A 45,198-nucleotide genomic window follows, 5' to 3' on the forward strand; every position below is an offset into this window, starting at 1 on the left:
CGGGGCAGCATCGCTAGGGTGTTTTCTGAAAAGGACAGCGACGCACTCTAGCAAATCGGCTTTGCCGGCGTCGAACGACTATCGGGAGGCAACTGAGGGATGGAGGGCGGCCCCGTGAGTCGCCCGTGCAGCCCTCATGGCCGCATGCGAACGAGCATTCTACCCGGAAACGATGGTGAGGAAAGTGGCGTTATTCCACGATGCATGCACTGCGCTGTAACGGGGCTCACTTAAAATAAGGGCTTTTTGCTGAACTTCAAGCCATTCACGGCAGAAGTTACTTGTTGATTTAATGGGTAATGCGCGCGCAAAGCAATGGCTCGGGTGCAACGGATGCTTTCTGCTACCATGGCCGCTCTGTTACTTCAGGTGTCTGATCATGGCATTTCGCCCTCTCACGGCCAGAGCACCCGCCGTTCTGCTCCGCGAAGCCAAACCGCTGAAAGCCATTTTCGGCCACGCTCAACGCCTGGGTCATTTACAACGTCTGCTCGAAAGCCAACTGCAACCGGCAGCCCGCGAACATTGCCATGTGGCGTCGTGGCGCGAAGGCAGTTTATTGCTGATTGTGACCGATGGTCATTGGGCGACACGCCTGCGTTACCAGCAAAAGCGTCTGCAACGCCAACTGCAGATGTTCGATGAGTTCGCCAGCCTGACGCGGATTCTGTTCAAGGTGCAGCCGCCAACCGTTCAGCAAGGGGCGACGGGCCATACCATCAGTTTGTCGACGGACGCCGGCGCGACGATTCAGGCCACGGCTGACGGCATCACTGATCCGAATTTGCGGGCAGCGCTGGAACGCCTGGCAGCGCACGCAAAACCCAAGGATTGAGATAGATCCGATGTGAGAGCGGGCTTGCTCCGGGCGGCGTTCCGACGAAAGCGGTGCCGCAGTCAACCCATCATTGATTGACAGACCGCATTCGCGAGCAAGCCCGCTCCCACATTTTGACCGGGCACGCTTGCTAGCGGCGTTTGCTGCCGCCCAGCAATGAGCCCATCAACCCGCGCACCAACTGCCGACCCAATTGATTGGCCGCTTGTCGCATCGCTGATTTCAGCGCCTGCCCCGCCGCCGTCCCCAGGAATTCCCCGGCCTTGTCGGTGAAGCTGGGTTCCTGCGGCGCAGGCTTACCCGGCACCGCTTCGGGGGCTGGCGCCAGGCCTTTGCGTCCCATCAGCACTTCATAAGCCGATTCACGATCAACCGGCTGGTCGTAACGTCCTTTCAACGGCGAACTCGCAATCAGTGCCGCACGTTCGGTTTCGCTCAGCGGCCCGATCCGCGACTGCGGCGGCGCGATCAATACGCGCTGGACCATCTCCGGCGTGCCCTTGTCCTGCAAGGTGCCGACCAGCGCTTCGCCAATCCCCAGCTCAGTCAGCACCGACAACGCGTCGAACGCCGGATTCGGCCGGAAGCCTTCAGCCACGGCGCGCAGGGATTTCTGCTCTTTGGCGGTGAACGCCCGCAAACCGTGCTGGATGCGCAAGCCCAACTGCGCGAGCACGTCATCCGGCAAATCGCCTGGCGACTGGGTGACGAAGTACACGCCCACGCCTTTCGAGCGAATCAGCCGCACGACCTGCTCCAACCGATCCTGCAAAGCCTTGGGCGTGCCGGCGAACAATAAATGCGCCTCATCGAAAAACAGCGCCAGCAGCGGTTTGTCGGCATCGCCGCGCTCCGGCAGTTGCTCGAACAGTTCCGCCAGCAGCCACAACAGGAACGTCGCGTAAACCTTCGGCGCTTCGTGCACCAGGCGACTGGCATCGAGCAGATGAATGCGCCCGCGACCATCGGCCGCCGGTTGCAGGATGTCCTCAAGTTGCAACGCCGGCTCGCCGAACAGCGCCTCGGCGCCCTGTTGTTCCAGGGTCGCCAGACGCCGCAACAGCGCCTGACTCGAACCGGTGGTCATCAGCGCTGCGTCATCACCGAGCAGTTCCGGATGATCGCGCAGGTGATTGAGCAACGCTTTCAAGTCCTTCAGGTCCAGCAACAACAGCCCTTCGCGGTCCGCCACTTTGAACGCGGCGTACAGCGCCGACTGCTGACTGTCGGTCAGTTCCAGCAGCGCGCCAATCAACAGCGGGCCCATTTCACTCAACGTGGTGCGCAAGGGATGACCAGTCTGGCCGTGGATGTCCCACAACGTCACCGGGTAGGCCTGCGGCGTGTAATTCAGCCACGGCATGCCGGCGATCCGCTCGGCGACCTTGCCTTGCGGGTTGCCGGCAGCACCGAGGCCGCACAGGTCGCCCTTGATGTCGGCCGCGAACACGGCCACGCCAGCATCGCTGAACGCCTCGGCCATGCGCTGCAAGGTGACGGTTTTACCGGTGCCGGTTGCGCCGGCGACCAGGCCGTGACGGTTGGCCAGGCGCATGGCCTGAGCGATAGGCTGGCCGGCGAGGTCGGCGCCGAGAACGAGTTGCAATGAATCAGGCATTTTGTCACCCATGGTTAATCTTTGATTCTGCACGGCCGATACAAAAGCCGTGACCACACTGAAATTGGCGTCGGTAATTCCCTAAGGAGAGTTGGAACTATCTGCTTCTTTTCGCCCTGCCCCATTTGCGCGCTTGCAGGTAAAGCGCGCTCTGAATCATAAGACCTTAGCGGAACCCCAAGCCATGAACAAAAATCTGCGCTTCAGCCATAAAATTTTGCTTGCCGCCGCCCTCATCGTTATCGCTGCTTTCGCCTCCTTTACCCTCTACAACGACTATCTGCAGCGCAATGCCATTCGCGCAGACCTCGACAGTTATTTCAATGAGATGGGCGATGTCACCGCCAATGACATCCAGACATGGCTGAACGGCCGCATTCTGCTGATCGACAACCTGGCCCAGAACATCGCGATCAATCCGGAGCCGGCCACGATCACCAGCCTGCTTGAACAGAAAGCCCTGACGTCGACCTTCATGGCCTCTTACCTGGGCGACGCCACTGGCAGTTTCACCATTCGTCCGGACGCGAAGATGCCCGCGGGCTTCGACCCACGCGTGCGCCCTTGGTACAAAGGCGCCGAAAGCAGCAGCACCCCGACGTTGACCGAACCGTATATCGATGCCGCTACCGGCCAAACCATCATTTCCATCGCCACCGCCTCGAAAAAAGCCGGGCAGAGCGTGGGCGTGGTCGGCGGCGACCTCAGCCTGCAAACCCTGATCGACAATCTCAGCACCCGTGACTTTGGCGGCATGGGGTATGCGTTTCTGGTCAGCGCCGACGGCAAGATCCTGGTGCACCCGGACAAATCCCTGGTCATGAAGTCCCTGAGCGAGGCGTTTCCGCAGAACACCCCGCGCATCAGCAGGGACTTCAGCGAAGTGGAAGTCAACGGCAAGACGCGTATTTTCAACTTCACCCAAATCAAAGGCCTGCCGTCAGTCAACTGGTACATCGGCCTGTCGGTGGATAAAGAAAAAGCCTTTGCCATGCTCAGCGAGTTCCGTACCTCGGCAGTGATTGCGACGGTGATCGCCGTGGCCGTCATCATCATTCTGCTGGGCATGCTGATTCGAATCCTGATCCAGCCGCTGCACGTCATGACCCGCGCAATGGCGGACATCGCCGACGGTGAAGGCGACCTGACCAAACGCCTGACCATCGAGAGCAACGACGAATTCGGCATCCTTGGCACGGCGTTCAACCGTTTTGTGGAGCGCATCCACGGCTCGATCCGTGAAGTCTCGTCCGCAACCGGGCAAGTCAACGAAGTCGCGCTGCGTGTGGTGGCGGCGTCCAACTCCTCGATGTTCAACTCCGACCAGCAAGCCTCGCGCACCAGCAGCGTGGCCGCCGCGATCAATCAACTCGGTGCCGCGGCGCAGGAAATCGCGCGCAATGCCGCACAAGCGTCGAGTCAGGCCAGCGATGCGCGCAGCCTGGCCGAGGATGGCCAGCAGGTGGTAGACCGCAGCATTGCCGCGATGAATCAGCTGTCGAGCATGCTCAGCGCGTCGAGCAGCAACATCGAATCGCTGAACAGCAAAACCGTGAACATCGGGCAGATTCTCGACGTCATCACCAGCATCTCCCAGCAAACCAACCTGCTGGCGCTGAACGCTGCGATTGAAGCGGCACGTGCCGGTGAGGCGGGTCGTGGTTTTGCGGTGGTCGCGGACGAAGTGCGTAATCTGGCGCACCGCACGCAGGAGTCGGCGCAGCAGGTGCAGACCATGATCGAGGAGCTGCAAGTCGGCGCCCGCGAATCTGTCAGCACCATGGGCGACAGTCAGCGTCACAGCCAGGACAGCGTGGAAATCGCCAATCTGGCGGGTGAGCGCCTGAACAGCGTGACGTTGCGTATTGGCGAGATTGACGGGATGAACCAGTCGGTGGCGACGGCGACCGAAGAGCAGACCGCCGTGGTGGAGTCGATCAACGTCGACATTACCGAGATCAATACCCTGAACCAGGAAGGCGTGGAGAACCTGCATTCGACGTTGCGCGCCTGTGCGGACCTGGAGCAGCAGGCGGCGCGGCTGAAGCAGTTGGTCGGCAGTTTCCGTATTTAGTGTCTGAACTGGATCTTCGCGGGCAAGCCCGCTCCCACAGGGTTAGTGTGAGCCTGTGGGGGCGGGTTTGCCCGCGAAGACGGTCTGAAACACAGCGCAAAAACCTCGCTGGATCCCTCGCCACACAACCCCAACCGAACATCTATCCTTCACAAAGGTCAACCAAAGGAGCACAACGGCACCGGAGGGATGTTCATCGTGCATATCGCGGACATAACCATGTTCTACGCCCCGGCCAGTGGCGGCGTGCGCACGTACCTGGATGCCAAGCACCGTCGCTTGGGCGTCAAGCCCGGCATTCGTCACAGTCTGTTGATCCCTGGTGCGCGCCTGAGTGAAGAGGATGGCGTCTACCTGGTTCCGGCCCCCGCCCTGCCCTTCGGCAAGGGTTATCGCTTCCCCCTCCGCCTCGCGCCCTGGCGAAATGTCTTGCAGGATTTACAGCCTGATCTGATCGAAGTCGGCGACCCTTACCTCACCGCGTGGGCAGCGCTGGACGCGCGGCGCCAACTGGACGTGCCGGTGATCGGCTTTTATCACTCGGATTTGCCGCTGTTGTGCAGCAATCGCATGGGCAACTGGGTCACGCCCAATGTCGAGGCGTATGTGCGCCGGCTCTACGGCAACTTCGACCGGGTCCTGGCGCCGAGCCAGGTGATGGCCGAAAAACTGATCGGGCTCGGGGTCAGGAATGTGTTCGTGCAACCCTTGGGCGTTGACCTGCAAACCTTCCACCCCGCCGCGCGAGACCCGCAACTGCGCGCCGAATTGGGCATCGACGAAAGCACGCGCCTGCTGATCTTCGCCGGGCGCGGCTCCAAAGAGAAAAACCTGCCGGTGCTGCTCAGTTGCATGAAACGCCTTGGCCCGCGTTATCACTTATTGCTGGTCGGTTCGGCGATGCCGGCGGTGGTGCCGGACAACGTCACTGTGGTCGACGCGTTCTGCCCGGCGCCGCAAGTTGCCCGCTTCATGGCCAGTGCCGATGCGTTGCTGCATGCCGGCGATCAGGAAACCTTCGGTCTGGTGATTCTCGAAGCCATGGCCTGCGGCATTCCGGTGGTGGCAGTGGCAGCCGGGGCGTTCGAAGAAATCGTCACTGAGCAATGCGGCTTGCTCTGCGCGCCGAACAATCCACAGGCGATGGCCAATGCCGTTCGCGATTTATTCAGCCAAGGCAACGCAGCTTTGGGTAAGCAGGCCCGCAGCCACGTCGAACGAACTTACAGCTGGGACACCGTTGTCGACAGCTTGCTGGGCCACTATCACGCCGTTCTCGGCAGCGAATGGCCGCTGACCGCCAATGGTTGAGCCGATGAAGACCCCCAGTCTGTTGCTTGTGTTACACGACGTAGCGCCGCAAACATGGGCCGATTACCAACCGTTTGTTGAGGCCGTCGACGCCTTGGGCGGCGTACCGATGACGTGGCTGGTGGTGCCGGATTTTCACAGGAACAACGACCTTGAGGCGCACCCGGCATTTACAAGTATGCTGAGCCGTCGTATCGCCCGAGGTGACGAACTGGCGTTGCACGGCTATTTTCATTGCGATGACCAACCCAAGCCCAACACCCCCCGAGACTGGTTCATGCGCCGGATTTACACCCACGAAGGCGAGTTCTACCGCTTGTCGCAAGCCGCTGCACTCGCGCGATTGCGCGCCGGCATTGAGATATTCCAGCGCTACAACTGGCCGCTGGCCGGTTTCGTTGCCCCGGCCTGGTTGATGAGTGAAGGCACGCGCCAGGCCCTGCGGCAGTTGCCGCTGCGCTATACCAGCGACTCGCAGCATTTATATCAACTGCCGGCGTTCACCCCGATCGATGCGCCAGGGCTGGTCTGGAGTGCGCGCAGTGCCTGGCGGCGGGGCGTGTCGAAATGGCTCAGCGATCAGCGCGAACAACGCTGGCGGCAATCGCCGGTGATCCGGCTCGGCCTGCACCCCGTGGACATGCGTCATGAGTTTTCGCGAAATTACTGGCTGCACACCCTCAAGCGTTTGCTCGCCGAGGGTCGCGTGCCGATGACCAAGCTGCAATGGCTGAACCTGCAACGCGATCAAATCGGTCGCGCGGCATGAGCCGGGGCATTCTACTGTTCGTCGCCCTGCTCGCGGCGGTGCTGATTCCGTTATTGCTGGGCGGTAACCAGACCTGGGAGCGCCTGCAAAGCTTTCCATTGAGCTGGCTGCTGGTCATGTTCGGCATGATTTTGCTGTGCTGGGTGGTCAACACCGTGCGTTTGCGCCTGTTGCTGGGTGATCAGCGCGACAAGGTCAGCCCGGTCAAAAGCCTCGGCGTGGTGATGGCCGCCGAGTTCGCCTATTGCGCGACGCCCGGCGGCAGCGGTGGCCCCCTGGCCATCATGGCGTTGCTGGCGCGCAACGGTGTGCGACCAGCCCGAGGCAGCGCGGTGTTTGCCATGGATCAGTTGAGCGATCTGCTGTTCTTCCTCTGCGCGCTCAGCGGGATTCTGTTGTACGCGCTGTTCCAGCACCTCAGCGAGCGTATGGAATGGCTGCTGACCGTCAGCGCCATTTCAATGTTCGGCGGGTTGCTGTGTTGTTTGATGGTCGCTCGCTACCATCGGCAGCTGATCCGACTAAGCGGCCGCCTGCTGATTCGCCTGAACGTGCAAGGCACCACACGCCTGCGGTGGGCGCGAAAACTCCTGCACTTCCTTGCGGCATTCACAGACACCTTGAAGTTACCCGTGCAGACACTGATCACGGTATTCGCGCTGACGTGCGTGCATTGGGTTCTGCGTTACAGCGTGCTGTATCTGGCGTTGCGCGGGCTCGGTGCCGATGTGCAATGGGCGTGGAGCTTTCTGATCCAGATGCTCTCGCTGAGCGCCGGGCAATTCAGCCTGCTGCCTGGCGGGGCAGGCGCCGCAGAGTTGACCTCGGCGGCGCTGCTGGCGCCCATGGTGGGGAAATCCACCGCGGCGGCGGCGATCCTGATCTGGCGGGCGGTGACGTATTACTTCTATCTGGTCGTCGGCGGCCCGGTATTTCTGCTGATGCTGGGGCGGCCGCTGCTGCGCAAGCTGATGAAGTTCAAGCAGGCTTGACCGGGTCGTCGGGGTGCTGCTGCAACTGCTCCCACAGCTCGGCCGCGCCGGGAAACTCCGTGCCATCCTCCGGGCTCATGTCCTGCGGGTCATAACGGCTCAAACAGCCTTCGCCCAAGGTCGCGGGTGCTTTTGCAGTGGCTTTGTCGAGTGGATCGGCCATGGGCATGTCCTCAGTGCAGAAACGGCGAAAGGCCTGAAGCGATTGAACGCCCAGGCCCTTCGGATTTCAACCGTGTCGTGCCGCTGTCAGAACACGACGGTCTTGTTTCCGTGCACCAGCACCCGGTCTTCCAGGTGATAACGCAGGCCACGGGCCAACACCATCTTCTCGACGTCACGGCCGAAACGCACCATGTCTTCGATGCTGTCGCTGTGGCTGACGCGTACCACGTCCTGTTCGATGATCGGGCCGGCGTCCAGTTCTTCGGTCACGTAATGGCAGGTCGCACCGATCAGCTTCACCCCACGCAACGAGGCCTGGTGATACGGCTTGGCGCCGACGAACGATGGCAGGAAGCTGTGGTGAATGTTGATGACCTTGTGCGCATATTCGCTGCACAACGCCGGCGGCAGGATTTGCATGTAACGGGCAAGTACCACCACTTCGGCGTCGTGCTGTTTCACCAGACGCGAGACTTCGGCAAAGGCCGGCTCTTTGTCCTGCGCATTGACCGGCACGTAATAGTAAGGAATGCCGTGCCATTCAACCATGCTGCGCAAATCATCATGATTGGAAATCACGCAGGAAATTTCGCAGTCCAGTTCATCGCTGTGCCAGCGGTGCAGCAAGTCTGCCAGGCAGTGAGATTCACGACTGGCCATCAACACCACGCGTTTCTTCTGTGCGGTGTCGGTAATGCGCCAGTTCATCGAGAACTCTTTGGCAATCGGCGCAAACGCTTCGCGAAAGGCTTCGATACCGAAAGGCAGCGAATCGGCACGAATTTCGTGACGCATGAAAAACCAGCCACTGAGATTGTCCGAGTGATGGCTCGCTTCAGTGATCCAGCCGTTATGTGACGCCAGAAAGTTACTGACTTTAGCAACGATGCCGACGCGGTCCGGGCAAGCAATCACCAGCCGAAAAGTGCGCATGAGGGGGAAACTCCAGAACTTCGCAAAGGCCGCCATTCTAGCGATTGCGCAGCAAAACTGCAGTATTGATGACACCTTGGCCTACACGCGGGTCAGTGGATCCGCTCTGGCCATCGCTCGTTCCCCGCGCGATGGTGTTCTTGGCGTCAATCTTCAAGAGCACAACTGTGAATATTTGTGATGAAGGCATCACACTATTTAACTGCGCCTTCGGTTTATGGCCTATTACCGTAACTAATTTAAATAAAACGCCGGTTTAATGTTTACTTGATGAAACAGCCTGACTATTATTGCGGCATTATCACCTGCCCTCCAGCGACCAACATAAGGTAGTCCTCATGTCCTTGATCAACGAATATCGCGCCACCGAAGAAGCTATCAAAGAGCTGCAAGCCCGTTTGAAGAACCTGTCCCAAGACGACAAACTGCAAACCGAGCTGGAATTCGAAGGCAAACTGCGCACCCTGATGGGTGAATACCAAAAATCCCTGCGTGACATCATCGCGTTGCTGGATCCAGAGTCCAAAACCAAGGCTCCACGTGGCGGCGCAGTAAAAACTACCGGCACCAAGCGTGCTCGCAAAGTTAAACAATACAAAAACCCGCACAACGGCGAAGTCATCGAAACCAAAGGTGGCAACCACAAGACTCTGAAAGAGTGGAAAGCCAAGTGGGGCGGCGACGTAGTAGAAGGCTGGGCGACCCTGCTGGGCTAAGCCATAACGCTTGTCGCAGACGGATCCGTGGCAAAAAGAACGCCAGCGAAAGCTGGCGTTTTTTTATGCCCGCAATAAGGGCATGGGTATTTTCGTTTTCAAAGATTTAAACGTGTGCGTAATGCGCCGACATAATTGCGCCATTCATTGAGCACGGCTTGCTGAAACGGAGTCGCACTAATCGCCCATTGGGCCGCCGCTTCGTTAAATGATTGCAGCGTATTAGGCGCGCCCCATTCAGGTTCGGATAAACGTTGCTGACAGAAGAGTCGCCAGCGTTGCTGCTCCTCGATATTCAACGTATCGGGGAAGTTGCGTGCTCGATATCGAAACAATAATTCGGGCAAACGTTCATCATCGAAAGGCCATTGCGAGTGTGCTAATTGCGCAGGATCGGCGCTTCTGACTTGCTCACATAGACGCCGATCGCGATCACCGATAAAACCGTCGTACAACTGTTGTTCCGGATCCTGGCTGGAGGCGAAATCTTCGCTCGCATAAATCGCCGACACTTTATTGCGCCAAACTTGTTGTGCGTCACTTAGCCGCAGCGTGCGCGCCTGATAAAGCGCCATGTCCAGCCCAAGACGTTGCTGATCTTCGGCACGAAGTACCGACAATGGCGCCACCACCGGACACTTGTTGATATGGATCAGCTTGAGCGGTACCGGCAGTTCACCTTCGGCCAGATCATCGCGCCGGGTGTACAGGCGCTGACGCAAGGTCTCGGCATCCAGATCGAGCAGGCCTTGCGGATCGAGGTGCAGATCACAGACGATCAATGCGTTTTTGTTGCGCGGATGCCAGGCCAGGGGCAGCACCACACCCACAAAACTGCGCGCTGCCGAGAAGCGCCCGGAAATATGCACCATCGGCTGCAATAACCGGATCTGGTCCATCACCTTTTGTTTGCTGCGCAGCTGAAACAGCCATTCATACAACTTCGGCTGCTTTTCGCGGACCCGCCGCGCCAACGAAATCGTCGCGCGAACGTCGGACAACGCCTCGTGCGCATTACCGTGATCAATACCATTGGCGGCAGTCAGGCGTTCGAGCTTGAGCGTGACCCGCCCTTCTTCGTCGGTCGGCCAGTTGATGCCGTCGGGGCGCAAGGCGTAAGCCGCCCGCACCACGTCGATCAGGTCCCATCGGCTGTTGCCGCCTTGCCACTCACGGGCATACGGGTCGAAAAAGTTTCGATACAAGCTGTAACGCGTCATCTCGTCGTCGAAACGCAACGTGTTGTAACCGGCACCGCACGTGCCCGGCGCAGCCAGCTGGGCATGCACACGGGTCATGAAATCGGCTTCGCTCAAGCCATGTTCAGCCAGTTGACCGGGCGAAATGCCGGTGATCGCGCAGGCGGCCGGATGCGGCAGGATGTCGTCACTGGGCTGGCAGAAAAGGTTGACCGGTGCGTCTATTTCATTGAGATCGAAATCGGTGCGGATCCCCGCCACCTGCAGTGGACGGTCGCATCGGGGGTTGATGCCGGTGGTTTCGTAGTCATACCAGAAGATCGAGGTCACGGGCTGTTCCTGAACTGAAGATCGGCGAAGTCTAGGCGCTCACATCGCGCCCCGGCCAGTAATCTTGTCATTCAAGCACCTCCCATCACTCAACGTGCACTACATAGTTATGTCGTTTTCCCCCGAGAGGCTGCTAGCATCGGACGGACATCGAATCCCGAACAGGCCACATCAAGGTTGCCCATGCTCGAGACCACAGCACTGCCAAGGAATGCGACGCTGTCCCCGCCACTGGACACGCGGCACCAGGTCGAGACCCCCGAAGGCATCGACTTGCCCCTGCGACCGGCCGGGCTGATGGTGCGTGCGCTGGCCTTCTCCATCGACCTGGGATTGCGCGGGCTGATTCTCGGCCTGCTGTTTATCGTGTTGGCGTTCCTGGGGAAACTCGGCGCCGGGCTGGGCTCGATCCTGCTGTTCGCGGTGAGCTGGTGGTACATGGTGCTGTTCGAAGTGCTCAATCAGGGCCGCTCGCCGGGCAAACAATGGATGGGCTTGCGCGTGGTGCACGACGACGGCACGCCGATCGGCTGGTCCGCTTCGCTGTTGCGCAACCTGCTGCGATTCGTCGATGTGTTGCCCTTCGGCTATTTCCTCGGGGCCATCAGTTGCCTGCAGCACCCGGCCTTCAAACGCCTGGGCGACATCGCGGCCGGAACGCTGGTGATCTACCGCGAACAACCGCTCACCCGGCCGCAACTGCCCGACGCCCACCCCGTGCGCCCAGCCTTTGCCCTGACGTTATCGGAGCAACGCGCCGTCCTCGGCTTCGCCGAACGCCAGGGCGAACTTTCACCGGCGCGCACCATTGAACTCGCCGCGATCCTTGTCCAGCCGTTGCAGATGTCCGAGTCACGCGCGGTGGCCGAACTCAACGGCATCGCCCGCGGCTTGTTGGGTCCGGCATGAAGCAAAGCCTTTTCGAACATCGCCACAAGGCCGAGTGGGAGCAGTTTTCGCGGACACTGGACCGACTCGAGCGCGGCAAGGACGCGTCCCGGATCGCCGGTTTCCCCAAGGACTATCGACGCCTTTGCCACCAGTTGGCGTTGGCTCAGGAGCGCGGCTACAGCAGTTTCCTGATCGACTCGTTGCAGCAACAGGTGCTGCGCGGGCATCAACAGTTGTATCGACATCGCAGTCGGCTGGGCGCCAATGTGCTGGGTTTTGTCCTGGCCGGCTTTCCGCGACTGGTGCGTGAACAGTGGCGCTTCGTGCTCGCCGCCGGCCTGATGTTTTTCGGCAGCCTGATCGGCTTCGCCGTGCTGGTGTACCTGTTCCCGGACCTGGTCTACAACCTGATCCCGGCCGAACAGGTCAGCGAGATGCAAAGCATGTACGACCCTGTCGCCGGTCACCTGGGGCGCTCGGCGGAGCGCGCGGCCAGTGAAGACTGGGTGATGTTCGGTTACTACATCATGCATAACATCGGCATCGCCTTTCAGACCTTCGCCAGCGGTTTGCTGTTCGGACTGGGCAGCGCATTTTTCCTGCTGTTCAACGGCTTGATGATCGGCGCGGTGGCCGGGCATCTGACCCACGTCGGCTATGGGCAAACCTTCTGGTCGTTCGTGATCGGGCACGGCGCGTTCGAACTGACGGCCATCGCCCTGGCCGGTGCCGCCGGCCTGCAACTGGGCTGGGCATTGATCGCCCCGGGACGCCTGCCCCGCGCCGATGCATTGCGACAGTCTGCGCACAAGAGCGTGTTGTTGATCTGCGGCGTGATGCTGTTTCTGCTGATTGCAGCGTTCATCGAAGCGTATTGGTCGTCGATGACCGCGCCGGCGCCGATGACCAAATACGTGGTCGGCGCCGTGCTCTGGGCGTTGGTCGCGAGTTATTTGCTGTTTGCCGGACGGATTCGCCATGCGCCTGAGTGACGCCACCGTGGTGATCCGCCCGCGCACCACTTGGGAAGCCATGGACCTGGGCGTGCTGTTGAGCCAGCGTCATCGCCGGCTGCTGATGACCAGTTGGGCCATCGTTACCTTGCCGGTCTTTGCCCTGCTCAGCGTGATTTTTTGGGATTCACCGTCCCTCGCCGTTTTCATTTTCTGGTGGCTCAAACCGGCGTTCGATCGCTTGCCGTTGTACATCGTTTCCAAAAGCCTGTTCGGCGAAACCCCCACGTTGAAACAAGCCTTGCGTGAATGGCCGCGCCTGCTCAAACCGCAATTGCTGGCCAGCCTGACCTGGCGCCGCTTGAGCCTGAGCCGCAGTTTTACGATGCCGGTGGTGCAACTCGAAGGCTTGGGCGGTGAAGCACGGCAACAGCGTTTGCGGGTGCTATTGCAGCGCAATGCCGGTGCAACGCAGTGGCTGACGATCATCGGTGTACATCTGGAAACTGCCCTGTGGATTGGCTTGCTGGTGCTGTTCTACCTGCTTGTGCCGCAACAGATCGAGCTCGACTGGAGCTGGCAGACGTTGATCAGCGCCGCCGTGCAGGACTGGCGCTGGCTGGAACACTTGACCAACGTCTTTTACGCCCTGGTGCTGATTATCTGGGAGCCGATCTATGTCGCCTGTGGATTCAGCCTCTACCTGAACCGGCGAACGGTACTGGAAGCATGGGACATCGAACTGGTGTTCCGCCGGTTGCGCCAACGCCTCGCGACCACCGCGCTCACCCTGCTGCTGGCCACGTTCCTGCTGCTACCGAACCCACAACACGCCTGGGCCGCAGAGCCGGCCATTGCGCCAGACAGTCCGCGCCTTTTGAACCAGCCACTGACCAGTCAGGCCGCCAAAGACGCGATCAAGTCGATCCTCGATCAGCCACCGTTCAAGAACAAGGAAACGGTGACCCGCTATCGATTCGGTGAAGACCAACCCGTCACCCAAACAGCCGACGACGGCAACGCACCCGGATGGCTGAAGACATTGATGGCACTGCTCGACAGCCAGCGCTTCGGCGTCCTCGCTACCCTGATTGAAGTGTTGCTGTGGGGTGCGGTGATCGGTGGCATTAGCTTGCTGGTCTGGCGTTACCGCGACTGGTTGCAGGCGTTTGTCAGCCGTCGGCCGGCGTTGAAAAACAAAATCGCGCGAGCGCATCCGCCGCAGGCGTTCGGCCTGGACCTCGCCCGCGAAACCCTGCCCGCCGACATTGCCGCCAGCGCCGAAAGCCTCTGGCAAACCCACCCGCGCGAAGCCCTCGGCTTGCTTTATCGCGCCTTGCTCAGTCACTTGTTGCACGACCACCACATGGCGCTGAAAGCCGCCGACACTGAAGGCGAAGTGCTCCGGCGGGTCGAGCAACTGCAACAACCCGCCTTGCTGGCCTTCAGCAGAACCCTGACCGGTCACTGGCAAAACATGGCGTACGGTCATCGCCTGCCGCCCGCTCATTTGCAGCAGGAACTGTGTGACGGCTGGCGAACGTTGTTCGGCCCGGGAGCTGCCCGTTGAACCGGCGTCTGTGGTGGTCGGCTGGCGTGGTCATCGCCTTGCTGCTGGGCGCGCTGAGCATTTACCTGTACTTGAAAGCCACGCCCTATCAGGAACAAATCGACCATGGCCCGGCGCCTGAAGCCAAGGCGAATCCCTACCTTGGCGCCGAGTATTTCCTGCGCAAGCAGGGCTTGAGCGTCGGCCATGCCAACAGCCTCGACGTGCTGCCCACCCTCGACCCTCGCCAGCACAGCCTGTTGTTGCTCGGGGACCGCTACAACATGACCCCGCGCCAGGTTGATCAAGTGATGAACTGGACCCGCGCCGGTGGGCGAGTGCTGTTTGTCGCCCAGTCGTTGTGGGATGAAAAGACCGGCCAGAGCAATGACCTGCTGCTCGACCGGGTGCAGCTGCACCAGTCGCTGAGCAAAGACCTCAAGGACCCGCCTTCCGAACAGAGCGACGAGCCTTATCCCGAATTGACCAAACTCTATCTCGAAGATGAAGACGCGCCGGCCTACGCCAGTTTCGACACCGCGTTCCATCTCGAAGACCCGAAGAACCTCGCGCAGTCCTGGGCCAACAGCGGTAAGGCCACGCACATGATGCAGCTCAACCACGGGCTCGGTTCGATCATCGTGGTGACCGACGCCGACCTGTGGAAAACCCCGGCCATCGAACAGTACGACAACGCCTGGTTGCTCTGGTACCTGACTGCCGGCACGAGCGTGACGTTGCTGTTCAACACCGACCACGACGGCTTGTTGACCTTGCTGTGGCGCTATTTCCCGCAGGCGCTGGTGGCGCTGATTGCGCTGATCGCCCTGGGTTTCTGGCATGTCGCCATGCGCCATGGGCCGCTGCTTGAACCGGCGTCGAAAGGCCGGCGTCAACTGCTGGAACACCTGCGCGCCAGCGCCGATTTCATGTTGCGCCGCAACGGTCAGCAGCACCTGCTGCAAGCCTTGCAACAGGACATTCTGCGGCGCGTACGGCGCCGTCATCCCGGTTTCGAACAACTCGGCGTTGCCGAGCAATGGCTGGTGCTCGCACGCCTGACCCGCCAACCCACACGCGCAATCAGCCAGGCCATGAGCCCACGACCGAAACAGCGTCTTTCCAGCGCTGACTTCAGTCGCCAGGTCGCCCACCTGCAAACCTTGAGGAACGCCTTATGAGTGAACAGATCGAGCCTGGCTCGCCGACTCACGCCGCCCGGCAACGCCAGCGCGCCAGTCAATTGGCCCAGGCAGTGCGCGGCGAATTGCAGAAAGCGGTGATCGGCCAGAACAGCGTGATCGACGATGTTCTCACCGCCCTGATCGCTGGCGGCCATGTGCTGCTCGAAGGGGTGCCGGGGCTGGGCAAGACATTGCTGGTGCGCGCCCTCGCCCGTTGCTTCGGCGGCGAGTTCGCGCGCATTCAATTCACTCCGGACTTGATGCCCAGCGATGTCACGGGCCACGCGGTCTATGACCTGACCACCGAGCAATTCAAGCTGCGCAAGGGGCCGCTGTTCACCAATCTGCTGTTGGCCGACGAGATCAACCGCGCCCCGGCGAAAACCCAGGCCGCGCTGCTCGAAGCCATGCAGGAACGCCAGGTCACCCTCGAAGGGCGCGCCTTGCCTATCGCGCAACCGTTCATGGTGCTCGCCACGCAAAACCCGATCGAACAGGAAGGCACGTATCCGTTGCCCGAAGCCGAACTCGACCGGTTCATGCTCAAGGTGCGCATGGATTATCCCGACGCCGAACAAGAGCTGGACATGGTGCGTCAGGTCAGTCGCTCGACCCGCGCCGACATGCTCGACGTGCAACCGCTGCGCACCGTGTTGCAAGCCAAGGACGTGCTGGCCTTGCAGCGCATCGCCAGCGATCTGCCGCTGGACGATCAGGTCCTCGATTACGCCGTGCGCCTCGCCCGGACCACCCGCAGCTGGCCGGGCCTGAGCCTCGGCGCCGGGCCGCGCGCGTCCATCGCCCTGGTGCGTTGCGCCCGCGCCCGAGCGTTGCTGCGCGGCGGCGACTTCGTGATTCCGGACGACATCAAAGGCTGTGCGCTGGCGGTGCTGCGTCATCGCGTGCGCATTGCACCGGAGCTGGATATCGAAGGACTGGACGTCGATCAGGTGCTCAAGCAATTGCTCGATCAAGTGCCGGCGCCACGGTTGTGAAACCCTCGCGACTGCTGTTGGGCTGGCTCGCGAGCCTGCTGGTCATCGGCATCGTGCTGGGCACGTTGCGCGCGCTGGAAGTCGCCGTCCCCTCAACCCTGTTGTCGATCAACTGGGGGTTGCTGCTGGCGCTGCTGGCGCTCGCCGTGCTCGACGGCGTGCGCCTCAAACGCTTGCCCTCGCTGCGCCTCAAGCGATACCTGCCCGGCAGCCTGGCACTCGGGCGCTGGAGCGAAGTGCGACTGGAGGTCGAGCATGACGTTCACCAGCCACTGCACATCGAGATTTTCGACCACGTACCGCAAGGCCTGAGCTTCGAAAACCTGCCCCTGCGCGTCGAACTGCAACCCGGTCAGTACAGCCAGATCGGATATCGATTACGGCCGCTCAAACGCGGTCACTTCACCTTCGAACACTGCGAAATCAACCTGCCGAGCCCCTTGGGTTTATGGTCCGACAAACGCCTGCTGAACGTGGCCGACAGCACCCGCGTGTACCCCGACTTCGCCCGTCTCTACGGCGGCCAGTTGCTGGCGGTGGACAACTGGCTCAGCCAGCTCGGCGTACGCCAACGGCAACGCCGTGGCCTGGGTCTGGAGTTTCATCAACTGCGTGAATTCCGTGAAGGCGACAGCCTGCGCCAGATCGACTGGAAAGCCACCGCCCGACAACGCACGCCCATCGCCCGTGAGTATCAGGACGAACGCGACCAGCAAATCATTTTCATGCTCGATTGCGGCCGGCGCATGCGCAGCCAGGATGGCGAACTCGCGCATTTCGATCACGCCCTGAATGCCTGCCTGTTACTCAGCTACGTCGCCCTGCGCCAAGGCGATGCGGTAGGCCTGAGCACCTTCGCCTGCGACCGGCCGCATTACCTCGCGCCGGTCAAAGGCACCGAGCAACTCAAGGTCCTGCTCAATACCGTTTACGACCTTGACAGCACCCAACGTCCCGCCGACTACCAGGCTGCCGCCACCGAGCTGTTGGCCCGACAAAAGCGCCGGGCGCTGGTGGTGCTGGTGACCAACCTGCGCGATGAAGACGATGAAGAACTGCTGACCGCCGTCAAACGCCTGGGCAAATTGCATCGGGTATTGGTCGCGAGCTTGCGCGAAGAGCTGCTCGACGACTTGCGGCAAGCGCCGGTGCAAACCTTGCCCGAGGCACTGGCCTATTGCGCGACGGTGGATTACCTGAACGACCGGGCACAACTCCACGAGCGCTTGAGCGCTCATGGAGTGCCGGTGGTGGATGCAAGACCCCGTGAGCTGGGGGCCGAGTTGGTGACGCGGTATCTGAACTGGAAAAGAAGCGGTCAGGCGTAAGTGAATCGCAGTGTCTGGTTACGCCTCAGGGCAGCGTCGGGTCGTAAAAATGCAGCCGGAACGTTTCCTCATCGAGGATCTCGTCAGCCTCGCCAGGAATATAAGCGCGGACGACTGTGTATCCCACCGCCCCCTCCGAACCGTAACTTTTCCTCACCCATCCATTCGAGTCCGACAGCGAGGTGCCATCCGGCTGTTCTTGCTTGACCCATCGAATTTCCTTGCCTGCGACCGGTGTTCCGTCAGCCCTCGAAACGACCCGAAACTTGATGAATGCCTGGCCGTCAACAGGGTACGAGCCAGCCCCTTCGATGTCGGACATCATTCGGCCGAGCACCTTGAAGTCCAACGAGCGGGTATCTCCCAAACCTACCGTTGCGACAAGTTTCTGAACACTAGGCAATGCTGGCGTGAAGCTTACGCTCGATAGGCCGTCCCGCCCTGTCACCGTCGAGGGCAGCGACAACCCGGAAAATGCCCATTGCACCTGTATGTTCTCCCGCGGCAGACCATCCTGGCGCGAAATCACTCTGACCTCGGCGCTTGCTTGCTCTCCCAAATCAATGGTCAGGTCAGAACTGTTCAGGTAATGAATGATCGGCACCAGCCCGGTGTAGTTCATGACAACCGATTCCCAACCCAGCTCACCGCCCTTGACGATTGCGGTCAACAAACCGCGACCGTCAGCCTCCGTGGGTAAAAAGGTCAACCGGGCAATACCGTTGGCATCGGTCATTGAAGAACCCAGTTCCTCATCCCAGTATTTCCACATCACCGCCACCCCTGGCAGTGGCATGCCGGTGCGGCTTGACACCACCTTGGCGTGGGCAAAACCGTCAGAGACGGGAACGGATATGGGCACATACAACTCGATGATTTTGCGCGGTTCATTCATCGCAAACGCAATCGACAGCGAGTCCGAGCGCAACTCATCGCCCACCGTCGCCGTCAGCTGGGCCGCTCCGGGCGAGACGGGAACAAACCGCACTCTCGCCACACCGTAATAATCAGTCACAGAAGTCACCAACCCCAGATCAGGACTACGCCACGTCACCGTCTGCCCCACCATCGGCCGGCCACTGATAACCGACACCACGGTGACCTGTTCGACTAGTTCCTGGCCCCAATCCAGTGTCTGAAAAGCACGGTTGTTGCCGGCGATCTTGAGCACCTGCGAACCTTCCCCCACAGACATCGCGTTACCCGGCGACAGGCTCGCCAGCCGCTGCGACGACAAGCGCAAGGCGAAACTTCCGTCCTTCAGATCACCCACCTTGAACAAGTAGTGCAACCCCGAGTCGTAGAACATTCGTGGCACGCCGAGCCCTTCCGACAAGAAGCTGATACCCAGTTCGGCAGGCCCGGTCCCGGTCATGCCCAGCGTCAAGCCTTGACCGAACAGTGGGCTGTTACCGGGCGCCGTCAGGTCGATGGAGTGTTCACCCTTGCGCCGCGGGAAACAGGTTTTCTGGCCCCAGGGCTGGAACGGTTGCTTGTCGAAACTGACCTGCAGCCCCGCCCACGGATCGCTCGCCAGCGCCGTAACCTGCGTCGAGCGTTTCTCTTGATAGCCATCGTAAGGACTGGAAAGCCGCACCTCGACCTCATGTTGCCCGGCGATGCCCGGCGCAAAAGCAAAACCGGACCAGCCATCGGCATCGGTGTGCAACTCGCTTGCCCCCTCCGCCGTCCAGGTCACGGGCACCTCGCCGACGGCGCGGGCGGTGAAATGCGAGAACACCCGAGCCCACACCCAGGCAGGGTCTTGGCCGATGACCGGGTCCACGGCCGATTCACGCAACACCTCAATCCTGACTTTGTTATGGCCCAGCACCATCGCCTTGGCCGTGGAGCTGAAGCTTAACTGGGGCAGCTCCAGCGCCAGGGCGAACTGGCCAGGCGTCTCACTGGCGGTGAAATCCAGCGACCAGATCGCGCCGCCGTCGCTGACCGGTTGAGGGCTGTTCAAATCGGGGCGGACCGTTGCGTCCAACTGGTCGGCGGGTGTCCCCGACCAGCTCAACGATGCCATCAGTCCCACCAGCGGGCTCAAGGCATTGGGCAATACGTTAAAACGATGAAGCGCACCCAGGCAGGGATAGAGCGTCTGGCCATCCAGCGTTGCCGGTATCTGATCCAGCACCAGGCTCACTTCTTGTGTCAGGTCCGCGGACACCAATCGCCCGGACAACTCTCGAACGGTCGTGACGCTTTCAAGGCGCAACTCCAGCTCAAACAGACTGCTCTGGCTGGTGTTCACCGCTGAGACCAGCGTCCATTCCACGCCGCTGGCCAATAAAGGCTTGGGCGTTCCAAGGTCACTGGGCACCAACCCGATCGCCGGCGCCGCGCCGCGCCAGTGCAAGCTGATGTTTTTGCCGACCCACGTACTGCCGCTGACGGGCACGACTTTCAGGGTATGTGCCTGTCCTCGCCGGCAAAGCACCCCGAGTGCCACCCGGTCGACTTCCACCTCATCCAGCAGAATCCTGACCTCGCTTTTCCAGGGGCTGGTCGCAATCGCGTTCACCGTGAATGGCCGCTCAACCGCAACCGCTTCCGCGTGCGCCTTGATCCGGGCGGTGACTGACTTGTCGCCCGCGCTTTTCGGCGTATACAGCACACTCGCCCAGCCACCGGCGCCCGTGGTGACCGTGGGCAAAGGGCCCTCGGGGGTCGCCCAGTCGACCAGCGCATTGACGACGGGATCACCGTCGCCGCTCACTACCACATGCACTACCTGTACCCGCAACAGCACACTTTCGTTTTCATCCACCACCGGACTCTTGTTGGCCTCGCGCACCTCGCCGACCTTGACCAGATTGCGCGCCAGCGACATGGTTTTTTTCGCCGAAGGCAACAGCAGTTTCGAGCACACCAACGACAGATCGAACCGGCCGTCCAGTCGGTCCTCGCTCGTCAGCGTCCAGGCAAACCGGGCGTCCGTGACCAGCACCGGTTCTTCAAGCGCCGGGCTGACGGCAACGCCCAGTTGCTCATGGGAATCACCGCTCCAATGCAACGACAGCAGCGTATCCAGCAACGGACTGTCGGCCGGCAGTTTCACGCTGACCGAATAATCCGAGCCTCGATTGGGATAGCCGGTTTTTTCCTCCCAAGGCGCCTCCAACCCCTCGGTGACCGCCAGCACGTCCTTCCACGGATCCGTCGCCAATGCCCGGACCGCAATGGTTTGAGTCGCGACGCCGGTGGCGTGATATGGACTCGCGACCGACGCCTCGATGGCGAATTCGCCAGGCTGCGTCGGCTGATAATCGAAGTACGCCCAGCCTTCATCGTTGGTCACGGCGGCGCCTTTCACCCCTTGTCTCGCCAGTGTCCAGTTCACCGTCCGCCCGTTGAGGGGTTGCCCGGTGTAATACGAAGCCACTTGTACCCCCAGACGCACACTCTGACCGTATTCAAGCACCGGGTAGTAAGCGGCTTCGAGCACTTCGCGGAACACCAACCGGTGATGCCCCAGTGACACGGTCACCGGATAAGCGTCGGCGCTGTACTGATTGAGCAGATTCATCGAGAAGAGGTAAGGCTCATCGTCTCCGATCCATGGGCAGTCGAGCCGCCATTGCTCGGCAAGCGGATGATCCACGCCCCAGGAAGGCGTCGCGACCACCGCGCCCAGCGGGTTGTCGTCGCTGGTCAACGCCGCGTGGGTATCCAGCCAGGCGTTGCCCGGCACGGGCCGGAAAGTCAGTCGGTGGGCAAGGCTGGCGGAGGCCCCCAGGCACAGGTACAAAGTCCCGCCCGGCGGCACCGGTTCTTCGTCAAGCAGCAGCGCTTGCATCACCGCCGGCGCCAAGTGCAACTGGAGGTTGATTCGAGTGATACACACTTGGGAAACGTAGTCGCCCGCCGTGTTGCGCGGGCTGAAGACCCCCACGGTGATGGTGTCCTGACCTTTGAACGGCAGGTCCAGCTCGACCTCGTACTTGATGGGTTTGAACTCCAGCGGCTGACCCTTTTGCAGTCGCGCCTGATCGTCCTCTGGATTGCGCAGCCCTCCTGGCGGCAACGGGATCTCCAGCGTTTGCGGCTGCCCTTCGATGCTGACGACCAGCTTGCCCGCCTCGGCATGACGCGTCTCGCACAGGAAACCGAGGACATAACGAGCCTGAACGCCGGGGTCTTTGGGCACCGTCAGCGGCTGACTGACCGAAGACTCATTGCCAGCCTTCAGGAAACGAATCGGTACGCCCTCATAGATTTCTTGCGCCGTCCCCAGCCAGTCCGGGTTGATCGGGCCTTTTTTCCAATGACTGAACGCCTGCTCGAAATCACCGTTACGCACCAGACTTTCATTGGCCAGGATGATCGGTTTATTCATGACGTCCTGCTCCGTCGAAGGTGGGGTTCTGCGCGACCTCTTCGGCGCGGGTCACCAGGTCTTCGACGGTCCGCGTGAAGGTTGGCTCGCCGCCTCGGGCGGTGTAACGGATGCGCACAATAATGTCCGTCAACGACAGCAGCATCGCCTGCTGTGGCGCTTTTTTCGGCCAGGGGAAGCTCAACGTCCAGCGCGACACCACCCCAGTGTTTTCGAAGGGGTTGAGCAAGCCTTCATCGGGCTTTATGGCGGTCATGCCGTTGTCGGCAATCCCCATCGACAAGGCAATTTGCTGACCGCTGCGCAGGTTGACCTGCACATCGGCAGGCGCCACGGCGCCGTCCGGCCTGTGCAAGTACCTCACCGACTGTGCCGACGCTTTGGTCGCAATCATGCTGCTGACCTGGAGCAAGGTGGCCCGCACATCCTGAAAAGGCCCGGTCAGTACCGGCAGATCGACCTCGACCGAACTGATCTGCCGGCAGTAATGGCCCGGATGGTCGCGATCGAACAGCAACTGCGTGAGCCGGAACTCCAGCGTGCCGTTTTTCTGCAAGCGATCCAGCGCCTGCGTCCAGCCGGTAATGCCCGGCTGCGGATCGAACGTGTCGTCGAACAATTGCCGCAACGAAACGGTTTTAACCAGTTCCAGCCGACGCTCATGGCGTTGCAGGTACTCGCGCTCCATGCGTAGCAAATGCCCGCGCAGATGCTCGCCGGCCGTCAGGCCGTGGCGGTTGTCCAGCCAGACCTGAGGCAATGGAATCTGCGCGTCGTAATCGCCGGTTTCCGCGCTCAGCGCGGCCTGGGCGTTGAGGCACAAGCTGACCACCGCATCGTAGGCCTGGTAGTGCAACGCCTTGAGCTGGCCCAGCAACCAGCCGAACAGTTCGACATTGGTCGCACGCTTCTTGAGGAAGTTGTAAACCGTCAATGCCTGGCTGTTGGCCCTGAGGGTTTGCTCCAGGCTGGTGCTGGCGGCTTGCACGGCATGGGTCTGCGCGCTGATTTGCTGATCGAGGGCCCGGACTTCCGCCAACGCCTGATCCCGTTGCAGTTGCCATTCTGCACGGCGACGGCGATAGCCTTCGGTGGTGGCTTGTTTGTCCGCGTCCAGTTGCAGCATCGACGAGGCGATCTCCAACCCGAAGCACACCGCATCGGTCACTTTTTCAAGACGGTGCCCGCCATTGGCCAGGCCGAAAACGTTGGGCACCGCCGCTAAAACCGCACCATAGGGTTTGATGCTTGACGCGGCCAACGCCAACACTTTCGACCGTTGCAGACTCTCCATGACCTCGTATTCAACCGCCGATACGTTTTCGTCATAGCGCTGTGCATAGGCATCGGCCCGTTCCTGCGCCACGGCGCGGCTCTGCTCCAGCGCCGTCACGTTCACTTGCAGTTGGGCGATGGTCTGTTCCTGCACGGTCCGGGCGTAGGTGCCCAGTTCCACCAGATGGTTTTGCTGCATCTCCTCCTGCTCGGCCCGATCCCGTTGTTCGATCAAGCGCAGCACCTGATTGCCGTATTCCTGCAGTGTCTGCACGGCCCGTAACGCGGCCTCGAAGCTCACGCGCCAGCGGAAGGCGCCCACCACCAGTCGCCCGCCCATGGGTCTCGGCCCGCCGACGCCGCCGGCGGCCAGATCGCGCAGTAACTGGTTGGGGTCCGTGGGCGGACTGAAAAGCGCTACTTCCAGCGGTTTGCCGTCGAGGGTGAGGTTGTGACGCAGGTTATGCAGGCGCTGGCCGGGCAAGTCGTACATCCCGAGCAACTGCTCATTGATCGGTTGCTTGAAAGGCTCGTTGGCCAACAGCCCAAGCAGCGGAGGGGCGTCGGCGGCGGCAGGGAAATCCGCCAGGCTGAACACCAGACTTTGTTCAAATTGCTCAAGCGCCGGCCGCGACGTGCTTTTGTTCAAAAGGCTGCCAACCGTGTCGGTTTCCCAGCGGTTCACCGTGCGCACGGTGGGTGCCTTGCCCATCAGAAACTTGGCCTGCACGTAGCACAATTTGGCCGCCACCAGACTGTCCCGGGTGAGTTGGCGGTAATACCAGTCCCCCCAGGCCACCAGGTTCTTGACGTACTCGGTGAACACCAGGATCTGAAAATGCCGGGGCGCCGAATAGCCGATGGCGTCGGGGTCGGTCGGCGCTTCGGTTTCACAGCCCAGGTTGCCGGGGCCACTCAAGGGCCGGCAGCGCCAGTACGCAGGCTTCGAATGCGCAGGGTCGGCGGGCGCCTGTGGGTCGAACAAGTAGTGCAGCCAGTGCTGCGCTTCCAGAAAACGGTCTTCCGCGCGCAAGCGTGCAGCCACCAGATGTGGCAGATGAAAAAACAGCTCCCAGAAAAACAGCCCGTTGGCGCCGTTGAATGCGCCGTTCGGCTCGTCGATCGTTTCAGCATCCGGGGCCGGCTCAGACAGAAACTGGGTGTCCCAATCCAGCACGGCGTCGACGGAAATATTGGAGCGCTGTACCAGCTCGGGGCCGAACAGCGAATTCAGACGGGTGAATTCAAGCGTCAGGCCTGGCTGCCTGAAGGCGAGAAATTGCGCCGCATCCCGGGTGTTTTTGAGCAGTGCCGGCGGGGTGAAGTCCGTGACGTTGACGATCGTCAGGACAAACTTTTTACGCCCCCCTGTGGCAGCACCAAAGGTAAAGGTCGGGCTCACCCATGATCCTTTTGCGCGCCTGAAGACCTGCCATGGAGTTGCCCAGCCACCGGCCATCGGCTGGGTGACTTTGATCGGCTCCGGGTCGCCCGCGGCCGGGTTTATTAAGGTCAACGTGAACTCGGCGTTGCCGGTACGGCCCGTGGGCCGCAAGACACCCTGGACAACCAGCAGATCGTCGTTGCCAACACGAAACGCCACGGCCTGCAGTTCCAGGTAGGGCGTCAGATCGCCCGCCGCGTCCACCGTGGCCGTGACCGTCGGCTGATTCATCAGCGGGTGCTGAACCGTCTCGACGGCGACAAAGCGCTGCTGCGCCGCGTGCTCGAGCCAGCCGCCATCGTCTCCGATCACCGGCCGGAACAGCACATCACGCACCGCGTACACCTTGAGCCCATCTGCGCCGGGCTTATCGTCGGTCAACAAAACCCCCAGCTTGCCCTTGGGGTGGTGATGATCGGCCCACACGGTCGCAATCAGCCGGGCGCCGGCAGAATGGTCATCGTCGTACTCGCAACCGCGCAGGTTCAACGGCGCCGACCATTGACCGTTCTGCGTCATGAAGGCCACGTTGATGTCCAGTTTGTGCGGCAAATATTCATCGGCCTGTTGGCCCGATACCTTGTCGCGCCACTCGGCCCAGACCAGGCACAACCGCCCGCTCCAAAACACCGGACGAATGTCCAGCACCTTCACCCCCGTGGGGATGTCCACGGCCTGCCACTCACTCCACGCCGCCGGATTAATGGCTTTGCAACTGGCAGAAAGCTCCACCTCAGCCTTGCGCCAGTAGTACTGGAACGGCGGCACCCGCTGGCGACCGACGAAGTAATAATCGGCACGCTCGGGCGCGGCACCGTCCATGTAGCTGCTGATTACGTCCAGGTTGCAGGTTTGCTCGAACGTTTGCAGGTAGGCCTGCAACGCCGATTGCACCGAGTCGTTGTTCAAACGCGTCTGGTTGAGGTTGTTTTCCAGGGTTTTGAACAGGCTGGTCTTGCGCTGCCGCACAAAGGGATTGATGAAGTTTTCCGGGTACAGCGCGATCAGTTGCAACGCGGCCCAATCCGGGTAGTTGCTGTAAAGCTCCCAGGTGGCCAGATCACGTCTGTCGAATTCGACGTCGGCATAGCCCGGTTCCAGCTTGCGATACGCGGCGTGAATGAACTGCTGGGAGCAACTCGTCGCTTCGGCGACCCAGGAACTCTGCACCGGGTAACGGTCCAGCGGATCCATGCGCAGCAATTCGAACAAGTCGGCCGGGGTTCGCACAAAGCCGTACTTGGGGTTCGCGGCTTTACCCACTTGCCCTATGCAGTATTCGACCAAGGCGCTACGACGCTTTTCGAGCAGGCCCGCCATCGTGTTCAGTGCCATGATCCTTCCTCCTTAAGGTGTGAACCGCAGACGCATGACCAGCCAGCGATGCCGTTCATAGGCCTGCCTCCTCGCTGTTGAACGTGATGGGTTCAAAAAACGCCTGCGACTCACCCGCCTCGCTGAGGACGCTGATCTGGAACGTTCCGCCGGTAGGACTGGAGACAAACACTCGCGTCAGGCCCTGCTGGTTGGTGTAGGCCTGCGCGGGACGGATAACCAGCGACGCTGGCTCGACGACAGAGTCCAGCACCTCGAAATCCCATCGCACGAGGCTGTTTTTTCCAAGGTTTTGATAACTGTCCAGCAGCGTGGCGTAGAGTTCGACTTCCTGCTGGTAGGGCACGGCGCCCAACGGCACCCGCGACATGAGGGGGGGCGGAAATTGCAGGCTAAGCGGGTCGGCGACCACGTTGATGGTGGGGGCATACTCCGGCGCGAGCAGATCCAGCCAGAATTGCGGGGTGTCCGTACCGGTGACCTTGCCGGGTATGAACTCGGCTTTGACCTCGCCCTTCGTATCGCTTGCCTTGGTGGCAATGCTGCCCAGCCTGGCGCTCCAGTAAACGTTGACACCGCTCAACAGTTTCCCGTCGCTATCCTTCAGGGTCACGGTGAAGGTGATCTTCGCCCCCGGTTTGTTGGCCACCACTTCGGAGTTGTCCACGACACAGGTCAGGGTGACGATCTGTTGCAGATCCTCGGTAAGCGGCACCACCGGCGCACGGGATTGGGACAGACTCAACAGCGCATGCTCGGCCGCCTCTTCGTACCTGGGCTTGTCTACCTCGTCCGGCAAAGTGCCCATCAGGAAGATGGTCAAGGCATCCATGCCGGTGTGCGCCGCCATCACGCGAACACGCATCAACAGGTCCAGTTGGGTCAGGTTTTTCAGGACTTTGAGCTGTGGATCGATGCGGCTGACGCACTCGCGCACCTCCTGCACGCTCCAGTCAAAAAACTCCGCCAACCGGATGGACGCCGCTTGCTGGGCCACCCGCAACGCATCCCCCGCCAGCGGGGAAGGCAACGCGTTGACCTCACGCAGGTAATCGAGCAGTTTCTGCGCCGGCTGCTTGCCTAACTCGAACGCCCGGGTGAGCGAGGTCAGGTAATACAGCGTCCTGACCGTGAACGCGTGTTTGTCGTCCTGCCCCAGCCAGGCCTCATGGCCGCCATTCAGATAGTCCTGCAACAACTCGGCGCTCAACTCCAGTTTCGCCACCACCGCACTGCGGCGGCGCACATCGGCCAGCAACGCGAGCAGCGGATCAGGCTGTTCGCTGCGCCCGCCGAGAGAGTCTTCAAACCCTGACGGTGCGTGTTCGAGCACCTGACGCAACAGGCGGTGCACCGTGGCATCGGCCCAGGTCAGCACCTGTATCGCTTGCTCGGCAGTGACCCCGGCATACACCGCCAGACATTCCTTGACCACCGACGCCTGAGCCTCCCGGGCCTGCAAGAGGACGGTGAGCATTTTCTCGACGATCACCGCGCGCACGCTCTCATCGCCTTCACCGAGACCGTCCTTCACCGCGTTATCCAGCGCGGCCCGGGCAACGATCAGGTACTCGGCCTCGGTACCCGTAAAGGCCATGACCAGCCCATCGGGTTCGACCAGCATCGTCAGCAGGTCGAGCCAGCTGGCGCCCGCCAGCGGCGGTACGTCGGCCATCAACAACGCCATGTTGGTAAACAGGGCGCCGGAGACCACATCGCGCACCTGTTCAAACAGCTGCCGCTCCGCCTCGGAAACAGCCGTCAGCGCTTGCGGCGCCGAGACCTGTTGCAACATCCACAGCACCGGGATGTTGCGCTCGGCGCACCACCCCACGCAGGAATCCATGGCGTAGATGAGGTTCAACACATCGGGCGTGTTGACCCGAGTCGTATTGATCCGGGGCACACCCGCCAGGCCATTGAGCCAAGGCTCCCCACCCAGCAATGTCAGCATCAGCACGCCCTCGACCGGCGTGATGCCCAACAGGCGTGGCAGCCTCACCAGCCGGTAAAAACTGGACATCATCGCCGCGCTGCGCAGCAGCTTGTCGTCCTTGACGTCATGCGCGCCGGCAATCGCCAGCGCCAGGTAACGGTAAGTTTGCAGATCGATCCCCAGAGCACTGCACAGCTGGGCGACCGTCAGATCGGACACGCCTTGCGCGGGCAATAACGGGAACGGTTTGCCATCGAGCTTCAACGGTTCGCGATAGTCGCCCCGGCCATTGAACACCTGATCGAACTGCGAGAGTTCCTCACCGCGACCATAGATCGACACCTCGTCGATAAACGCGGCAAAGTCTTGCGCCGTGCATCCGTAGCGCTCGCGTAACGACTGAAACAGGCCCAGTGCATGCACGACTTTTTCCGTGATCCGCCACGACTCGGGCTGCGGGTCACCGCGCGCTTCAGCCTTGATGGCGGCCGCCAACAGCGCGTCCACCTGTTCGCTGGGCAGCTCCAGCCACTGATCCAGCCGCAACTTGCGGTTCATCCGGTCGTATCGTTCAAGGCCCACGGCGGTGGTGGGATCGGCCGACAATCGATGCAGGAACGACGGGCCGGAGCCGCTGCCGGTGATGCCCACGGCCGGGTGGGTATTGGCATTGAGGTAAACCGATCCGGAGCGCCCGCTTTCCGGCTCTACTGGCACAGCTGGCGTGTACGTCACGTTAGCGGAGCGCTCTGGCGCAAACTCTCGCACCGACAGCAAGGCCTCAAGTCCCGGAGTGTCGAGTTTGGTCCGCTCACCAAAGAACGGCACCTGGTTGAGGTTCTGCCACGCCACGCCATCGGCACCGAAATTTTCCAGATAAAAAGCATCGCGCCCTGCCGTCGTCGCGGCGGGCTCCGTCAGCAACTGCCGCTGAGAAGGCCCCAGCCGCGACGCGTGGGCCAATGCTCGCCCCGCATCGTCAGCCCAGGCCTGATCCTGCAAAAAGTAGGGAAAGGAGATATCCACCCGGTGCGCAAAATTGCCCAGCGACAGGCCATGGTGGCGCGCGACCGCATCCAGGGTGTCCCAGTGCTGGTAATAAGGAAGCCCGTTGGGATAGCGCGCCTCGATCATCGCCTGTTCAAGATCGACGTCAGGCTCATGCTCGGCGATGAAGGTTTCCAGCACCGGGACGATGATGTCGACCGCAGACACCGATTGATGCACCGCGTTGAAGTCGACAGGCAGCGGCTTCAGGTCTTTGCGTCGGTCATGCAGTGGCAGCTTCTGCGCAGTGTTCGCAACGGACTCGATGCGTTGCTCGATCCACCGCAACAGCTCAATCAGATACGCCACTGGCGAAGCCAGCGACTCCAGCGCCTGCGGCGGGCAAAAGCTGTCGAAGTCGGGGCTGAACAGGCGCTCGAAACTGGGCCCCGCCACCATCGACAACAAACCGCTGACGGACCCTGTGGCCGCAGTGTCAGGGCGGCACAGGCTGTGCTCGATAAACTGGCGCCGAACATAGATGGCCATGCTGTTGGCCCGTCTCAAGAATTCGCGAGCGTCATCGGCGCTCACCCCATAGTCGTTCACCAGCCCCTGCACGCCCTTCTCCACCAGCGGGAAGATCGACCCGCCCTGCTCGATGTAGGTCTGGAGGGCGGCGTATTGCGCGCGCTGTTCTTCACTAAACACCTGGTTTAGCAGTTGTGAGGCAGGGCGAAGTTCAACCATGGTCAGGTTCCTTGAGTCGATAACAACCCTGGATGGCCTGACAGCGCTGTCAGGCGAGGCATTCGATTGCACAGATTGGGCGCCCGAAACCGATCAGCGTCTACTGTCAGAAATGACAGTAAATTCAACCGTTCGTCAGATGTCGGCCATCAGGATTGCGCGGAGGGAGGCAGGACGTCGAAACGTGAAGTTTCCACGGTGTCCGAATAAATCGACTCACCTTCGCCTGAGAAAACTTCGAAGAACCGGCACCAATTGCCGCCACTGGGCAACGTCCCCAGGGCCGGTGCCTGCCAGCCTACAGTGGTGAAGGTGAAAGCCGCGGTCCAGGACAGATCCGGGTTGAACCAACTTATCACCTGTCCGCCCCCCGGCCGGCCTTGACCTTGGAACCGCACCGGGTTGCTGACCCGATGCCCCGCTGCCGGCCGATCGAACGAGGGCAAATACGTCCCCAGTTCAACGTTCCGGACAGGTGAATCGACGGACTCGAACCCCTCGCAAGACGCCACCGCCACCAGCCCATAGCGGCCGCCGGGCTGATCGATCTCAACCGTCACCGACCACGTCCGGTCCTCCAGCACCGGGCTTTGCGCCCGCACCTGACGTGCGACATCGCCCAGCTTCACGGTGACCGTATCCCCCGGCACGCCAAAGCCTGACACCACCACCCGCCGACCGACGCGCTCCCCGGCTGCCGGGGTTTCGAGGTACGGTGCCGCCGGTACGACGTTGTAGTTGAGCGCCTGGCTGTCCTTGGATGCCTGACCGTCGGCCGTTTGCCTGGCCCTGATGGTTTTGGCCCCCACCGGCAAGGTCACCTCGGCTTTCCAGCGACCGTCGGGGCCCACCGGAATGTTGGTGAGCAAAGGCTCGGCAACGCCCTCCAGCCGGACCTCGACTCGCCCGTTCGGCATGGCCCAGCCTTCAATCATTGCCGTTCGCGGCAGATCGCCGTTTTCCTTCGGTAGCGTGATCACCGGTGGTAGCAGTACGGCCTTGAACGTACGCATCTCACTGCGTTCTGACTCCTGCTGATTGAACGTCTGCCGCGCGTCGATGGTGTATTCACGGTAATCCAGCCCGGTGAGGTCGATCGACCATGCACCGTCGCCAGTCAGCCGTTTGGGCTCGCCCAGATTCCCGCCGAATTGAGCATCGCGCAGCTGCATCGTCGCCCCATCCATGCCGCTGTCCCCCTTGATGGTCACGTCGCGGCCGACCTCCGAGTCGGCTTCGGGCTCAGTGATCACCGGTTGAGGGATGGGCGCGTTGACCACGAAAGTCTTGGACGCGGCCGGTGAGGTTTGCTGCGCGGCCGTTTGGGTGATCGTGGCGGTGTGGGTCTTGCCAGACTCAAACGGTTCGGCGCGGCGATAGCTCCAGGTGCCGTTTTGATTGTCGACGGCATGCTCCGTGGGGCTGTCGCTGTACTTGAGTTTCAGGACCGCGCCCGGCCAGCAAATACCGCTGAGGTTCGGCGAGAGCCCATTCTCGACCGGCTCGTTCATCACGGGCGCCAACGGCGCAATGGTGACGTTGAGAATCACCCAGTTCGGCGAAGTCTGATCGTTCAGCGTTTGCTGGATATGCACTTCCCGCTCGAAGGTGGGTCCCCATACGTCGGAAGCCCTGCTCGACCAAACACCATTGGAAACTCTGGCATCAGGCACGGCTTTGCTGGTGCCGTCGGGGTTGTAAAGCATCACCGTCGCGCCGGTTAAACCCTTGCCAGAGAACGTCGGCTGGTAGTCCTTCGTGTATGTCACGTCGTAGGGATCAGGAAATCCCCTGTCAACGGAAAACGTGTACGGCTGTGACTCAATCCAGCCATTGGCATTGTCGGAGACCTTTTGAATCGCCTTGAGGTTGTAGGTGCCGAACGGCCAATTCGTCGCCGTGGTTTCCCACTTGCCAGCGGTCACTTGGGCAGCGGGCGGAGCGGTTCCACCCGGACCGCTGACCACCGTGATCTCGATCGTGGCGCCGGTATGGCCGGCACCTGAGAACTTCACCGTGGTTTCCGTTGGAAAAGTGACGCTGACAGCGGTCAATTTGGGAGGACGGACTTTGAAGCCTCGGGCGGGGCTTATTTCAGAAGGCTTACCCTCGTAAATTTGCCACGCGACAATCGAAAACGGACCTGGGGGCATATCCCTGTCGAACCTCGTCACACTCCACTGTCCGTTTGCCCCAACCGTTCCTTCTCCGATCTTGAACGAATGCTCAAGGTCTTTGAGCACTTCAACTAAGGCCCCTGCCACACCGCCGCTTCCGGATAACTCTCCTCGCGGATCGGTCACCGCGCCGGACTGTGGTACCTCGATAACAGGAGGAGGGATTACGTGCCCTAGATTAATGTGGCGCAACGACGTTTTTCCGTAGCTCACTCCGTGACTACCATGCGCCACTCTGAAAGAGAACGGTCCTTCGTGTTTAGTTAGATCAAGTTGTATTTGCCAAGTACCATCGCTGCGGGCAGGTTCAGACACGCCAAGATCAGGCCCGACGTTAGCTGGGCCTCGAGTAAAACGAAGTGTCTGACCTGGCGCTGCGTTGTTACCGCTGATGTTTACCAACTCACGGCCGTTCACCACTTCGCCCTCGACCGGGGTTTCAATATTCGGTGCGCCGAAGATCGTTATTTCCTTGGGATCTGAGTCCAGGTAAACCGGCCCAGGAATAAAGCGACGCGCAGCGATTGTGTACGCGCCGGACTTGAGTTCAGGATTCAGGTTGAGATACCACCAGCCCGGCGTAGCAGTTGGTGTAGACGAACTTATTTCTCCACCGCCGGGGTATTCAATAATCCATAACCCACCCTCGCTCCCCAACACAATGGTTCCACCGACAACCATGTTGTTTTCATCAAATGTCTCGATAACGGGCCGCGAGTTTAAGGTTGTTGCTTCAATGGAGGGCAGTGGCAGTTTTGCCTCATTTTGAAAGCCTTCATGAGTTTGCGCTGCCCCAGCGTCATTCTTCTCTTCTGCCATGACCTGCCACCTCTCTTACTACCCGCTGCTGAACATTCCAATGAGTTCTTTCTACATCTCGAATCGAACGCTTACCTACCTGTAAAAAACTGACAGTCCCGACAACACCTGGTTTAACAGTTGTGAGGCAGGGCGAAGTTCAACCATGGTCAGGCTCCTTGAGTCGATAACAACCCTGGACGGCCTGACAGCGCTGTCAGGCGAGGCATTCGATTGCAGAGATTGGGCGCCCGAAACCGATCAGCGTCTACTGTCAGAAATGACAGTAAATTCAACCGTTCGTCAGATGTCGGCCATCAGGATTGCGCGGAGGGAGGCAGGACGTCGAAACGTGAAGTTTCTACTGTGTCCGAATAAATCGACTCACCTTCACCTGAGAAAACTTCGAAGAACCGGCACCAATTGCCACCACTGGGCAATGTCCCCAGGGCCGGTGCCTGCCAGCCTACAGTGGTGAAGGTGAAAGCCGTGGTCCAGGACAGATCCGGGTTGAACCAACTTATCACCTGGCCGCCCCCCGGCCGGCCTTGGCCTTGGAACCGCACCGGGTTGCTGACCCGATGCCCCGCTGCCGGCCGATCGAACGAGGGCAAATACGTCCCCAGTTCAACGCTCCGGGCAGGTGAATCGACCGATTCGAACCCCTCGCAAGACGCCACCGCCACCAGCCCATAACGGCCGCCGGGCTGATCGATCTCAACCGTCACCGACCACGTCCGATCCTCCAGCACCGGGCTTTGCGCCCGCACCTGGCGTGCGACATCGCCCAGCTTCACGGTGACCGTATCCCCCGGCACACCAAAGCCTGACACCACCACCCGCCGACCGACGCGCTCCCCGGCTGCCGGGGTTTCGAGGTACGGTGCCGCCGGTACGACGTTGAAGTTGAGCGCCTGGCTGTCCTTGGATGCCTGACCGTCGGCCGTTTGCCTGGCCCTGATGGTTTTGGCCCCCACCGGCAAGGTCACCTCGGCTTTCCAGCGACCGTCGAAGCCCACCGCAATGTTGGTGAGCAACGGTTCGGCAACGCCCTCCAGCCGGACCTCGACTCGCCCGTTCGGCATGGCCCATCCTTCAATCGTCGCGGTTCGCGGCAGATCGCCGTTTTCCTTCGGTAGCGTGATCACCGGTGGTAGCAATACGGCCTTGAACGTACGCGCCACACTGCGTTCTGAGTCGCGATTATTGAACGTCTGTCGCGCGTCGATGGTGTATTCACGGTAATCCAGCCCGGAGAGGTCGATCGACCATGCACCGTCGCCAGTCAGCCGTTTGGGTTCGCCCAGATTCCCGCCGAATTGAGCATCACGCAGCTGCATCGTCGCCCCGGCCATGCCGCTGTCCCCCTTGATGGTTACGTCGCGGCCGACCTCCGAGTCGGCTTCGGGCTCAGTGATCACCGGTCGAGGGATGGGCGCCTTGACCACGAAAGTCTTGGGCGCGGCCGGTGAGGTTTGCTGCGCGGCCGTTTGGGTGATCGTGACGGTGTGGGTCTTGCCAGACTCAAACGGTTCGGCGCGGCGATAGTTCCAGGTGCCGTTTTGATTGTCGACGGCATGCTCCGTGGGGCTGTCGCTGTACTTGAGTTTCAGCACCGCGCCCGGCCAGCAAGTGCCGCTGAGCTGCGGTGAAAGACCATTCTCGACCGGCTCGTTCATCACCGGTGCCAACGGCGCAATCGTGACCTTGAGGATGATCCAGTTCGGCGACTCCTGCCCATTGAGGAATTGCTTGATATGCACTTCGCGCTCCAGCACCGGCCCCCACACTTCAGACGCTCGGCTCGACCACTGGCCGTTGACCACGCGCGCATCGGGGGCGGCCGTCGAACCACCGCCAGGGAAAGGCAGCTTCACCGTAGCACCGGAGTAGCCTTTGCCCGAGAAGGTTGGCTGGTAGTCCTTCGTGTACGTCACATCGCTCGGGTCCGGAAAGACCCGATTGACGGTGAACGCGTAAAGCTGGGACTCAATCCAGCCATTGGCATTGTCGGAGACCTTTTGAATCGCCTTGAGGTTGTAGGTGCCGAACGGCCAATTCGTCGCCGTTGTTTCCCACTTGCCAGCGGTCACTTGGGCAGCGGGCGGCGCGGTTCCACCCGGACCGCTGACCACCGTGATCTCCAGCGTGGCGCCGGTGTGGCCGGTGCCTGCGAACTTCACCGTGGTTTCGCTTGGAAAGGTGACGGTGACAGCGGTTATTGCGGGAGGCCGGACTTTGAATGATCGAGCGGTACTTCGCGGCGACTCCAAAGCACCGATGATTTGTTTGGCAACCAGTGACACGGGGCCTGCGGGCCTGGAGACAGGCACACTCCACGTGCCTGCGGGCATTTGCACATTCGCTTGGCCCAGCTTGTTCTCACTAAGATCGACGAACACCTGGGCAATGGCCCCTTCCTCACCGTCGGCCCCTGAAAGCGTAAAGGTTTCATCGACCACCGCACCGGCTGCGGGAGAAGTAATCCGAGGTACCGTTACATCCAGCCTCACATTGACCGGAACATCCACCGCCCAACCGGAATCGTAGCCTCTGAGTGTCTGCCTGGCCGTAAAGGTGAACGGGCCCACGGGTAAATTTCGTTGTAAAACGGTTTCCCATTTACCGTCGGCCGCTACAAGCGCCTGGCCATACGAAGTATCTACACCTGAGGGTTGGATCGAGACTGTTGCACCGGGAAGCCCGCTGCCTGAAACCTTCGGTCGGTATTCACGAATGATGTCACCCGATTGGGGGACGGTGATGAGAGGTTCATTCAAGACGATCACCGTCCACTCATCCGAAGGCTCCGATTCAATGCCTCCGTCAATCTGAACGGCCACTAGTTTCACTGTTTTATTTTTAGGTAGCCCGTTTGCCATAACGGCCCAGGTACTCCCCCCCGCAGTGGAGGACCAAAATTCCGGCCCATCTGGCACCACTCGCACCTCGACTCGCGCGCGGAACAAAGATCCATAACCCAAAAACGATACGGCCCTGTTCGTGATGATTGTGTTTTGCGGCGGTTCAATGATGACCAACTTGGGAGGTGCAACCGTGAACCGTTCTGACACCCCCATTGGAGATTTTCCGAGCCCGGACAAAGTGTACTGAGTGCGCACCTCGCATCCGGCGCCCGACGCCATATCCTCGGCAACGAAGCTATACCCGCTACCGCTATGTGTACCGCTAAAAGCTTTACTTTCGCCTCGCGGACTTTCAATGGTTGCTGTCCAACTTCCCGATACATCGCTGGGGAAACTAACTTGAACAGTGACGGTGGAACTCTGCACCGCCCCTGCTAATAGAAGAACGGTCGGAGCAGGCAAATCGGTATTTATAAGATCATCGGTTTTATGAGTCACGATTTGCGCTCCCGAAGATGCAACGGTTCTTGCGACGATGTCCTCTTATAAAGAAATCCGCTGCAAAGAGTTACCTGTAAAATCTGACAGTTTCGACGAACGGCAAGCCCCGCCGTCTACACATTTTCGGTAATGCTTTCGACGCCCAGCGTGGGACTGCATCACCTTGCGCAACGGACTACATTCTGCTGGACGAGAAGCCGCGGCATCGGGCGATGGCGATTTATCAGTTGAGTGAGTTGGGGTTGATGCTGGTGGAGCGGTCACTGGATACCGAAAAGGCGATCAGGACGGCGTAGCGTTTCGCTGTATTTTTTTGTTGTCTGTCATGACGCCATCGCGAGCAAGCTCGCTCCCACAGGGGATGTGTGAACCCTGGAGATTCACTGTGGGAGCGAGCTTGCTCGCGATGGCGGTAGTGAAGTCACCCCACAATTTTCAGGCAGACGCCGGCAACGGCTGAAAACTGAAGTACTGCTTCAACGCACTCACCAATTGCCCATATTCCGGCGGTGCCCATTGCAGGCCGAACCCAGCGTCGTAGTGCTGCGGCGTTTCGTCTTCACGGCACCATAGGCAACACGCCGTCAGGTCAATGACCTGCAGGCTGCCGTCGCTGGCGGGGATTTTCAAACGCAGGTCAAAGTCGACACCCACCATCATCGGCAACTGGCTGATCAGCATCAGCCCGTCTGCGGACACGTTGCCCAGAAAGCCGATGGGTTTGTCGGTAATGCTGTTGAACACTTTCAAAAAATACGGCAGCTGATGCCGCTCGATCCGGCGGTCGATAAACATGCGCAATTGGCCCAGCAAGGCCCTTAAGCAGGGCCGCACTAATGCTTCGGAACGAGCCTTCTTCTACTTTTATAGAGAAATGGGCGCGCTCTCCCCGATCCCGGTGCGACAGTCCATAAGCCGCTGTCGCTTAATGCTGCCGGTCTCAGGTGTGCTTCTCGGCTTAGAGGCAAGGCTCTAAAACCGATCTTCTGGACTATAGCTCACCGCCGCAGGTCGGCCAGACTTTGCATGACAACTGCCATCAGAACTGCGTCGGGCGCACCGCTGCGGCGCTGCGAGTCGGGTAATGGCCCAGGCTCTGCAAGGTTTCCAGCCGCGCGCGGGCGCGGTAGGCGTATTCGCTTTGCGGGTAGGACGCGATGATGTACTCGTACGTCTGCGCCGCGTCGATAAACAGCTTCTGCCGTTCCAGGCACTGGCCGCGCATCATCGACACTTCCGGCCACACATAAGGCCGCGCGCGACTGGAGCGGTCGACTTTGGACAGTTCGAGCATCACCTGCTCGCAATTGCCACGGTCATAGGCGCTGTAGGCGTTATTCAAATGATGGTTCATCGACCAACGGGTACAACCCGTGACGCTGAGAAAAAGGACGGCAATGAGCGCGAATCGCATGAGGGTTCTCCTGTCTTGTGCTCTGTATCGACCTATTGGCGAAAATCTTCAGGACGCTTGCAATCAAAGTTGTACGGTTCAATAAAGAAAGGAATAAGTAGTGCACATGAACAATGACTACACCTTGAGAGCGTAGTAGCCTCACTCAGCGCTTGAACTCAGGAGTCTTTGCATGTCCGTCCGTCGCACCAAAATCGTCGCTACCCTTGGCCCGGCCAGTAACTCGCCGGAAGTTCTCGAACAGCTGATTCTGGCTGGCCTGGACGTCGCCCGCCTGAACTTCTCCCACGGCACCCCCGACGAGCACAAGGCTCGCGCGAAGCTGGTGCGTGACCTCGCCGCCAAGCACGGGCGCTTCGTCGCCCTGCTGGGTGACCTGCAAGGCCCGAAAATCCGTATCGCCAAATTCGCCAACAAGAAGATCGAGCTGAAGATCGGTGATCAATTCACCTTCTCCACCAGCCATTCCCTGACCGAAGGCAACCAGCAAGTGGTCGGCATCGACTACCCGGACCTGGTCAAGGACTGCGGCGTGGGCGACGAGCTGCTGCTCGACGACGGCCGCGTGGTGATGCGCGTCGATACCGCCACCGCCACCGAACTGAACTGCACCGTGCTGATCGGCGGTCCGCTGTCCGACCACAAAGGCATCAACCGTCGTGGCGGTGGCCTGACCGCTCCAGCCCTGACTGAAAAAGACAAGGCCGACATCAAGCTCGCCGCCGAGATGGAAGTCGATTACCTCGCCGTGTCCTTCCCGCGTGACGCCGCCGACATGGAATACGCCCGCCAACTGCGCGACGAGGCTGGCGGCACGGCCTGGCTGGTGGCGAAGATCGAACGCGCCGAAGCCGTGGCTGACGACGACACCCTCGACGCGCTGATCAAAGCTTCCGACGCGGTGATGGTGGCCCGTGGTGACCTGGGCGTGGAAATCGGCGACGCCGAGCTGGTGGGCATTCAGAAGAAAATCATTCTGCACGCACGCCGCCACAACAAGGCAGTGATCGTCGCGACCCAGATGATGGAGTCGATGATCCAGAACCCGATGCCTACCCGCGCCGAAGTGTCCGACGTGGCCAACGCCGTGCTCGACTACACCGACGCCGTGATGCTTTCGGCTGAAAGCGCCGCCGGCCTGTACCCGCTGGAAGCCGTGCAAGCGATGGCGCGCATCTGCGTCGGCGCGGAAAAGCACCCGACCAGCAAGACCTCCAGCCATCGCATCGGCAAGGTCTTCGAAAGCTGCGACCAGAGCATCGCCCTGGCGGCCATGTACACCGCCAACCACTTCCCGGGTGTGAAGGCGATCATCGCCCTCACCGAAAGTGGCTACACGCCGTTGATCATGTCGCGCATCCGTTCTTCGGTGCCGATCTACGCGTTCTCCCCGCACCGCGAAACCCAGGCCCGCGCGGCCATGTTCCGTGGCGTCTACACCGTACCGTTCGACCCGGCATCGCTGCCGCCTGAGCAAGTCAGCCAGGCCGCGATCGACGAGTTGCTCAAGCGCGGCGTCGTGGAGAAAGGCGACTGGGTCATCCTGACCAAGGGCGACAGCTACCACACCATCGGCGGCACCAACGGGATGAAAATCCTGCACGTTGGCGACCCGATGGTCTGAGTGACCGGCTGCTGAAAACCCAAAAGCCCCGCCATGTGAATGGCGGGGCTTTTTCAGTTAATGGGCTTCAGCTTTCGGTGATGGCGATGCGCCTACTGTCAACTTTGACAGTATCTATTTTTACTCCACGGTTTTACTAATGGCCCCTGCGCCCCAGGGCGATGGTATGACAGCACCCGACAAGGAGAGTAAAAATGGTGACTTGCGATTCAGATCGGTCAGTAAATATGGCGGGCAAAATTGATTTGCTGTTCGGGGTCAATGGCGTCGTTTCCGTCAACGTACCTGGCGCCCAAATATCAAATGTCAAAAACGTTGTAACCCGCACTGAGGACATCCTCTACGTCTGCGGAACCGCGCAAATCAATTTGGTATCGAAGTTTTTCATCACGGCGCTGGACTCCACAGGCAATGTCATTCCCGGTTTTGGCGACAGCGGGTATGTCATCGACCGGTTTGCTGAAGAAGCCGAAGCAGCCTACGGGAGCGAACTTATCCTGTCGGGCGACAAGCTGTTATTGGTTGGACATTCTTATATCGGTACTTCCCCTTTCCCCGCGCTGGCAAGGTTTGATCTGAATGGGAACATCGACACGACCTTTGGCGAAAACGGCCGAGGCAAGATTGTCCACCAGCTTCCCGGGCCGCCCGACGAAGTCTCCGGAAAGAACCCTCCAGACACCGTCGAACCTGGCTCAACGAACAACAGTCACGGACGGGCATGTCCGGCAAACATCCTGAGTGACGGGAAGATCCTGCTCTCACACTTTTTCTTCAGGATCGGAGCGCCAGCCTATGGCGTGATTGTCCGCACGCTGGCAAACGGTTCACTGGACACTGATTTCGCTGAAGAGGGCCTTCTGCCGGTCATCGCTCCAGGGTATGAAAACGCCCAGACCCAGACGCGGAGTGTCACCGTCGATTCCGAAGGACGATACGTAGTCTGTGGCAGTGTTAATGGACTCGGATCGGCACCTGCCAGCAGCTTTTTTGCTCGCTACAGCGATCAAGGTGTACTCGACAGCACATTCGGACCAAAGGGATTCCGGATCCTCCCGAGCCCGACCGGTTTCCCTGGTGGTTCAAGGGCCATGGCCATGATCCCGCTGGAGAAGGGCAAACTTTTTTGCTTTGGCAGGTCTGTCAATGACCCCTACGTCAGCCAGCTACTCATGCTGACCGAACGTGGCGAATTCGATCCTGACTTCAATCAGGGTGAACCGCTCAACACACAGCTGGCTGAAAGCAGCACGCTGTGGGAGTCGTTCACGCGCCAAAGCAACGGCAACTTTGTTGTTGTGGGGGGCATAGACAAAAAGAAGGAGTCTTTCGTTTTCGACATTGTTGTCGCCTGCTTTGATAGAACCGGAAAACCGGACCCGCATTTCAATGATGGGCTGGGCTGGGCGCGAACACGACTTAGCAAACTCACCGACGGTGCTTTGGCAGTCATCATTCAACGGGACAAAATTATTGTCGCCGGTGCATCGCAGGGCAAAGGCGTTGTGTTGCGTTATCACGGCTGACACCCGCAGCGTCGGGTCCGAGTGGTTGCATGCTTGAAAAACAAAAGCCCCGCCAGGTGAATGGCGGGGCTTTTTGGTTTTTGATCCGCAAGATGTGTTGCCCTGGCTGCCGCCTTCGCGAGCAAGCCCGCTCCCACAATTGGATCTGTGGCATCCATTAATCCCCTGTGGGAGCGGGCTTGCTCGCGAAGAGGCCCGCCGCATCACCACAAGGTTCAATGCCGGTTGATAAACCCCGACAGCGCCGCCAATGCTTCCGGCGAGCGCAGTCGCTGGCTGAACAGCGCGCCCTCCTCCTCGATCACTTTGCGGAGCAACTCCCGATCCGGCGCTTTCATCAATTGCTTGCTGATGCGCACAGCCTCGGTGGGCAGTGATTCAAACTTCAGCGCCATCTCCCGCGCCTTGGCCAGCGCCGCCTCGCCACTGCCCAACGCTTCGGTCGCAATGCCCCACTGAGCCGCTTGCTCGCCACTGAAACCTTCGCCCAGCAACAACAATTCCGCCGCTTTGGCATGCCCGAGCAATCGCGGCAGAATCAGGCTGGAACCGAATTCCGGGCACAACCCCAGATTGACGAAGGGCATGCGCAACCGCGCGTCGCGACTGACATACACCAGATCGCAATGCAGCAACATTGTGGTGCCAATGCCCACCGCAGCGCCGGCCACGCCGGCGATCACCGGTTTGCGGCACTCAAGCAGATTGAGCATGAAATGGAACACCGGGCTGTCGAGGTTGCCCGGCGGTTGCTGGATGAAGTCGGCGATGTCGTTGCCGGCAGTGAAGCACTCGGCGCTGCCGGTGATCAGTACGGCGTTGATTTCAGCATCGGTGTCCGCCTGCTTCAGCGCTTGCGCCAGTTGGCTGTACATCGCACGCGTCAGGGCATTTTTTTTCGCGGGACGATTGAGTCGTAAGGTCAGCAGACCGCGCTCACGTTCAAGTTGGATGGCATCGGTCATGGCGAGTCTCGCGTCGTTAAACCATCAGCGCTCAACCACGGGGAACAAAGACATCCGCCAGCAGTTGGTTGCGCGGCAATCCGGCCAGATACAGACGCCGGGCAAAGGCGTCGACACTGTCCGGGCCTCCGCAGACTAAGGCCAGTGTTTGCCGGGAAACAAGCCGCAGTTGCGCCAACGCCTGCGGCAACTCGGCCGGGGTCCAGCATTCGACACTGAGGTTTTCGCGCCCCTCGGCCATGGCTTGCAGGGGCTTGGCGAGGTAATGCTCAGCCGCGTCATGGGCAAGGTGAATGACCCGGATCGCGCCTTGATGATCCTGGCGCAGCGCTTCACGCAACACGCCAAACAGCGGCGCCAGACCGGTGCCGGCAGCCAGCAGCCACAACGGCCGGACGTGCCAGTCCGGGTCGTATTGCAGCGCCCCGCCGCGCAACTCGCCAAGGCGCAGCGAGTCGCCGATTTTCAACTGGCGGGCGGCGTCACTGAATTGTCCCGGCTGCCGGCAATCGAGGTGAAACTCCAGAAAGCGGTCTTCCTCCGGCAGGCTGGCCAACGAGTAGGGCCGAGCCACGTTGCCCGCCCACAACACCAGGTGTTGCCCGGCGCTGTAGCGCAACGGGCGCTGCGGCGTGAGGCGCAGACGCAATACGTTGGCGCTCAGCCAATCGACCGCTGCAACTTCAGCCGGGCGCCCGTCCGTTTGCGGGTCAAAGGTATGCACGTGCAAATCTTCAATGACCTGGCACTGGCACGCCAGACGCCAGCCTTGCTGACGCTGCTCGGCGCCCAAGGCATCGGGCCGGCTGTCGGCGGGCAATCCTCGCACGCATTGCACCAGGCACGCATGGCAACTGCCAGCGCGGCAACTGTAGGGCACAGCCACGCCGTTCTGATTCAAGGCATCGAGCAGGTTGCTGCCCGGCGCCACCGACCAGTGGCGCTCGCCGACGCGCAACTCAGGCATCGGCGTTCTCCCACGCCGCCGCGCAACGGTTGCGACCGTCGCGTTTGGCGCGGTACAGCGCCTGGTCGGCGCGCTGCAAGGCGTCATCGAGATCGTCACCCTGCTCCAGCAGGGTCATGCCGGCCGACAGACTGAGATGGCCGACTTTCAGGCCGATCAACTCGACATCGGTGAAGGCAATGCGCAACCGCTCGCAGCAGGACGTGAGGCGTTCGGCGTTGCAGTCGGGCAGCAACACCACAAACTCTTCGCCACCGTAACGGGCCAGCACATCACCTTCACGCAGGCAGGCGCTGGCTACGCCGGCAAAGGCTTGCAGCACCTGATCGCCAGCCGCGTGACCATGTACATCGTTGATGCGCTTGAAGTGGTCGAGGTCGATCAGCGCCAGGCCGTGCATCACGCCGGCGTCCATGCTGGTCAACTCGCGAGAGGCCAGGCGCAGGAAATGCCGGCGGTTGAAAAGGCCGGTGAGTTCGTCGGTGGCAACCAGGTCTTCGAGTTGGCGCATCATGCCGCGCAGGGTGTCTTGATGCGCCTGCAAGGCGAACCGGCGCTGCCGCATCCGCTGGCGCGAGGCCTGGACATAGCGCGCATAAAGCACCAGCCACACCAGCACGATGAACAGCACGCACACTTGCAACGCGGCGAGCGCCGGGTCGGTCAGCTCGAAGTGGTAGCCCTCCCACAACGTGATCGCGCTGAAACTGAAAAACACCAGCAGCGCACAGCGCACAAAAGCGCGGCGCGACAGATGAAACAGGCCGAACAACAGGATCAACACGTAGAACACCAGAAACGCGCCCCGTGCCTCGTCCATGTTGGCCATCAGCCAGGTTTGCCATCCCAGCCCGATCAGCACTTGCGCTTCCGTCAGGCTCGGGTCGGAGAAGCGCAAGTTGCAGCCGCTGTAGAACAACGCGAACAAGGCTGCCTGGCTGATGATCACCAACGCACTGCCAATGGCCACACTGGCCAACGGTTGGTGGTAATGCCCGGTGAAAAACGCCAGCCACAGCAATAACAAAGCCAGGGCATACGTGCCGGCTGCGAGGGCGAAGCGTTTGAGCAAAAGCCTTTGAATGGCGTTATGGGTCAATCGTTGACTCACCGTGCGAAATTAGGCTGTTTGAGTGTCCTACTCTACAGGCCGAACGCCACTTTAGTGGCGAGCCTGATAAATGACCATTCAATTTTCGGGGCAAAAAACTGGCGTCAAAAGCATGCCTCGAAGTGGTAACAATCCTGTGAGAGGTAGGGCTTGTCTGTGGAGGTCAGGCTTGTCTGTGGAAGTGGGGCTTGCCTGTGGATATCGGCTTGTCTGAGAAAGTCAGGCTTGCCTGTGGCGAGGGGGCTTGCCCCCGTTCGGCTGCGAAGCAGTCGTAATCTGTTGATGCGATCTGAAAAAGCCGGGGCCTGCTGCGCAGTCCAACGGGGGCAAGCCCCCTCACCACAGGCGACCAATGATTGACTGGCGGCGCGTGTGCAGGCCTGCGAGGCGCGTTATACTGCCGCGCCTTTTTAGCGTCGCGCCAGCAGCCCCGGCGTGCCTTGTAAAGGTGTTTGCGACCGACCGATGCACCCAAGCCGCAAGCACCTTATTGAATGTTCCCGTCTTTTAGAGGAGCGCGACTCATGACCGTGATCAAGCAAGACGACCTGATTCAGAGCGTTGCCGACGCCCTGCAGTTCATTTCCTATTACCACCCCGTCGATTTCATTCAGGCGATGCACGAAGCCTACCTGCGCGAAGAATCGCCAGCGGCCCGTGACTCGATGGCGCAAATCCTGATCAACTCGCGCATGTGCGCCACCGGTCACCGTCCGATCTGCCAGGACACCGGCATCGTCACCATCTTCGTTCGCGTGGGCATGGACGTGCGCTGGGATGGCGCCACCATGAGCCTGGACGACATGATCAACCAAGGCGTGCGCCAGGCGTACAACCTGCCGGAAAACGTCTTGCGTGCCTCGATCCTCGCCGACCCGGCGGGCGCTCGCAGAAACACCAAGGACAACACCCCGGCCGTGATTCACTACTCCATCGTTCCGGGTAACACCGTGGAAGTGGACGTGGCGGCCAAGGGCGGCGGCTCCGAGAACAAATCGAAAATGGCCATGCTCAACCCGTCCGACTCGATTGTCGACTGGGTGCTGAAGACTGTGCCAACCATGGGCGCCGGCTGGTGCCCGCCGGGCATGCTCGGTATCGGCATCGGCGGCACCGCCGAGAAAGCCGCGGTGATGGCCAAGGAAGTGTTGATGGAATCCATCGACATCCACGAGCTGAAGAAGCGCGGCCCGTCCAACCGTATCGAAGAGATGCGCCTGGAGCTGTTCGAGAAGGTCAACCAACTGGGCATCGGCGCCCAGGGCCTGGGTGGCCTGACCAGGATTCCCAGCACTTCTTCTTCAAACTGCCGGACTTCCAGGAAATGCTGC

Annotated in this window: 29 protein-coding genes and 2 pseudogenes; 17 read left to right on the plus strand and 14 right to left on the minus strand. The window is 60.6% G+C overall.

What is annotated here, in order from left to right; genetic code table 11:
• Positions 1 to 379 precede the first annotated feature (379 nt).
• Positions 380 to 835, plus strand: coding sequence for a DUF721 domain-containing protein (locus ACQKP4_RS16085; RefSeq protein ID WP_427634639.1), 456 nt, complete (start codon positions 380 to 382; stop codon positions 833 to 835).
• Positions 836 to 968: 133 nt separating this feature from the next.
• Here the strand turns inward: ACQKP4_RS16085 and ACQKP4_RS16090 are convergent, their stop codons facing one another.
• Positions 969 to 2,456, minus strand: coding sequence for a helicase HerA-like domain-containing protein (locus tag ACQKP4_RS16090; protein WP_427634640.1), 1,488 nt, complete (start codon positions 2,454 to 2,456; stop codon positions 969 to 971).
• A 184-nt stretch (positions 2,457 to 2,640) separates the two neighbouring features.
• Here ACQKP4_RS16090 and ACQKP4_RS16095 point away from each other — a divergent pair.
• The 5 genes and pseudogenes from ACQKP4_RS16095 to ACQKP4_RS16115 form a co-directional block, all read left to right on the plus strand.
• A pseudogene (locus tag ACQKP4_RS16095) lies at positions 2,641 to 3,672 on the plus strand (HAMP domain-containing protein); the annotation flags it as partial.
• 93 nt (positions 3,673 to 3,765) lie between these two features.
• Positions 3,766 to 4,530 (plus strand): methyl-accepting chemotaxis protein, encoded by a 765-nt coding sequence (locus ACQKP4_RS16100; protein WP_427634685.1) that lies wholly within the window; start codon positions 3,766 to 3,768, stop codon positions 4,528 to 4,530.
• 189 nt (positions 4,531 to 4,719) lie between these two features.
• On the plus strand, positions 4,720 to 5,841 hold the full coding sequence (locus ACQKP4_RS16105; protein ID WP_427634642.1) for a glycosyltransferase family 4 protein: 1,122 nt from the start codon (positions 4,720 to 4,722) through the stop codon (positions 5,839 to 5,841).
• Entirely contained in the window at positions 5,834 to 6,610 is a 777-nt protein-coding gene (locus tag ACQKP4_RS16110) for a DUF2334 domain-containing protein (protein WP_427634644.1), read from the plus strand. Before ACQKP4_RS16105 ends, ACQKP4_RS16110 begins: the two co-directional genes overlap by 8 nt.
• The gene (locus ACQKP4_RS16115) at positions 6,607 to 7,602 is read left to right on the plus strand and encodes a lysylphosphatidylglycerol synthase transmembrane domain-containing protein (RefSeq protein ID WP_427634646.1); all 996 of its coding nucleotides are present in this window, start codon (positions 6,607 to 6,609) and stop codon (positions 7,600 to 7,602) included. The genes ACQKP4_RS16110 and ACQKP4_RS16115 overlap by 4 nt, the downstream gene beginning before the upstream one ends.
• On the opposite strand, the gene ACQKP4_RS16120 is transcribed toward ACQKP4_RS16115, so the two are convergent.
• Complete coding sequence (locus ACQKP4_RS16120; RefSeq protein ID WP_427634648.1) at positions 7,589 to 7,765, minus strand: hypothetical protein; 177 nt, start codon at positions 7,763 to 7,765, stop codon at positions 7,589 to 7,591. The two genes, ACQKP4_RS16115 and ACQKP4_RS16120, sit on opposite strands and share 14 nt — an antisense overlap.
• Positions 7,766 to 7,851: 86 nt before the next feature.
• Positions 7,852 to 8,700 (minus strand): formyltetrahydrofolate deformylase, encoded by an 849-nt coding sequence (gene purU, locus ACQKP4_RS16125; protein WP_427634650.1) that lies wholly within the window; start codon positions 8,698 to 8,700, stop codon positions 7,852 to 7,854.
• A 338-nt stretch (positions 8,701 to 9,038) separates the two neighbouring features.
• Here purU and mvaT point away from each other — a divergent pair, with 338 nt between their 5' ends.
• Complete coding sequence (mvaT, locus tag ACQKP4_RS16130; RefSeq protein ID WP_427634652.1) at positions 9,039 to 9,416, plus strand: histone-like nucleoid-structuring protein MvaT; 378 nt, start codon at positions 9,039 to 9,041, stop codon at positions 9,414 to 9,416.
• A gap of 98 nt (positions 9,417 to 9,514) precedes the next feature.
• On the opposite strand, the gene sbcB is transcribed toward mvaT, so the two are convergent.
• Entirely contained in the window at positions 9,515 to 10,945 is a 1,431-nt protein-coding gene (gene sbcB / locus ACQKP4_RS16135) for an exodeoxyribonuclease I (RefSeq protein WP_427634653.1), read from the minus strand.
• A 183-nt stretch (positions 10,946 to 11,128) separates the two neighbouring features.
• Here sbcB and ACQKP4_RS16140 point away from each other — a divergent pair, with 183 nt between their 5' ends.
• Genes ACQKP4_RS16140 through ACQKP4_RS16165 form a run of 6 tightly spaced genes read left to right on the plus strand, consistent with a single transcriptional unit; the run spans position 11,129 to position 17,845 of the window.
• Entirely contained in the window at positions 11,129 to 11,854 is a 726-nt protein-coding gene (locus tag ACQKP4_RS16140) for an RDD family protein (protein ID WP_427634655.1), read from the plus strand.
• Positions 11,851 to 12,828 (plus strand): stage II sporulation protein M, encoded by a 978-nt coding sequence (locus ACQKP4_RS16145; protein WP_427634656.1) that lies wholly within the window; start codon positions 11,851 to 11,853, stop codon positions 12,826 to 12,828. The genes ACQKP4_RS16140 and ACQKP4_RS16145 overlap by 4 nt, the downstream gene beginning before the upstream one ends.
• Positions 12,815 to 14,359, plus strand: a complete 1,545-nt coding sequence (locus ACQKP4_RS16150) for a DUF4129 domain-containing protein (protein WP_427634658.1) — start codon at positions 12,815 to 12,817, stop codon at positions 14,357 to 14,359. The genes ACQKP4_RS16145 and ACQKP4_RS16150 overlap by 14 nt, the downstream gene beginning before the upstream one ends.
• Positions 14,356 to 15,519, plus strand: coding sequence for a DUF4350 domain-containing protein (locus tag ACQKP4_RS16155; RefSeq protein WP_427634660.1), 1,164 nt, complete (start codon positions 14,356 to 14,358; stop codon positions 15,517 to 15,519). The genes ACQKP4_RS16150 and ACQKP4_RS16155 overlap by 4 nt, the downstream gene beginning before the upstream one ends.
• The gene (locus ACQKP4_RS16160; protein WP_427634662.1) at positions 15,516 to 16,517 is read left to right on the plus strand and encodes an AAA family ATPase; all 1,002 of its coding nucleotides are present in this window, start codon (positions 15,516 to 15,518) and stop codon (positions 16,515 to 16,517) included. The genes ACQKP4_RS16155 and ACQKP4_RS16160 overlap by 4 nt, the downstream gene beginning before the upstream one ends.
• Positions 16,514 to 17,845 carry a DUF58 domain-containing protein gene (locus ACQKP4_RS16165; protein WP_427634664.1) on the plus strand — a complete coding sequence of 444 codons (1,332 nt, stop codon included), beginning with the start codon at positions 16,514 to 16,516 and terminating at the stop codon, positions 17,843 to 17,845. The genes ACQKP4_RS16160 and ACQKP4_RS16165 overlap by 4 nt, the downstream gene beginning before the upstream one ends.
• Positions 17,846 to 17,870: 25 nt before the next feature.
• On the opposite strand, the gene ACQKP4_RS16170 is transcribed toward ACQKP4_RS16165, so the two are convergent.
• The 5 genes from ACQKP4_RS16170 to ACQKP4_RS16190 all read right to left on the minus strand — a co-directional run bounded on the left by ACQKP4_RS16170 (position 17,871) and on the right by ACQKP4_RS16190 (position 36,257).
• Positions 17,871 to 22,190 (minus strand): hypothetical protein, encoded by a 4,320-nt coding sequence (locus ACQKP4_RS16170; RefSeq protein WP_427634666.1) that lies wholly within the window; start codon positions 22,188 to 22,190, stop codon positions 17,871 to 17,873.
• Positions 22,183 to 26,244 (minus strand): neuraminidase-like domain-containing protein, encoded by a 4,062-nt coding sequence (locus tag ACQKP4_RS16175; protein ID WP_427634668.1) that lies wholly within the window; start codon positions 26,242 to 26,244, stop codon positions 22,183 to 22,185. Before ACQKP4_RS16175 ends, ACQKP4_RS16170 begins: the two co-directional genes overlap by 8 nt.
• A 55-nt stretch (positions 26,245 to 26,299) precedes the next feature.
• Positions 26,300 to 29,917: a Tc toxin subunit A gene (locus ACQKP4_RS16180; protein ID WP_427634670.1), complete on the minus strand. Its 3,618-nt coding sequence runs from the start codon at positions 29,915 to 29,917 to the stop codon at positions 26,300 to 26,302.
• A 149-nt stretch (positions 29,918 to 30,066) separates the two neighbouring features.
• The gene (locus ACQKP4_RS16185) at positions 30,067 to 32,913 is read right to left on the minus strand and encodes a hypothetical protein (RefSeq protein WP_427634671.1); all 2,847 of its coding nucleotides are present in this window, start codon (positions 32,911 to 32,913) and stop codon (positions 30,067 to 30,069) included.
• Between the two features lie 296 nt (positions 32,914 to 33,209).
• Positions 33,210 to 36,257, minus strand: a complete 3,048-nt coding sequence (locus ACQKP4_RS16190; RefSeq protein ID WP_427634673.1) for a hypothetical protein — start codon at positions 36,255 to 36,257, stop codon at positions 33,210 to 33,212.
• Between the two features lie 188 nt (positions 36,258 to 36,445).
• Between ACQKP4_RS16190 and ACQKP4_RS16195 the strand changes: the two are divergent.
• A pseudogene (locus tag ACQKP4_RS16195) lies at positions 36,446 to 36,556 on the plus strand (DUF6124 family protein); the annotation flags it as partial.
• A 139-nt stretch (positions 36,557 to 36,695) separates the two neighbouring features.
• On the opposite strand, the gene ACQKP4_RS16200 reads toward ACQKP4_RS16195, so the two are convergent.
• Both ACQKP4_RS16200 and ACQKP4_RS16205 read right to left on the minus strand, forming a co-directional pair.
• Complete coding sequence (locus ACQKP4_RS16200) at positions 36,696 to 37,055, minus strand: PilZ domain-containing protein (protein WP_427634675.1); 360 nt, start codon at positions 37,053 to 37,055, stop codon at positions 36,696 to 36,698.
• Positions 37,056 to 37,299: 244 nt separating this feature from the next.
• On the minus strand, positions 37,300 to 37,674 hold the full coding sequence (locus ACQKP4_RS16205; RefSeq protein ID WP_427634677.1) for a tetratricopeptide repeat protein: 375 nt from the start codon (positions 37,672 to 37,674) through the stop codon (positions 37,300 to 37,302).
• Positions 37,675 to 37,846: 172 nt separating this feature from the next.
• Here ACQKP4_RS16205 and pyk point away from each other — a divergent pair, with 172 nt between their 5' ends.
• Positions 37,847 to 39,298 carry a pyruvate kinase gene (gene pyk, locus ACQKP4_RS16210; RefSeq protein WP_427634679.1) on the plus strand — a complete coding sequence of 484 codons (1,452 nt, stop codon included), beginning with the start codon at positions 37,847 to 37,849 and terminating at the stop codon, positions 39,296 to 39,298.
• A gap of 194 nt (positions 39,299 to 39,492) precedes the next feature.
• Positions 39,493 to 40,824: a hypothetical protein gene (locus tag ACQKP4_RS16215; protein ID WP_427634680.1), complete on the plus strand. Its 1,332-nt coding sequence runs from the start codon at positions 39,493 to 39,495 to the stop codon at positions 40,822 to 40,824.
• A 215-nt stretch (positions 40,825 to 41,039) separates the two neighbouring features.
• On the opposite strand, the gene ACQKP4_RS16220 is transcribed toward ACQKP4_RS16215, so the two are convergent.
• Genes ACQKP4_RS16220 through ACQKP4_RS16230 form a run of 3 tightly spaced genes read right to left on the minus strand, consistent with a single transcriptional unit; the run spans position 41,040 to position 43,855 of the window.
• The gene (locus ACQKP4_RS16220; protein ID WP_427634681.1) at positions 41,040 to 41,789 is read right to left on the minus strand and encodes an enoyl-CoA hydratase; all 750 of its coding nucleotides are present in this window, start codon (positions 41,787 to 41,789) and stop codon (positions 41,040 to 41,042) included.
• Between the two features lie 31 nt (positions 41,790 to 41,820).
• Entirely contained in the window at positions 41,821 to 42,756 is a 936-nt protein-coding gene (locus tag ACQKP4_RS16225) for an iron-sulfur-binding ferredoxin reductase (protein ID WP_427634682.1), read from the minus strand.
• Positions 42,749 to 43,855, minus strand: coding sequence for a diguanylate cyclase domain-containing protein (locus tag ACQKP4_RS16230; RefSeq protein ID WP_427634683.1), 1,107 nt, complete (start codon positions 43,853 to 43,855; stop codon positions 42,749 to 42,751). Before ACQKP4_RS16230 ends, ACQKP4_RS16225 begins: the two co-directional genes overlap by 8 nt.
• Before the next feature lie 536 nt (positions 43,856 to 44,391).
• On the opposite strand from ACQKP4_RS16230, the gene ACQKP4_RS16235 reads away from it, so the two are divergent.
• A partial coding sequence (locus ACQKP4_RS16235) for a fumarate hydratase (RefSeq protein WP_427634684.1) occupies positions 44,392 to 45,198 on the plus strand: 807 nt, incomplete at its 3' end.

Origin of the sequence: Pseudomonas sp. NPDC086278, from assembly GCF_050280905.1 — a bacterium.
Lineage (GTDB): Bacteria > Pseudomonadota > Gammaproteobacteria > Pseudomonadales > Pseudomonadaceae > Aquipseudomonas.

What these genes read in the sequence shown, in the direction of transcription:
- ACQKP4_RS16085 (WP_427634639.1), top strand. Translation starts at nt 380, where the DNA reads ATGGCATTTCGCCCTCTCACGGCCAGAGCACCCGCCGTTCTGCTCCGC.
- ACQKP4_RS16090 (WP_427634640.1), bottom strand. Translation starts at nt 2,456, where the DNA reads ATGCCTGATTCATTGCAACTCGTTCTCGGCGCCGACCTCGCCGGCCAG.
- ACQKP4_RS16100 (WP_427634685.1), top strand. Translation starts at nt 3,766, where the DNA reads ATGTTCAACTCCGACCAGCAAGCCTCGCGCACCAGCAGCGTGGCCGCC.
- ACQKP4_RS16105 (WP_427634642.1), top strand. Translation starts at nt 4,720, where the DNA reads ATGTTCATCGTGCATATCGCGGACATAACCATGTTCTACGCCCCGGCC.
- ACQKP4_RS16110 (WP_427634644.1), top strand. Translation starts at nt 5,834, where the DNA reads ATGGTTGAGCCGATGAAGACCCCCAGTCTGTTGCTTGTGTTACACGAC.
- ACQKP4_RS16115 (WP_427634646.1), top strand. Translation starts at nt 6,607, where the DNA reads ATGAGCCGGGGCATTCTACTGTTCGTCGCCCTGCTCGCGGCGGTGCTG.
- ACQKP4_RS16120 (WP_427634648.1), bottom strand. Translation starts at nt 7,765, where the DNA reads ATGGCCGATCCACTCGACAAAGCCACTGCAAAAGCACCCGCGACCTTG.
- purU (WP_427634650.1), bottom strand. Translation starts at nt 8,700, where the DNA reads ATGCGCACTTTTCGGCTGGTGATTGCTTGCCCGGACCGCGTCGGCATC.
- mvaT (WP_427634652.1), top strand. Translation starts at nt 9,039, where the DNA reads ATGTCCTTGATCAACGAATATCGCGCCACCGAAGAAGCTATCAAAGAG.
- ACQKP4_RS16140 (WP_427634655.1), top strand. Translation starts at nt 11,129, where the DNA reads ATGCTCGAGACCACAGCACTGCCAAGGAATGCGACGCTGTCCCCGCCA.
- ACQKP4_RS16145 (WP_427634656.1), top strand. Translation starts at nt 11,851, where the DNA reads ATGAAGCAAAGCCTTTTCGAACATCGCCACAAGGCCGAGTGGGAGCAG.
- ACQKP4_RS16150 (WP_427634658.1), top strand. Translation starts at nt 12,815, where the DNA reads ATGCGCCTGAGTGACGCCACCGTGGTGATCCGCCCGCGCACCACTTGG.
- ACQKP4_RS16160 (WP_427634662.1), top strand. Translation starts at nt 15,516, where the DNA reads ATGAGTGAACAGATCGAGCCTGGCTCGCCGACTCACGCCGCCCGGCAA.
- ACQKP4_RS16170 (WP_427634666.1), bottom strand. Translation starts at nt 22,190, where the DNA reads ATGAATAAACCGATCATCCTGGCCAATGAAAGTCTGGTGCGTAACGGT.
- ACQKP4_RS16175 (WP_427634668.1), bottom strand. Translation starts at nt 26,244, where the DNA reads ATGGCACTGAACACGATGGCGGGCCTGCTCGAAAAGCGTCGTAGCGCC.
- ACQKP4_RS16180 (WP_427634670.1), bottom strand. Translation starts at nt 29,917, where the DNA reads ATGGTTGAACTTCGCCCTGCCTCACAACTGCTAAACCAGGTGTTTAGT.
- ACQKP4_RS16185 (WP_427634671.1), bottom strand. Translation starts at nt 32,913, where the DNA reads ATGGCAGAAGAGAAGAATGACGCTGGGGCAGCGCAAACTCATGAAGGC.
- ACQKP4_RS16200 (WP_427634675.1), bottom strand. Translation starts at nt 37,055, where the DNA reads ATGTTTATCGACCGCCGGATCGAGCGGCATCAGCTGCCGTATTTTTTG.
- ACQKP4_RS16205 (WP_427634677.1), bottom strand. Translation starts at nt 37,674, where the DNA reads ATGCGATTCGCGCTCATTGCCGTCCTTTTTCTCAGCGTCACGGGTTGT.
- pyk (WP_427634679.1), top strand. Translation starts at nt 37,847, where the DNA reads ATGTCCGTCCGTCGCACCAAAATCGTCGCTACCCTTGGCCCGGCCAGT.
- ACQKP4_RS16215 (WP_427634680.1), top strand. Translation starts at nt 39,493, where the DNA reads ATGGTGACTTGCGATTCAGATCGGTCAGTAAATATGGCGGGCAAAATT.
- ACQKP4_RS16220 (WP_427634681.1), bottom strand. Translation starts at nt 41,789, where the DNA reads ATGACCGATGCCATCCAACTTGAACGTGAGCGCGGTCTGCTGACCTTA.
- ACQKP4_RS16225 (WP_427634682.1), bottom strand. Translation starts at nt 42,756, where the DNA reads ATGCCTGAGTTGCGCGTCGGCGAGCGCCACTGGTCGGTGGCGCCGGGC.